This is a genomic window from Nonomuraea sp. NPDC048826 (assembly GCF_043198225.1).
Classification (GTDB): Bacteria; Actinomycetota; Actinomycetes; order Streptosporangiales; family Streptosporangiaceae; genus Nonomuraea.
The window spans coordinates 256683-312141 of the sequence record NZ_JBICUQ010000001.1; the positions used below are offsets into that span (position 1 = coordinate 256683).

A 55459-nucleotide genomic window follows, 5' to 3' on the forward strand; every position below is an offset into this window, starting at 1 on the left:
GGCCGCGCCCGCCACCCCCGCCACGTCGCTGGTCGAGGTGCGGTTCGTGTTGTTCGACGCGGGGGCGTACGCCGTCTTCGAAGCGGCTCTCTGACCGCCGCGCGCGCCGTCTACCGCGCGGCGGCCGGCGCGATCGCCTGCCAGGGCAGGGTCAGTTCGCCGAGCCGCCAGCGGGCGCGCCCGCCGAGCGGCGGGCGGCGGGCGACCGGCCAGGAGCCCGCGAGGGTCTCCACCGCGGCGAGCCACCGCTGCCGCGCCCCGTGCGAGCCGTACGGGGAGCTGACCGCCCAGGCGTGGTCCCAGTCGCGCAGGAACGCGTGGATCGGCTCACCGGGCACGTTGCGGTGGATGAGCGTCTTCGGCAGCCGGTCGGCCAGGTCGGAGGGCCGCTCGAACGCGTCGAACCGGGCCGAGAACGTGAGCGTGCGCGGGCCGGACGCGTCGAGTCCCACCCAGACGGCCCGGTGCCCCACCTCCGAGCAGGTGCCCTCGACCAGCACGCCGCCGGGGGCCAGCCCCGCCAGCAGCACCTCCCAGTAGCGCCACGCCGCCGCCTCCTCGTACTGGCGCAGCACGTTGAAGGCGCGGACCAGCAGCGGCGGCCGGGGGACCGGCAGCTCGAAGCCGCCGAGCACGAAGCTCAGCCCCTCCCGCTCATACGGCTTGGCCACCGCCACCCGGGCCGGGTCGATCTCGACGCCCACCACCTCGACGTCCGGCGCCACCCGGCGCAGCCGGGTGAACAGCTCAAGCGTGGTCGCGTGCGAGGCCCCGTACCCCAGGTCCACCACGAGCGGCCGGGCCGTGCCGCGCAGCAGGCGGCCGTGGACGGCGGCGATCCACCGGTCGGCGCGGCGCAACCGGTTGTGCGCGGTGGTGCCCCGGGTGATGGCGCCGACCGGTCTAGCCACCGACGCGGTGCACCCTGTGCTGGGCGGCCTGGGCGCGGGGGCGGATGACCATGCGGTCGATGTTGACGTGCGCCGGCCTGGTCACGCACCAGGCGATCGCGTCGGCCACGTCGTCGGAGCTGAGCGGGTCGGGCACGCCCTCGTACACCTTGGCGGCGCGGTCGGCGTCGCCCCGGAACCGGTTCACCGCGAACCCCTCCGTGCGCACCATGCCGGGCGCGATCTCCACGATCCGCACCGGCTGCCCCACCAGCTCCAGCCTGAGCGTCTCGGTCATCGACGTCTGCGCGTGCTTGGCCGCGCAGTAGCCGCCGCCTCCCTCGTACGAGACCAGCCCCGCCGTGGAGGTGAGCATCACCAGCACGCCGTCGCCCGACCCGATCAGCTTCGGCAGCAGCGCCTGGGTGACGCGCAGGGAGCCGAGCACGTTCGTGTCATACATCCGCTGCCAGTCGTCGAGCCTGCCCTCGGACACCGGCTCCAGGCCGAGCGCGCCGCCGGCGTTGTTGACCAGCACGTCGCAGCGCTCCAGCGAGGCCGCCAGCGCGTCGACCGACTCCTGGGAGGTCACGTCCAGCGTCACCGGAGAGATCCCCGGCACCTCGGCGGCCAGCTTGTCCAGCCGTTCGCGGCGCCTGGCGCCGGCCACCACGTGGTAGCCCTCGGCGGCCAGCCGCCGCGCCGTCGCCTCGCCGATCCCGCTGCTCGCGCCGGTCACCACAGCCGTTCTCTTCATGGGCCTCATCCTGCCAGGTTGCCTGTTGGGCACCCCCCGCCGTGACCCTCTGTCGGGAATGTCGGAAAAATCTGGACAGTTATACATCTCTTGGAGGTGATGTCGGGTGAGGCGACGACGGGTCAACCGGGTCGCGACGATCAGCATGCACACGTCACCGCTCGACCAGCCCGGAACGGGCGACGCCGGCGGGATGAACGTGTACATCGTCGAATCGGCCAAACGGCTAGCCCAACTCGGTGTGGAGGTGGACATCTTCACCCGCGCCACCGCCCGGGACCTGCCACCGGTCGCCGAGCTGACACCCGGCGTCCTGGTCCGTCACCTGACCGCCGGGCCGTACGAGGAGATGGACCGGGCGGACCTGCCCGGCCAGATGTGCGCCTTCCTGTCGGAGGTGCTGCGCACCGAGGCCATGCACGAACCCGGCCACTACGACGTCATCCACTCCCACTACTGGCTCTCCGGCCAGGTCGGCTGGCTCGCCAAGGAACGCTGGGGCGTCCCGCTCGTCCACACCATGCACACCATGGCCAAGGTGAAGAACCGGCTCCTGGCCGCCGGCGACCGGCCCGAACCGCAGGCCCGCGTGGTCGGCGAGGAGCAGGTCGTGCAGATCGCCGACCGTCTCGTCGCCAACACCGCCGACGAGGCGCACGAGCTCATCGACCTCTACGGAGCCGCCGAGCAACGCGTCGCCGTCGTCAACCCCGGCGTCAACCTGACCGTCTTCCAGCCCGCCTCCAAAGGCGCCGCCCGGCGTCGGCTCGGCCTGCCCCAGGACGCGCACGTCCTGCTCTTCGTCGGCCGCATCCAGCCGCTCAAGGCCCCCGACGTGCTGCTGCGCGCCGCCTCACGGATGCTCATCGACGACCCGTCACTGCGCGGCCGGCTCGTCGTCGCCTGCGTCGGCGGACCTTCGGGCAACGGCCTGGCCAGGCCCTCCATCCTCACCGAGCTCGCCACCGAACTCGGCATCGAGGACACCGTCCGCCTCGTCCCGCCCGCGCCCCAGCAGGAGCTCGCCGACTGGTACCGGGCCGCCGACCTCACCGTCGTGCCCTCCCACAGCGAGTCGTTCGGCCTCGTCGCGCTGGAGTCCCAGGCCTGCGGCACCCCCGTCGTCGCCGCCGCCGTCGGAGGGCTGCGCACCGCCGTCCGCGACGGCGTGTCCGGGCTCCTCGTCGACGGGCACGACCCGCACGACTGGGCGCGGGCCGTCCGCGGCCTCCTGGACGTCCCGGCCCGCCTCGCCGACCTGGCGGAAGGGGCGCGCGAGCACGCCGCCGCCTTCGGCTGGCAGGCCACGTCCGCCCGCCTCATGGACGTCTACGCCCAGGCCGTCGCCCACCTGCACCGCCAGCCCGTGGCGGTCAACTCGTACTGACCGGCCCGGCTCCCGCCGAGGCCGCGTCAGTAGGCTGTAGGGCATGCGCGACGTCATCGAAGCCGCGCTCAAGGCCGCGGACGTCGAGTACGACGAACCGCGGCCCGGAGCGTTCCTCGCCAAGCTGCCGGGCCGGCACAAGCTCGCCACCATGACCTGGCTGATCGTCGGCGAGCGGGTCCTGCACGTCGAGGCGTTCTTCTGCCGCCAGCCCGACGAGAACCACGCCGAGTTCTACAAGTGGCTGCTCGCCAAGAACGGCGCGATGTACGGGGTCCACTTCTCCGTCGACCCCGTCGGCGACGTCTACCTGGTCGGCCGCCTGCCCCTCACCGCCATCACCGAGGACGAGATCGACCGCGTGCTCGGCTGCGTGCTCACCTACTCCGACGACTCCTTCGACCGCGCCCTGGAGATCGGCTTCGCCTCGTCCATCAGACGCGAGTGGGAATGGCGCAAGAAGCGCGGCGAGTCCCTGGCCAACCTGCAGGCCTTCGCCCGCTTCGCGGACCCGGATCGCGCCTGAACGAGCCCGCCCTAGGATGACCGTATGGCGACTTTGGTGCTGCTGCGGCATGGCGAGAGCGACTGGAACGCGAAGGGCCTGTTCACCGGCTGGGTGGACGTGAGCCTGTCGGCCAAGGGCGAGGACGAGGCCCGCCGGGGAGGCAAACTCCTCATCGACGCCGGCCTCTACCCCGACGTCGTCCACACCAGCCTCCTGACCCGGGCCATCCAGACGGCCCAGCTGGCGCTCGGCGCGGCCGACCTCCTCTGGCTCCCGGTCAAGCGCTCCTGGCGGCTCAACGAGCGCCACTACGGCGCCCTCCAGGGCAAGAACAAGGCCCAGACCCGCGAGGAGTTCGGCGAGGAGCAGTTCATGCTCTGGCGGCGCTCCTACGACACGCCTCCGCCGCCCATCGCCGACGACGACGAGTACGCCCAGACCGGCGACCGCCGCTACGCCCTCCTCCCGCCCGAGCTGATGCCGCGTACCGAGTGCCTCAAGGACGTGGTCGACCGGATGCTGCCCTACTGGTACGACGAGATCGTGCCCGACCTGTCGGCGGGCCGGACCGTCCTCGTGGCCGCGCACGGCAACTCGCTGCGCGCCCTGGTCAAGCACCTCGACGACATCAGCGACGACGACATCGCCGGGCTCAACATCCCCACCGGCATCCCGCTCCGCTACGACCTGGACGAGCACTTCCGGCCGCTGCGGCGCGGCGGCGAGTACCTCGACCCGGAGGCCGCCAAGGCAGCCGCCGAAGCCGTCGCCAACCAGGGGCGTTGACCGGACCGCCGCTTCCGGAAAAACCTGAAGATCTTTTGGGGAACCCCCTCGGGCTGGGCGCCGTGATGCGTGCCCGTGGCCCGCTCAGCCCGCCGTAGGGGGTGAAGGGCGTGGCGTGTGCTTGACGGTCGTTCATGTCCAGGGAAGCCCTCAGCGCGGCGGCGGGCTTCATGCCGTGGGGCTTCACCCGGATACCTACTGTCGAAGATCCTGTCGAAGGCCGGTCGTCGCGGGACCGGCCGGGTCGGCGGGGGTTCGAGGCCATGTCCAGGCGGAGCGCACGATGAAGGCCAGGAGCAGCACCTCGATTCCGATGGAGAGGCCGTAGAAGGAGGCCCATTCCCAGGACTCCCCTACCGCGTTGAACGCCGAGTAGGGGATGTAGAGCGATGCGACGACGAGGTTCGTGGCGCGGTTCACCCGGGCGGGCAGCGTCACGGAGAGCATCACCATCAGGGCCGGGATCGCCATGGACGCGAGCATGACGGTCAACAACGTCGCGCTGATGTCGAACTCGAAGACGACGCCGGCCAGGATGTCGTCGACGGTGCCAGGCTTGTAAAGGTGGAAGTAGTCGACGTAGATGTAGAGGAACATGATGCTGGTCCATGCGGCGGCGAGCTTGACCTGCACGGGGACCGGCGGGTTGGCGAGCAGGGTCGGAGTTTTCGTCTGGATGGTCATCGGTTCTTCTTTCGGGAGGAGCGGTCCGTCCGCCGGAGTGGCGGCAGGTTGGGGCGTGCACACGCACGGGGTCGGGTCGTGCTCGTGACCAGCACCGTCTGGCCCGGTCGAACGTTCGCGATCTTGCGCAATGCTGCAACGCAGCCATGGCCGAGGTGGGCACCGCCGGCGAGGCCCCTGCCAGGGATGCCGTGGCGCGGCCGGCGGAGCCTGAACGCCAGGCGCACCACGTACGGCTCATCGGCCATGACGAAGTAGGCACCAGGATGTGCTGAGGCCGCGCTCACCTGGACGAGCACATCGCCTCGACCGGGCAGCGGTAGCCCGGACCTCGGACGACGCGAGCACTGAGGGCAGGCCGTAGCGGTGCTGGGTCGGCGGCCCGCGTCGTCGTCGCCCCCGGTGGACTCGCCCCCGGCACCAGGCGTGCTGCGGCATTCGATCGCTGTTCGATCCCACAGAAGCCTCCTCACGTCCGAGCTACGACCCAGTTCGTACACCGTACGTCGTACACCGTACTAAGCTCGTACGCTGTACCATGACCCTACGTTGAACGCTTGTCAAGCCGTTCGAAGGAGCGAGGAGACCCGTTGTCTGCGAGGGAACGACGCCAGGTCGCGTCAGATGCGGGGCTGAGCAAGAAGCGGGTGGTGGACGAGGCGGTCCGGCTCGCCGACCGCGAGGGGGTCGGCGAGCTGAGCATGCGCCGGCTGGCCGGCTCGCTCGGCGCGGGCGCGATGTCGCTCTACTACTACGTGGCGAGTAAGGAAGAGTTGCTGGACGCCATGATCGACGTCGTGTTCGAGGAGATCGAGCTCCCGCCTGCGGAGACCGACTGGCAGTCAGCGATGCGACGCCGGGCGGTATCCGCCCGACAGGTTCTCGCACGCCACCCGTGGGCGATCGGCCTGATGGAGTCGCGGACATCGCCGGGGCCCGCGAACCTCCGCCACCGCGAAGCGGTCACCGCCTGCCTGCGAAGGGCCGGCTTCTCGGTCGTGATGGCGACGCACGCCAACTGGTTGCTCGACAGCTATGTCTACGGTTTCGCCCTGCAGGAAGCCAGCCTGCCGTTCGACACCGCCGACGAGCTCGCGGACATGGCCGAGGACGTCTTCCTGCCCCAGCTTCCTCCTGACGAGTTCCCCTACCTCAACGAGTCCGCCGCGGTGCTCGCCGCTGCCGGCTACGACCCGGCGGAGGAGTTCACCTTCGGCCTCGACCTCGTCCTGGCCGCCCTCGAGCCCCTCAGAGTGCCTGCGTGAGAACGCGCCTGCGCAGAAACAGCAGCGCCGTCACCCGTTCACGGCTGTGAACGTATCTGCCATTCACGGCTGTGAACGTTCCGTAGCCTTCCGACGGCGGGCTGAGCGGGCCGCAGGCACGCATCACGGCGCCCAGCCCGAGGGGGTTCCCCAAAAGATTTTCTGGTTGTGAATCACGACGACAGACTTCACTCAGCACGCGCCCGCCCGCCGATCGCCCACGGCGGCCATGCGCCGTGTCACCACAAACGTGTCACCACAAAGACGTGCGGCCGCGGAAAGATATCTCGTCACAGAAAGAACAGAAAACAGAGAACAACTACTCGCGCCGCCATGGAACGACGGATGTTCGGTGGTCGGCGTTGATGGAGTGCAGCGGGCACGGCCGGCGGGGTTCTCGCGGGCAGAGCACGAACGCCTCGGTGACGGTGGCGCGATACAGCCGCCAGGCCGCCGGCGCGGTCACGTCGTCCACGGTGATCCCGCTCCCGCCTCGGGTCGCGGGGCCGGGGTAGACGCCGACGCCGTGGTCGAGGTCGCTCCCGGAGAGTTCGGCGGCCGTGCCCGAGAGGTAGACGGCGCGGCCGTGGTAGGGCGGCACCCCCGAGTCGAACACGACCATGCTCACCTCGGGGCGCCGTGCGAGGTTGAGCGAGTGTGCGGCGTCGGGGGACGACACCCAGTAGAACGCGTTGTAGTCGGCCGTCGCGAAGTACACCGGCGAGACCCACGGCCGCCCCTCGGCGTCCACGGTGCCGAGCGTCATATACAGGTTCGCGTCGAGGAGCGCGCGGGCGTGCGCGTCGAGGTCATCCGGGCTCATCAGCGGCGCACCTTGAACTTCAGGTGCAGGACCCCGTCGCCCTGGACGACCACGTGCGGCTGCTCCAGGAGGTGCTGGCCGTCGATGCCGCCGAAGTAGCGCCGGCCCGACCCGAACACCACCGGCGCCACGTCGATCGCCACCTCGTCCACGAGTCCGGCGGCCAGGACCTGGCCGCCGACGTCGCCGGCGTTCAGGCTGACGGTCCGCTCCCCGGCGAGTTCCTGGGCCTTGGCGATCGCGGCGGTCACGTCGGTCACGAAATGGTACGAAGCCTCCGGATGCCAGCCCTCGGGCTTGGGGCGGTGGGACACGACCACCACGTGGTCACCCGTGGGCGGGCTGCCCTCCCAGCCGTTCGTCAGGTCGAACAGGCGGCGGCCCATCACGATGACGCCGATCGACCGCCACATCTCCCGGACGTACTCCGCCGACGCCCGGGAGACCTGGAAACCGCTGCCGGCCCCGGAGTGGTCGAACCCCTGCCCGTCCTGCTCGGCGATCGGGGTGTCGCCGTTGAAGTACCAGTCGTGCAGCGGCCCGACGTCGTCGTTCTCGTCGGCGATGAAGCCGTCCACCGACATCACGTTGTGCATGATCACTTTGCCCACAGGTTCTCCTCGGATCCGCTGGCGCGTTCGCCTTCGATCCTGTCGGTCTCCGGGGCGTCCGGGCTTGAAGAAAATCCATCGACGGGCATCGGGCCGTTGTCGGGCGGGAAGTCACGCTCGGCGGGGAAGCGGCGCCGCAGGGCGAGATACTCGGTCGGGGTGTGGCCGGTGAACTCCTTGAACTCCCTGCTGAAGTGGGCCTGGTCGGCGAAGCCCACGGCCTGCGCGAGCGCGGGCCAGTCGACGGGACGCGGGGCGTCGACGGACAGGATCAGCCGCGCGAAACGGTAGATCCGCGCCACCCGCTTCGGGGTGACCCCGACATGGGACTTGAACAGCGTGGCCAGATGGTTGCCGCTCACCCCGGCGGCGTCGGCCAGCGCGCCCACCGGGAGCGCGCCCCAGGCGGCGGCCAGCTGCCCGCCCACGTGCCGGACCAGGTCCAGACCGCGCGACGGCGCCTCGGCGAGACGCGAGCGCAGCTCCTCCTCCACGATCCGCAGCGTCTCGGCGGGCGACGCGAGCGCGCCGGCCCGGTCGCGCATCCGGTCCAGGGACAGCTGCCAGACGGCGTCGACCGCGTCGACCGGCACCCACCGGTTCCGCAGCGCGGTCGCCGGCACGTCGACGAACGGGGACAGCCCCCACGGCTTGAAGTGCACGCCCACGACCCGCACCGCCGCGGGGTACTCGATGAGGAACCGCCTGGTCCAGACCCCCATCAACCACCCGCCGGTGATGGTCGCGGGCGGCACCGAAGGGTCCGCGTCCCACAGGCGGACGGGTTCGCCCAGATTGACCATCAGGTGCGCCGACGGCATCGGCGGCACGTTCATCAGGCGATGTCGCGGCACGCCCGTCAGGCAGTAGACGTCGTCGACGAACCGGTCGAGCGGTGGATCAGGCACCCGTCCGACGTAGTCCATGAATCCAGTGTGGCCGCCATCCCCAGGTTCACAACATCAAAAGCTTTGGGGGAAACCCCTCGGGCCGGGCGCCGTGATGCGTGCCTGCGGCCCGCTCAGCCCGCCGTAGAGGCCGTGAACCGCACGGTGACCACCAGGCCGCCTTCCGGGCGGGCCGTGGCCGTCAGGTCGGCGTGGTGGGCCTGGGCGACGGCGTGGACGATGGCGAGGCCGAGTCCGTAGCCGTGCCGGCCGTGGCGATCCTTCGCGAGTCTCTGGAAGGGCTGGAAGAGGCGCGGGATCTGGTCGCCGGGGATGACCGGCCCGCTGTTGGCGACCGTGAGCGTCGCCTGCGTGCCGGAGGTCCCGGTGGTGATCCGGATGTCCCCGCCTTGATGGTTGTGCCGGACGGCGTTGTCGACGAGGTTGGCGACCAGGCTCTCGACCAGGCCGAGGCCCCCGGCCGTCACCGCGGGCGCGAGGTGTTCGGAGAGGCCGACGTCCCGCTCCGCGACCTCGTCACGGCGTGCCGCGAGCACTCGTTCGGCGACGCGGGCGAGGTCGAGGTCGTCCCAGCGGGCCGCGCCGCGCTCGCTGACGGCCAGTTCGAGCAGGGCCTGGACGAGCCGCTCCTGATGCTCGCCCAGGGCGAGCGCCTCCCGGCACGCCGAACGCAGCGTGTCGGCGTCGGCGTCCGGGTCGGCGAGGACGACCTCGAGAAGGGTGCGCAGGCCCGCGAGAGGGGTGCGCAGCTCGTGCGAGGCGTTGGCGACGAAGTGGCGCTGGGCGTCGAAGGCGGCCTGCAGCCGGGCGAACAGGTCGTCGAGGGTGTGGCCGAGCTCGGTCAGCTCGTCCGTCGGCTCACCGAGGTCGAGGCGCCGGTGCAGGTCCCCGGCGGAGATGCTCTTGGCCGTGCCGGTGATGGCGCGCAGCGGCTGCAGGAACCGTCCGGCCACGTACCAGCCCAGTGCCAGCGCGACCGGCACCAGGAGGACCAGGGCGACGGCGGACCCGACGAGGAACTGGGGCAGGCTGATCCCGGTCTCCGCGACCGGCCCCGAGGTGGCGCCGTCGGGCGTGGCCGCGTCGATGCTGACGAGCGGGACGCCGACGAAGACGAGCACGAAGGCCCCGGCGGCGTAGATGCCGGCCGCGTAGGCGAGGGCGAGCCGCTTCTGCAGGGACCTCCTGGCGATGCGCCGGGTCGTCATGACGGCCGGAGACGGTAGCCGGCCTCGCGGACGGTCTCGATCACGGGCGGGTCGCCGAGCTTGGCCCGCAGCCGGTGCACGGCATGCTTGACGGCGCTGCTGAACGGGTCGGCGGCCTCGTCCCACACGCGTTCGAGCAGTTCCTCGGCGGGGATGACCAGGCCCGGCACGGCGAGCAGGCATTCGAGCAGCCCGAACTCCCTCGGGCTCAGCTCCAGGCGGCGACCCGCCCGGAACGCGACCCGGCGGGCCGGATCGAGCGTGATGTCCCCGCACGTCAGAGTCGGCGGCAGCGGCGGCGCGGCGCGGCGGGCCAGGGCACGGACCCGGGCTACCAGCTCGGCGAACGCGAACGGCTTGGGCAGGTAGTCGTCGGCGCCGAGGCTGAGCCCGTCGACGCGGTCCTCGATCGTGCCGGACGCCGTGAGCATCAGCACGCGGGTCTCCGAGCGGTCCTGGGCCAGGCCGCGGCAGATCTCGTCACCGTGCACGCCGGGCAGGTCGCGGTCCAGGATCACCACGTCGTAGCGGGTGGCCGCCAGACGGTCGAGGGCCGCGGTGCCGTCCAGGACGACGTCCACGGCCATGCCCTCGCGGCGCAGCCCCGTCCCGATGGACCGGGCGAGGATCTCGAAGTCCTCGACGACGAGGACCCTCATCGTGTCGCGCGGCCGAACCCGCCGCCGGATCGAGGTGCCATGCCTCGACGATGCCAGATGCCGGGTTCCAGCCGGGTCGCGGCCGCCGCGACCGTCCCGGAACCACGCACCGCGTAGAAACCACCGGCATGACCACACACCGATTCCCTCAGGCCCTGCGCGCGGAGTGGGCGAGGTTCCGCTCCGCCCGCCGCTGGGCCCTCGCCATGGCGGCCTCCGCGCTGATCACCGTGTCCATCGGACTGCTGATCGCCGGCGGCGCGCGCAGCAGCTGCGTCACCTGGCAGGGCGACGGCGCCTGCCCCGCGCCGCTGGTGGGGCCCGACGGCACGGCGGTGAACGACAAGCACTACTTCGTGCACCAGCCGCTCACCGGCGACGGCGGCATCACCGCCAGGGTGTCGGACATGACCGGCCAGATGAGGATGCCGGATGAGACGCCCGGTGTGCGGAACGTGAAGGGCGGCACGGTGCCGTGGGCAAAGGCCGGGCTCCTGATCAGGCAGAGCCTCAAGCAGGGCACCCCGTACGCGGCCGTCATGGTCACCGGCGGCCACGGCGTCCGGATGCAGCACAACTTCGTCCACGACGTGGCGGGCGGCCCGGTGGACGGCCCGCGCTGGCTGCGGCTGACCAGATCGGGCGACACCATCACCGGGTACGAGTCGTCCGACGGCAAGGCGTGGACCGAGGTCGGCACGGCCGAGCTGACCGGTTTGCCGGAGACGGTCGAGATCGGGTTGTTCGCCGCCTCGCCGAGCGTGGTGTGGCAGATGGCGGGCGCCTTCGCCGAGGCCACCGCCGTCTTCGACCACATCGGACTGCGGGGCGCGAACGGCCCATGGCTGCGTGACGACGTCGGCGCCCAGCTGACGCTCGGCGGCAAGACCCCGCACCACCCGGGCGGCGTCGTCGAGTCCGGCGGCAGGCTCGCCGTGACCGGGAGCGGCGACATAGGCCCCGCCACGGGAGGCGCAGGACTGCGCGCCGACCTCCTGCTGACCGGCGGGGTCCTGGGGCTGGTCCCGGTGCTCGTGGCGGCCGCCGCGTTCGTCACGGCCGGAGGGGGGCGCACCCCGGTGGCCACGGGCGTGGTGGTCGGCGGCGCCTCTTTCGTGGCGGGACTGGTGGCCTCGGGGGTGGTGATCCCCGTCGGCCTGATCCTGCTGCGGGCCAACCAGAACCCCATCCAGCCGATCACCCTGGTCACCGGGCTCCGGGTGGTCGTCGGCTGGGCGGTGTTCACCGCGGTCGCCGCCGTGCTGACCGCGGGCCTCGCCGCGCTGGTCAAGTGGGCCGTCGTCGCCGTCGTGCCGGCCGTCGCGCTGATCGTCGTGCCCTACCTGCTGGCCACCGCCGGGCTGGCGCCGTGGCTGCTGACGATCACTCCCGCCGCCGGGTTCGCGATCACCCAGAGCGTGCCCGCCTTCGCGCACGTGGACGTGGACCGGTCGCCGATCGTGGGCTACTACCCCCTGCCGCCCTGGGCGGGGCTGGCCGTGGCCTGCGGGTACGCCGCGCTCGCTCTGGCCGTCGCGCACCGCAGGGGGCCGAGGACCTCGGCTACGGCGGGATGAGCGGGCCGCAGGCACGCGTCACGGCGCCCGGCCCGAGGGGTTTCCCGAAAAGCTCGTGACTGTCGCCCGATCGGGACGCCCGCCTCGCCCGCGCCCGCCTCGCCCGCGCCCGCCTCGCCCGCGCCCGGTAAGCCGGTCCGGAAGCCGGTCCGGAAGCCCAGCCGGAAGCCCGGTGGCCGGGAAGCCCGCTCGGAAGGCGAGCGATCACTCCGGCCGCGTCCCCGTCACCAGGTAGACGACGTCGCGCGCCACGCTCACCGCGTGGTCCGCGTACCGCTCGTAGTAGCGCCCGATCAAAGTGATGTCGATGGCCGGTTCCACCCCGTGCGTCCAGTCCTTGCCGAGGATGGTGCGGAACAGCCGCCGGTGCAGCCGGTCCATCGCGTCGTCGTCCTGCTCCAGCTCCAGGGCGGACTCCACGTCGCGGGTGGCGATGCAGCCGCCCGCCTTGGTGACCAGGTTCTCGGCGATCTGCCCCATTTCGACGATGGTGGAGCGGACCTCGGCGGGGATGGCGGAGTCGGGGTGGCGCAGCCGGGCCACCTTGGCGACGTGCACGGCGAGGTCGCCCATGCGTTCCAGATCGGCGCCCATGCGCAGCGCGGTGATGACCAGGCGCAGGTCGACGGCCACCGGCTGCTGCCTCGCCATCAGGTCGAAGATGGATCCCTCGACGCCCGCGAAGAGCGTGTTCACCTCCTCGTCACGCGAGATGACCTGCTCGGCGAGCTGGAGGTCGGCGTCCAGCAGCGCGGTGGTGGCGCGCGAGATGGCGGAGCGGACGAGCCTGGTCATCTCGACCAGTCTGTCGGTGAGTGCGTCAAGTTCTTCGTGGTACGCGTCGCGCATGTCGTCACCGTATGGGGGAGCTTGTGAACGAACTCCGACGCTGAGGTGAACTTTCCGGGAATGGCGGGCTCATCCCCAGGTGACGGGCGGGTTCGGGGCAGGGCGCCGCCTACCATCGGGAGCATGAGTGAGATGGCCATGAGCTTCGCGGCCCTGGCCGGCTTCGTCGTGGGGGCTCTGGCCGTGCTCGTCTACCGCCACCAGATCGAGGCGCCCCGCAGGCGGGCCGACGTCGCCGATCCGGGCGTGACGGCGCTGCCGCAGGGCGTCGCCTCGGTCCTGGCGGTGCTGCCCTCGTCGGCGGTGGTGCTGGACGCGCACGACCGCGTGCTCCGCGCCAGCTCGGCCGCCCGCGCGTTCGGGCTGGTCAAGGGTGACCGGCTGATGGTCGCCGAGCTGCTGGCGCTGGCACGGAAGGTACGGCGGGACGGCGAGATCCGCGAGACCGAGATCGACGTGGCCGGCCACAGGTTCGGCCAGGACACCACCGCCTTCGCGGTCCGCGTGGCGCCGCTCGGCTCGGTCGGGCAGGTGCTGGTGCTGGCCGAGGACCAGACCGAGCGGCGCAGGGTCGAGGCGGTGCGCCGCGACTTCGTGGCCAACGTCAGCCACGAGCTCAAGACCCCGGTCGGCGCGCTGAGCCTGCTGGCCGAGACGATCCAGGACGCGGCCGACGACCCGGAGGCGGTCACCAGGTTCGCGGCCCGCATGCAGCACGAGGCGGCCCGGCTCACCTACCTGGTGCAGGACATCATCACGCTGAGCCGGATCCAGGGCGCCGAGCCGATCCCCGCGCCCGGCCAGGTGACCGTCGACGAGGTCATCGGCGCCGCCGTCGACCACTGCAACACCCGGGCCGGCGCGAAGGACATCACGCTCGTCGTCGGCGGCACGGAAGGGCTGCGCGTCTGGGGTGACGAGGAGCTGCTGGTGACCGCGCTGCGCAACCTCATCGCCAACGCGATCGCCTACAGCCCGGAGCACACCCGCGTGGTGGTCAGCACCAGGCCCGCGGGGGAGAGCGTCGAGATCAGCGTCAGCGACCAGGGCATCGGCATCCCGGAGGAGCTGCGCGAACGCATCTTCGAACGCTTCTTCCGCGTCGACACGGCCCGCTCCCGCGCGACCGGCGGCACCGGTCTCGGCCTGGCCATCGTCAAGCACGTGGCCGCCTCGCACGCGGGAGAGGTCTCCGTCTGGAGCAAGGAAGGCTCCGGCTCGACCTTCACCCTGCGCCTGCCCGCCTTCGGCGGGACGGCCGTCCCGGCATCACCCGCTATCCCTCTGGAGGCCGCTCAGTGACTCGTGTGCTCGTCGTGGAAGACGAGGAGTCCTTCTCCGACGCCCTGTCCTACATGCTGCGGAAGGAGGGGTTCGAGGTCTCGGTCGCGGCGACCGGGCCCGAGGCGCTCGACGCCTTCGACCGCAACGGCGCCGATCTGGTGCTGCTCGACCTGATGCTGCCGGGCCTGCCGGGCACCGAGGTGTGCCGGTCGCTGCGGCAGCGCTCCAAGGTCCCGGTGATCATGCTGACCGCGAAGGACAGCGAGATCGACAAGGTCGTGGGGCTGGAACTGGGCGCCGACGACTACGTGACCAAGCCGTTCTCGTCGCGCGAGCTGGTGGCGCGCATCCGCGCGGTGCTGCGCCGCCAGGGCGACGCGGCGGACGAGCCGGAGACCGCGGTGCTCGCCGTCGGCCCGGTGCGCATGGACGTCGACCGCCACGTGGTGGCGGTGCGCGGCGAGCCGGTGCAGCTGCCGCTGAAGGAGTTCGAGCTGCTGGAGATGCTGCTGCGCAACGCCGGCCGGGTGCTCACCCGCGGCCAGCTCATCGACCGCGTCTGGGGCGCCGACTACGTGGGCGACACCAAGACGCTGGACGTGCACGTCAAGCGGCTGCGCGCGAAGATCGAGGCCGACCCGTCGAACCCGCGCTGCATCCTGACCGTGCGCGGCCTCGGTTACAAGTTCGACGTCGTGGAGGGCTGACGAAACCCCGTGTCCCGGATGGGGACACGGGGTTCTCGTGTTCTAGTGGGCCTCTTCGGCGGCCTCGTCGGTCGGCGTCGGCGACGGGGTCGGTGCGGGGATGGCGCCCTGGACCGCCGGGTAGGACGCGTACTCGCGGTTGTGGGGCACCACGGGGACGTTCAGGGTGATCGTGCCGGCGCTGGCGAACTGGAGGTCCAGCTGGATGGTCTCGCCGCCCCTGAGGGCCTTGCTGAGGCCTTCCAGGACGATCTGCGGCTTGGCGGGCTCGCTCTTGACGAGCTGGCCGGGCGGCAGCTGGAGAGGCGCGGCCAGCTTGGCCTCCGCGACCTCGCCGGCGCTGACGGCCTGCAGCGTGTCGGCGGCGCTCCCGTCGTTGAGGATCGTCAGGTAGACCGGGGCGTTGCCGCGCCACGGGAGCTGCCCGCCGGACTCGGGACCGAGGACGAACGCCTGGGGGATGTGGATGCTCTGCTTGCCGTAGGCGCCCTGGTCGATCAGGGCGGCCGCCTCAACCGGCGCGTACGGCTGGTTGGTGTTGGCGTCGAAACCAGCAGAACACCCGGCGAGTACGGGGGCTGCCAGGAACGCGGCTGCGGCGGCAATCCAGCGACGGCTGGTCACGGGCGGGTTCTCCTTGGTCTGCGCATGGTGATGGGCAGCGCCTACCATATCCACCTGTTTCCAAGGTCATATCCGCACCCCCGCAGGTCATTAGGTATGTCCGGATATGCGATTCACAGAGTTGACCACTTGTCAATCCCCAATATGCGGCTTTGACCTGCAGTTATGATGATTTCACTGTTCCGGGACCCTGTGGATGCGTGGTACTCTGGAGTACAGCGGAAGGGGTACTTGTCACATGACTTTCCAGGTCGGCGACACTGTCGTCTACCCCCACCATGGGGCTGCTCGGATCGAAGCAATCACGACGCGATCCATCAAGGGTGAGGAAAAGACCTACCTGGTGCTCAAGGTCGACAAGGGCGACCTTACCGTCCAGGTGCCAGCGGAAAACGCAGAACTCGTCGGGGTGCGCGATGTTGTCGGCCAGGAAGGCCTCGAGCGCGTTTTCGACGTGCTGCGCATGCCGCACACGGAGGAGCCGACCAACTGGTCGCGGCGCTACAAGGCCAACTTGGAGAAGCTCGCGTCCGGTGATGTGAACAAGGTCGCCGAGGTCGTCCGCGACCTGTGGCGGCGGGACCGCGAGCGCGGCCTGTCCGCGGGCGAGAAGCGCATGCTCGCCAAGGCCCGCCAGATCCTCGTGAGTGAGCTGGCGCTGGCCGAGAAGACCAATGAGGACAAGGCGGAAGCCCTTCTCGACGAGGTTCTCAACTCCTGAGCGCGATCGTTCCACGGGTGGGCGTCGGAGTCGACGTCCACCCGTTCGCATCAGGTCGGGAGCTGCATCTCGCCGGCCTGCACTGGCCGGGCGAGACCGGTCTGGCCGGCCACTCCGACGGCGACGCCGCCGCGCACGCGGCCTGCGACGCCCTCCTGTCGGCGGCGGGCCTGGGAGATTTGGGCGGCTTGTTCGGCACCGGCGACCCGCGCTGGGCGGGCGCCTCCGGTGCCGCCCTCCTGGAGGAGACCGCGCGCACGCTGCGGTCCGCCGGCTTCCAGATCGGCAACGTGGCCGTCCAGATCATCGGTAACCGGCCGAAACTGGCTCCCCGGCGCCTGGAGGCGGAGAAAGCGCTCAGCGCCGCTCTGGGGGCTCCTGTGAGCCTCAGCGCCACCACCACCGACGGGCTCGGCCTCACCGGCCGCGGCGAGGGCGTCGCGGCGGTCGCGACCGCGCTCGTCGTCAACCTCCCGCCCGGATCAGACGTCGATTAAGCGGCGGGCAACCTGCCGCCCGCCTGTCCCATGGTCGGCGGCGGTCCGCTCTGGCGCGGTGCGGATCGCCGTCTACCAGGGGTAACTTCGCTAATCGCCGGGTAGGTCCTGCTGAAGACGCTTTCGGGGGGAGCTATACATGATCGGCGCGATCGTTTCCGCGATAGTCATCGGCGCCATCGTCGGCGCACTGGCCCGGCTCATCCTGCCGGGCAAGCAGAACATGTCCCTAGGGCTGACGCTGATCGTCGGCATCGTCGCGGCGCTGCTCGGCACGCTGATCGCCCAGATGTTCGGCTGGGCGGACACCAAGGGGATCGACTGGCTCGAACACATCCTCCAGCTCGTGCTGGCCGTGGTCGGTGTGGCGATTGTGGCCGGATCGGCGAAGGGGAGGGGTGGCACGAGAGGGCGAACCACCACCTGACCTGCTAAATCGTAAATCTCGGGCATAAAGGCCGGAGATCGGGTATCCACTCCCCGTGCGGATGAACGGCTCATCCACACGGGGAGGTTTGTGTCATGACAATCCAGTCCATCCTGGGCGCCATCGTGATCGGCGCCGTGATCGGTGCGATCGGGCGTCTGCTGCTTCCGGGCCGGCAGGCCATCGGGTGGATCCTCACCATCGTCGTCGGCATCGTGGCCGCGCTCATCGGAACGCTGATCGCTCAGGTCGTCGGCGTCGAGACCACTCCCGGCATCGATTGGATAGAGCTGGTGCTCCAGGTCGTCCTGGCGGTCGTGGGAGTCGGCATCGTCGCCGGTCTACGCCGCGGTGGGCCCCGCGGTACCGGCATCTAACCGGTGACACCGGCACCCGTGCCTGAACCCGAGAGCGCGGACCAACGTGCGCAAAGCCCGCCCGGCATCCACGCCGGGCGGGCTTCGTCTTGCCCCGTGAGTCTTTCCCCTGACCTGAGCCGCCTCCGCTGACCTCAGTCTGCAGTGGTCGCTCAGTCCTTGCGCTGACCTCGGCTCCAGCGGTCGCTCAGTCCTTGCGCTGACCTCGGCTCCAGCGGTCCCTCAGGCCTTGTACTGACCTCAGCCCTCTTCGCCGGCGTCGGCCTCAGCCCTGCGCTCTTCCCTCTGCCCTCTTCAGTCCTCGGGGGGACGCGGCGTGCTGCGCAGGCGGCCTGACGGGGCCTCGCTGGGGAGCGGGCGGTGGCCGTCGCCGTCGGGGTCGTTCTCCTCCACGATCGGGTGGGGAGCGGTGTCCTCCAGCGCGTCCATGTCGCCCGTACCGGCCCTGGAGGCGGCGTTCTCGCGCTCGCCGGCGTCGGCGGCCTCGGGGCCGTGGCGCGGGTCGGGACCGTCGGCGCGCACGACCGGGACGGGCTGCGTGTCGGCGCTCTTCTCCGCGTCGGCGGCCGAGCGCGGATGGACCAGGACGTCTCTCGGCTTGACCCGATCACCCCACCGTACGGGCCGCTCTGGCTCGGGCTCTGGCTCGGGCTTGGGAGAGGGCTCGGGCGCGGAGGGTTCGGAGGGCTCGGGGTCCTGGGCGGGCCAGCTGGTGACCTGTTCCGAGACCGGCGGGGTCTCCGGGGCGGGAGTGGGCCCGACGACCGGAGTCTCCAGCACGGCCGGGAGAACCGGCGCGGCCGTCTCCAGGGGCGGCGGCTCCTCCTCAGGGCGTGGGCCGGGCGCCGGGCGCTGCGCCTCCACCGTCCTGTCGGCCTCGACGCCCCGGCGGAACGGCACGATGTCATGCTCCCCCGTACCGTCGTCGTCGCGCGCGGACTCCCGTCCGGCCTGCACGTGCTTGATGAGCAGCAGCCAGAGCCAGAGCCCCAGCGCGAGCATCACCCACGGCGCGACCGCCACGCCGACGGCGGTGGGAGAGGGCGCGAACGCCTGGCCGAGAGCCGTCGCGACGTTCACCGCGGCGGCCGCCAGGATGAGCAGGACCAGCACGAACGCGGCCTGGACGCGCACCAGCACCCGGGCGGTACGCAGCAACAGCACGCCGAGCAGCGTGATCACGAGCAGCGCGTCGAACCCCGCCGGGTAGAGGTAGGCGAGGTCGGGGCGGGCGCCGCCGTGCACGGCCAGCGCCCGTAGATCGTCGAACGAGAGCGCGCACGCGGCGCCCGTCAGGGCGGCGACGGCGAGTCCGGCCAGGGCGATGCCCAGGCGCCGGAGGGTGAAGGGGGGAGTCACGTCCATGGCGGTCCGAGCCTACAGAACAAAGCGCTCCCGGGCCGATCTCCGTCAACCGGTACCGGACAACCTGGCGCGGTATCAGGTCCGCGACGGGGGTTGAGGCGTTAGCCTTGCCTTCGTGAGCCTGCACCTTTACGACACCGCCACCCGCGGCATTCGCGAATTCGTCCCGCTCGAGGCCGGCCGTGCGTCGATCTACCTGTGTGGCGCGACCGTGCAGGCCCCTCCGCACATCGGCCACATCCGCTCGGGCGTCAACTTCGACGTGCTGCGACGCTGGCTCACGCGCTCCGGCTACGACGTGACGTTCTGCCGCAACGTGACCGACATCGACGACAAGATCATCAGGGTGTCGGCCGAGGAGCGGGTGCCCTGGTTCGTCGTCGCCGAGCGCAACCAGCGCGCCTTCACCTGGGCCTACGACACGCTCGGCTGCCTGCCGCCGACCGTCGAGCCGCGCGCCACCGGCCACGTGCCGGAGATGATCGAGCTCATGCGGCGGCTCATCGACCGCGGCCACGCCTACGCCTCCGGCGGCGACGTCTACTTCGACGTGCGCTCGTACGAGGAGGAGTACGGCAAGCTGTCCAACCAGAAGCTCGCCAACATGCGCCCGGCGGCCGACACCGACGACGAGTCGTGCAAGCGCGACCCGCGCGACTTCGCCCTGTGGAAGGGCGAGAAGCCCGGCGAGCCCACCTGGCCGACGCCGTGGGGCCTCGGCCGCCCCGGCTGGCACCTCGAGTGCTCGGCGATGGCCACCAAATACCTCGGGCCGACGTTCGACATCCACGGCGGCGGGCTCGACCTGATCTTCCCGCACCACGAGAACGAGGTCGCCCAGTCCCAGGCGGCGGGCGACGGCTTCGCCCGCTACTGGCTGCACAACGGCCTGGTCAAGATCGGCGCCGAGAAGATGAGCAAGTCGCTGGGCAACTCGCTGCTCATCCCGGAGATGGTGCAGAAGGTCCGCCCGGTCGAGCTGCGCTACTACCTCGCCGCGCCTCACTACCGTTCCTCCATCGACTACTCGGAGGAGGCGCTCCGGGAGGCCGCGGCGGCCTACCAGCGGATCGAGGGGTTCGTGACCCGCGCCGCCGAGGTCATCCACGACGTCGACGCCGACGCGCCGCTCCCGCAGGCGTTCGCCGACGCGCTCGACGACGACCTGGGCACGCCGCAGGCGCTCGCTGTCGTGCACGAGGTGGTCCGCGAGGGCAACGTCGCGCTGTCCAAGGGCGACAAGGAGGCGGTGGCCCGGCTGCTGGCCGAGACCCAGAACATGCTCGACGTCCTGGGCCTCGACCCGCGTTCGCCGCAGTGGCGGTCGGCGGGTTCCGACCTCAAGCCGGTGGTCGACGCGCTGGTGGCGGTGGCGCTGGAGCAGCGCAAGGCAGCCCGGGCCCGCAAGGACTACGCGGCCGCCGACGCGATCAGGGACCAGCTCGCCGCGGCGGGCATCACCGTCGAGGACACCCCGCACGGCGCCCGCTGGGAGCTGCGCGGCTAAGGGCTGTCATTCCCGGATCCGCGCTGACCTGAGCGCGTTCTCGGATCCGCGCTGACCTGAGCGCGTTCTCGGACCCGCGCTGACCAAGGTGCGTTCTCGGCTCCGCGCTGACCTAGGCGCGGCTGGAGCGCATCGCCTTCAGCACGCGGATCCCCTCCTCCTCGCCGGCGACGATCCGCTGATACTCCTCCGACTCCATCGGGCAGAGCGTGATGCGGCCCGCCCCGTCGAAGAGCAGGCCCCAGCCGTGCTTCTTCGGCAGCGGCGAGGCCCGCAGGCACGCCTGCGACCTGCTGAAGAACCGGTCGCGCAGCGCTGCCCGCACGTCGTCCGGCGGTTCCGGGTCGTCCTGACGCCGCAACCAGCTCTCGAACAGCACGTCCTCCTGAGTGAGGGCGCCCGGCCCGGAGGCGAGCAACTCGTACTGCACGGAGGCGATCGTCGGCCTGCCCGCCCGCGGCACGGGAACCTCGGCCCGGATGACCCTGGTGTCGTCGGCCACGGCGATGAGCGTGTCGTAGTAGTTCAGGTCCACGCCCGCCAATCTAGGCGGGCGAAGGGACTTGGTGGCGCAAGTACCCTTGATTCCATGGCAGCAGGGGGTAAGGCGGGCAGGCCCGCCAAGAAGAAGGGCCCGAGCAAGGGCGCCGGCGGTCAGCGTCGCCGCGGGCTCGAAGGCAAGGGCGCGACCCCGCCTGCCGAGATGCGCCATTGGTACAAGGACAAGGCCAGGGCGGAGCGCGTCGCCCGCGAGGAGCGCGGCGGCACCCGCCGGGCCCCGGTGCGCGCCAAGCGCTCCGACGACGCGCCCGAATACATCGGCGGCCGCAACCCCGTCCTGGAGGCTCTCCAGGCCGGCGTCCCGGCCAGCGCACTCTACGTCGCCCACCGCGTCGACAACGACGACCGCGTACGCGACAGCATCAAGATCGCGGCCGACCGCGGCATCGCCCTCATGGAGGTCGCCCGCGAGAAGCTCGACCGGCTGACCGAGGGCGCCGTCCACCAGGGCGTGGCCCTCCAGATCCCGGCCTACGACTACGCCCACCCCGAGGAGCTCGTCGACCTGGCCCGCGACGCGGCCGAGATCCCGCTCATCGTCGCCCTCGACGGCGTCACCGACCCGCGCAACCTGGGCGCCATCGCCCGCTCCGCCACCGCCTTCGGCGCCCACGGCCTGCTCGTCCCGTCCCGCCGCTCGGCCGGCGTCACGGGCGGCGCCTGGAAGACCTCCGCCGGCACCCTGGCCACCCTGCGCGTCGCCCGCGCCGCCAACCTCACCGCCGCCCTCCGCGAATACCGCGACGCCGGCCTCTTCGTCATCGGGCTAGACGGCGAGGGCGACACGGAGATCGGCGACGTCGACCTGCTGGCGGAGCCCCTGGTCGTCGTGGTCGGCTCGGAAGGCAAGGGCCTGTCCCGCCTGGTCCGCGAGCAGTGCGACGTGCTCGCCCGCATCCCGATGCGCGCGGCGGCGGAGTCCCTGAACGCGGGGGTGGCGGCGGGAGTGACCTTGTACGAAGTCGCTCGTCATCGGCGGCGGTGAGCGTCTACACTGGTAGGCCGTGCCGACGTAGCTCAATCGGCAGAGCATCTGTCTTGTAAACAGAAGGTTTGGGGTTCGATTCCCCACGTCGGCTCTTCATGATGAAGCCCCTGAACTGGTGTTTCCGGTTCAGGGGCTTCGTGTTTGTCAGGACAATGTCGCGATCTTGCTAACACCCTTGCTAACAGGACGCCACCGCCTGGGCGAAGATGTCGGCAGCCGTGGCGGCCTGCTCGTGGATGACGTGGGCGTAGACGCGGAGGGTGATGGCGGGGTCGGCGTGGCCGAGGCGGGCCGCGACGACGTGCACGGGGGTGCCGGCCATCAGGAGCGTGGTGGCGTGGATGTGGCGCAGTTCGTGGAGGCGGGCGTGGGGGAGTGGTGCCCGCGGGTTCTGCTTGTTGTGGGTGGCAATGAGCTTGGGCATGAGGGAACTGGGCGTGTCTGGGAAGACCGGCTCTCCCCAGCCGGTCGTGAAGACGTAGGCGTGGCCGCCCTTCCAGGACTTGCCGAGCTTGAGACGTTCCTCGTCCTGGCGGGCGCGGTGGGCTTTGAGGACCTTGACCGTGCCCGCGTCGAGGGAGACGACCCGGGAACGGCCGCTCTTCGTGGTGCCCTCGACGCGTTGGCGGTCGAGGACGGCGGCGGTGCCGGTGATGTGGATCTGTGGTTTGTCGAGATCCACGTCTGTCCAGCGGAGGTTGAGCAGTTCGCCTCTGCGGGCGCCGGTGTAGGCAGCGAGGTGGAAGAAGGCGAAGAGGCGGTGGTCTCGCGCAGTCTGGAGGAACGCCCGGAGCTGGGAGGGCGTCCACACCATGCCGGGCTCTGTGGATGAGACTCGGGGGAGCTTGGCGCGTTCTGCCGGGTTGTTGGGCAGGAGTTCGTCTACGAGTACGGCGTCCGTGAGTGCCTTCCGTAGCACCGTGTGGACGTGCTTGACGGTGTTCGGAGCCAGGGGACGGTTCTTCCTGCCGCCGCCGGTCAGCAGGTCACGGTAGAACTTGGTGATCGTCGAAGGGCGTAGAGCCTGGAGGTGGAGGGTCCCGATGCGCGGGGTGATGTAGAGGCGGATCATGTCGCGGTAGCCCTTGAGGGTGTGCGGCTTGATCTCGACGGCGTGGCCCTCGATCCACTCGGCGAGGTATTCGGCGACGGTGATGGTGTTGCGGTCGATGTACTCGCCGCGCCGAGCTTTGACGCGAGCTTCGTCGCGAGCGGCCTTGGCGTCGTCCTCGGTGGCGAAGCCGCCGACCCAGCGCGGTCGGCTCTCGCCGGTTTCGGCGTCCTTCACCCGGACGACGTACGACCAGGTGGTGCCGCGCTTCATGACGCCGTCGCGCAGCTTGGGTGTCTTTTTCTTGCGCGGTTGCTCATCGGGCGTGCCGACGAGGGTCTTGGTCATACGACGGCCTCCTTCCTGGAGAGTTGGGTGATGTAGTCGGTGAGGGCGGAGACGGGGATGCGGCGGGAGCCGTCGATGCGGATGGAGTCGACAGCGCCGGTGGCGAGCAGCTGGTAGAGCTTGCTGCGGGAGATGGCCAGGGCTTCAGCCGCCTCAGGGACCGTGAGGAGGAGCCGGGTCATGGGCAGCTCCCAGCGGACTGCTGAGGGGTCGACAGAGATGTGCCAGTGAGGGCAGCGGCGAGAAGCGCGTCCCCGAGGGAGTGGCCCTTGCCCGCGTACTCCCACTCACTGACCACGAGGACGGTGTCCTCCTCGAAGAGAGGCGGGCGTCCGTGGGTGACCTCCTCGGTGCGAACGAAGCGCTCTCTCGCTGCTCGGAGTTCGCCGAGGGTGGTGGAGTAGCGGCGGGAGCGGGTGGAGAAGTGGCCGCGGAAGCCGAGCATGTGCGCCCACTCGGCGAGCCGTAGCTCAGCCAGCTCCGGTAGGGCGCCGAGGCGCAGGCAGGTGGTGATGAGGCGGCGGGCATGGTCGCGCAGATTGAAGGCGTCCAGAGTGTCGGTGGAGTGGATGCGTCGGTCCAGGGTGCCGACGCATTCGGCGGCCTTGGTGGCGTACTTGGCGATGTAGCCGGCGACGGCTTGTTCGGTGAGGTCGCCGTCCAGGGTGATGGGGCGGATATCGAGCTGCGTGCCCCAGCGCAGGTTGCGGGCGGGCTGGCCCTCGTGGGCGGGTGCGGTGGCGGAGATCGCACGGGCTGCGTGCTGGACGGCCCCGGTGAGGGCGCCTACGGCGGCCCAGGCCGGGGGCGGTGTGACGGGTCCGTCCGGGCCGTCGAGGCGGATGACGGCGTGGAAGTGGACGACGCCGCGCCGCTGGTACTCGGCGACCTTGGCGAAGGACAGTCTCAGGTGGCAGGGCAGGTCCTTGAGGGGCAGGCCGCCGGCCTTGGCGAGGGCGCGGCGCAGGGAGTCGGCGAAGCGCTTCCACAGCAGCGGCGCCAGGGCGTTGAACAGGACGCTGCCGGTGTAGTCGTAGCAGTCCGGGCACAGCGGTTCGCCGAGGCGCGGGTCGTCTGCGTGGTGGCGTTCGGTGCAGGACATCACCCGTCCGTGCGGGCAGGTGTCGGCGTTACGGCGGGCGTGGCAGGGCTTGACCTTGCCGCTGTGCTCTCGGCGGGCGTGGACGGTGCCGAAGGATGGCGCGGTCAGGGTGACGAACAGCGTCGGATGCGCAGTGACGGTCTCGGGGACGCCCTTGCCGCCGATGAGGCCCGCGCGGATGAGCTGGTATGTGTCGGCACGGTAGGTCTCGGCGCAGGCTTGGCAGCGGGAGGCGCGGCGGGTTTTGCACGGCACCCGCAGGACGCCGTCAGGCTCGGTACGGGTCGTGTAGCGGTGCAGCAGTGCCCCGGTGGCGCGGTCGTAGTGTTCGACCTTGCCACGGAGGTGGATCGGTTGGCGGCAGCCGCCGGTGTTGCGGACCTGGGATGCCCAGCGGTGGTAGTCGTCCCGGTTGAGGCGCTTGATCATGCCGGTGATGGCGTGCGCGTTGGCATGGGTTGCGGGCAAGATGGAGACCTCCTCTCACTCGTTCGGGTGATGGGGATGGCCCCCGACCTGGCGTGTGTCTTGGCGGATGTACGGCCAGGCCGGGGGCGCTGCGCGTTACGCGCCGTGGTTGTCGATGCCGGTGCCGTCGCAGTCGGCGCACCGGTCGCCTTCGCTGGCCAGGCCGGTGCCCCCGCAGGTGCAGCAGCGGTAGCGGATCACCAGCAGCTCCTGGACACGGGGTTACCTCCCTTCACGTGGGCGGGTGGTTAGGTAGACGCGCCAGTGATGGGGACGGGCGCGGTCGGGGTAGGCACGGGACACGGCGTAGACGGTGAAGTGCAGGCGTAGGCGGAACAGGGCGTCGATGATCTCGGCTCGGGTGCCGTCGATGCGGATGCGCATAGCTGGTGAGGTCCTTTCTGATCAGGCGGTGCGCAGGGTGCGCAGCAAGTCTGCGGCGAGCTGGTGGGACACGCCCAGGTGGGCGCGGAGCGCGTCGCGGGTGATCGGTTGGCCGTGTTTGGCGTGGTGGTGGTCGTCGGCGACGCGGCGGGCGAAGTCGACCAGCGCGGGCGCGAGGTTGCCGTCCCGGTCGTCTTGGGCGTCGTCCTGGTCCGGGCCGTTCTGCGCGACGAGGCGCGGGAGCGGCGAAGGAGCGAGGACGGGCGCGGACGAGGCCGCCGGGACGGTGGACGGCTCGGGACGGGTGGCGCGGCGTTCCAGCATCGAGATGGCGATGAGGAAGGCGGCGGCCGGGGTGGCTGCGGTGATCCAGCCCCACACGGTCGGCTCGGCTTGGGCGAGGTTGGCGGCCAGGGACAAGGCGATGCCGCCGGTCAGGACGAGGATGGGCCAGGTGATGCGGCCCCGCCGGCCTTTGCCGGTCTTCTTGTCACGTTGGCGTTCGCGGGCGGCCATGACGCAGGTCAGGTCGATGCAGACGGCGACGGCCCAGGCCATCCAGCCGGTCTGGCCGTGCTCGGTGGCGGTATCGCGGATGTGAGTGAACGATCCGGCACCCGCGATGACGGCCAGGACGAGAACCGGGCCGGTGTCGAGCAGCCAGCAGGCCAAGCGTCGCATCGTTCCCTCCCTTCATGAGTTCAGGCGGGTTCAGGCGGTGATGGGTTCGGGCAGATGGGCGGTGATCTCGTCCCAGGCCGGGGCGAGGTGGGCGTGAGCGTTCGCCGCTTGTTCGGCGGCTTGCTCGGTGACGTAGAAGGAGCGTGCGCGGTACCACTGGCCGTCTTGTGAGGCGACGATCGCGACGCCGGGTGTCTCGGAGGCGATGGCGCGGGCGGAGACCAGGGCGGCCGGGTCGAGGTCGCCGAGGGTCATGGTCGCGGTCTCCGGGTCGTTCACCCGGTGACAGATCCGGCCGGAGCACTGCGCGCGCAGGGCGGTTACCCCAGGCCCCAGGTCGGAGCCGATCCTTTGACCGCAGCAGAACAGATAGAGGCCGAACGCCCGCCCGAGCTGGGCGACCCGAAGGAGCGCGGTCGAGGTTTTGGCGATTTCGTCCTTCTCGCTCTTGTCGGCCATTAGGTAGAGCTCGGCCAGTTCGTCGACGAGCACGACGATTGGGAGGGGGCGGATGGCTGGCGGGAGTTGCCAGATGTTGCGGGCACCGGCCTGACGGCACAACCCCATCCGATCGATCATCAGCCCGACGAGATCGGCCAGCAGGTCGACGGATTCGGCGCGGGATGTGGCCAGCGCCGACAGGCGCGGCGCGTACGGGGTGAACTCGACCCCGCCCTTGAGGTCGAAGCCCACCAGCGCCACCGGCTGCGGCGCGAGGCCGACGATGAGCGCGTTGGCGAGGTTCGACTTGCCGGACTGGGTGGCTCCGGCGTTGAGCCAGTGCGGCACGGTACGGAAGTCGATGACCCACTGCTGGCCGGTCTCCAACCGTCCGACCGTCACCTTCAGCAGCTCCGGGGAGGCCGGGAGGTCGTTGACCTTGACCAGCGGGTCGCGCATGGTCGCCATCAGCACCACGCGGCCGGGGCGGGGCGAGGAGACGCGCACCGCGTGGACGCCCCAGGAGTGGGCGAGACGTTCGGCGGCGTCGGCGTAGTCGCCAGGCGTTTGCCCTTCCAGGGTGTGCAGGGTGACGCGCCAGCCGTGCCGGGTCGGCAGCGGGAGCCACATGAACGGTTTGGTGTCGACGGCGACGCGCTGGAACCGGCGGCGGACTTTGACCAGGCCGGTGGAGGCGATCGCGCCGGGGACGGTGGTGAACCACCAGCGTTGCCGCTTCTTGGTCAGCCCGCAGCCGAGCGCCACCCGCCGCCACGAGACGCGGACGGACAGCGCGACGAGCGGGAAGCCGAGGGCGAGCCAGAAGGAGGGGTAGTGCCAGCGACGCCAGGCCCACAGCCCCGCCACCATGACGGCGGAGGCTGTGAGCATCAGGAGCGCGTCACGCATCGGCGGCCTCCCGCACGGGGAGCAGGGCGTTGGCGCGGTAGGCGATGCCCCAGCGGCCGGCGATCTCCCAGACGTAGCCGAGCAGGCCGACCGCGTTGACCTGGTCGCCGACGCCGATGGGCGGTTCGCCGGTGATGCCGATCTTGACGAGTTCGATCCGGCCGAACTCGTCCTCGACGGAGACGGTGACTTCGTAGACGGTGTTGCCGTTCTTGGCATCCCGGCTCAAGGGTCGGCCTCATTGCGGCGCCCGCGCGCAAGAGATGCACGACCACGCGATCAAGTGGGTGGCATCCCGGCTCAAGGGCCGGGCCTCATTGCGGCACCATGCGCCCGCCGGCGGACGCCGACTGGCAGGTGGCATCCTGGCTCAAGGGCCGGGCCTCATTGCGGCCACGGCGGCATGACCTCCACCGCCAAGCCCGAGGCAGTGGCATCCCGGCTCAATGGCTGGGCCTCATTGCGGCGGCTGGGTGTTCTGGGACGAGGAGATCGAGCGCGTCTGTGGCATCCTGGCTCAACGGCCGGGCCTCATTGCGGCTTCCCATGGCTGAACGTCCACCTGGCCGAAGGGCAGTAGCATCCCGGCTCAGCGGCCGGGCCTCATTGCGGCCCCTTACCGTGCGCCATCCCCAGGCGAGGATCTCGCGTGGCATTCTGGCTCACCGGCGCCGTTCGCGGTGGATTACGTAGATTTGCCACTGTAAGCGGATTATACGAACGTCATCTATCGATGGCACCTATGTCCTCGGCAGGGCCCGAGATCCCGGTTTCAGAGGCTACTTCTGAGCACTTGGTGTTCGCGTGCGACTTAATCAGACAAATCAAGTACCACTTTTCAGGAATCCCTGCGCGATCTTCCTGATTCGACTACCGTCCGATCAATCCCACCAGCCCGATTGGAGGTGTTTGGAGTGCGTCTGACTCTCACAACCAGGCGTAGGCGTATCACACTCGTCCTGACGAGAAGGACGATGCGTCGTCACCGTAGATGAGCAGGCTCCGGCTGCGCCTAACAGCCGGAGCTTGCCAGGTGGGGGACGCCTCAACTGGCGTCCCCCACCTTCACCACTGTAGATGAAGCGTTCCCCGCGTTATCGCACGCGGCCTCATCGAGGTTGAGCCCCTGGAGTACGGGTTCGCCCTCCGAAAGTTTCTTCCGCAGGCACGGCCTGCGGCCTCATTGCGCGCGCAGGGCGCAGGAATGTCGGTCCCGGTTGCCATTCTTCTCCTGCAATCGGGAAACCCGTGGCAAGGAGGTGCCGGAGATGAGCAAGAGCCTGGCGGCGCAGCTGGTTGCGGCCTTGGGCGAGGACAGGGCTCACACTGCCGTGGTGGTGCGCGCTGTCTATCAGCCTGTGGGTGGCGCGGGCAATGCGGTGATGCCGCCGACGTTCCCGATTGAGGAGCGGGAGCGAGATCTGACCAAGAAGTACCTCGTGGCCGACCGTCTCGTCGACGGTGAGGTGGTCAAGACCGTCACCATCGACCAGGAGCAGTCGCAGGCCAATCGGGTGGAGGAGGCACTGCGAGACGCCCGGGACGGGGGGCGGATCGAGATGCCCATGCTGGAGCTACGGGCGCCTACCTCCCGTGGGGAGATCCGCATCACCTCGTTCGACGCCCCCCACCGTTATGCGGACGCGTACTGGCGTGACTCGATGATCAACGGGGTTCGGTTCGACAGGAGCCCGATCGGGCAGCGTCTGAGAGCCGTCAGCGCGGCTGATGCCCAGCCGTTGTTTGAGCGTGAGCCCGCTTCGTTGATCTTCGGGGCATGGGACTCTCACCGCAAGGGCCGCTGGCCGAAGTTCGCGCGCCTGTACACGGCGATCATGTTCGGGGTCGGTCCGGTGTTCGGTGCCCGGCGCGGTGGCCGGCTGGACCCGATGAACCTCACCGGAGCGGTGGACAGCAAGGACAAGGCCGAGAACGACTGGCAGTACGTGGCGGAGGGTGGGAAGAAGAGCGGTCAGAAGCTCAGCGAGATCGGCCACGGGAACATCGCTCCCAACCCCGTTCCCGGAGGCGTGACCGTTCGGGAGATTCGCCGTTTGGCGAGCATCTCGCTCGCCGGGATAGAGCGGCTGCGCTTCGGCGATGTCTCGTCCGAGGCCGCCACGACCGCTCGTGCGGCTCTGGTCGCCCTGGCCCTGGCCGGGGATCGGCTGGCCTTCGCCCGCCCCTCGGTGTGGCTGCGTTCGGGCTGTGACCTGGCCAAGATGAGCGAGGAGATCGGGCTGGAACGACCCGGGGGTGATTTGGAGCCCTTGGATGTGTCCGTCGCCGCCGCCATCAATGCCTTCCATGAGTTGAAGGAGTCGGCGGGCAAGCTGGGCGTGGAGATGGCCTCCGACGTGGTCTCGGTGACGCCGATTCCATCGCTTCAGAAAGCGATCGAGGCCACCGTCGCACACGCCGCTTCCGACGAGGGCTGAGCTGATGCCTATCACGGTTCAGGTACGGCTGCGCCATGGCCGCTACGACGCCGGCGGTATCCGGCCCGGGGTCGCTGAGTGGCCGCCGCACCCGGCACGGGTGTTCTGCGCGCTAGTGGCCTCGGCGCAAAGCGCCGAGGATTGGGATGCGCTGCGCTGGTTGGAGCGTTCCGGCGCCCCGGAAGTGTGGGCGGACACGTCCATCAGCGTGAGCCGCACGGACAGCTTCGTGGTGACCAACCAGATCGAGTCCCGTGGCGGGAGCCAGTTCTGGCCGGGCCGTACCAACCAAGCGCGCAGCCGCGCGTCGGCCACCCCGGCGGACGAGGTGTTCGCTGTCGTTTGGCCGGAGGCCGACACAGCTGGTGATCTGCTCATGCGGCTGGAGCGGATGGCGCGGCGCGTGCCGTACGTGGGGCGGTCCACGAGCCAGGCGGAGGTGAACCCACTGTCGGCGCTGCCGGCAGAGCGGCCGACGTGGTCACGGTGGACGCCGAGCCGTATCGGGGTGGCGAACACGGTGGATCTACGGGTTCCCTATCCGGGCTATGTCGACGCGCTGCGCGAGGTCTACGACCTGGGCGGGCGTGCCTGGGAGGTCGGACGTGCCGTTCCTTACAGCCCGCTGGCCGACCAGGTCCCCGCGACGGAGCCGGTACGGGGGCCGTGGGACGACCTGATGATCTGGGGGTTCGCCCGGCCGACCGCTCGGATCAGCGGCGGACAGGTACTGCGGCTGACGTCCGTGTTGCGCAAGGCGGTGCTGAAGCGGATCGGCACCGACATTCCTGCACAGGTGAGCGGCCACGGAGCCGATGACCGGCCGCATGTCGCCTTCCTAGGGCTGCCGGATGTGGGGCATGACCACGCCGATGGTCATCTGCTCGGCGTCGCGTTGGCGATCCCCAGGAACATGCCTGCCGAGGAGTGGAAGCAGCTGGTCCGAGCGGTGATCGGAGCCGACCCTCTGGATCGACTCACGCCCGGGGCCATGCCCGAGATCTCCCTTCAGTACGGGGCCGACCCGCGGCGTCGTGGGCTCCGCGTCGAGACATGGCAGGGGCCTGCTCTGGGGGTGCGTTCCTGGGTGACGGCGACGCCGCTGGTCACCGATGGCATGCTGCGACCCCGGCGCCGTATGGAGGATCTGGTGCTCAAATCTCTGGGTCGGATCGGCTATCCCGATCCGGTTGATCTGGAGGTATCCGCCGCGCCGTTGACCACGGGCGCGGTGTGGCGTCCCCGCCAAGGGACCCTCCCGGAGGGGCGGCCCAAGCGGCCGATGACTCACGTGCGCGTGACGTTCGCGCGTCCCGTCGTCGGGCCGGTCATCGCCGGGTCGCTGCGCTATCTCGGGCTGGGGCTGTTCGTCCCCGAGCGGGAGCAGCCATGACGAGCCTGCACCGGCGGGACTTCGCCGACTTCTACGCCCAGGTCCACACCACCCCCGGAAGCAGCCGCCGCGAGCCGTTCCCCTGGCAGGAGAAACTGCTGGATCGGGTGCTCGCCGACGGATGGCCCGAATTGATCGACGTACCCACCGGCCTGGGCAAGACCTCAGTGCTGGATGTCGCCGTCTTCGCCGCAGCCTTGGACCGCAAGAGCGTGCCCAGGCGGTGCTTCTTCGTGGTCGATCGGCGTCTGATCGTGGATGAGGCGTACCGGCACGCCTGCCGCATCCGCGACGTCGTGGCTGCTGCGAGCACCGACAGCGTGGCCGGCCAGGTCGCCTCAGCCTTGCTGCTGGAGCACGACGAGGAGCCGCTGGAGGTCACCCGGATGCGAGGCGGGGTGACCTGGTCCTGGCGATGGGTGGAACGACCGGACCGGCAGGCCATCGTGGTCGGTACCGTCGACCAGATCGGCAGCCGGTTCCTCTTCCGCGGCTATGGCGTGGGTGATCAGCTACGGCCGATCGACGCCGCCCTGGTCGGCACCGACAGCCTGATCATCGTGGACGAGGCCCATCTGTCCCGGCCCTTCCTCACGACCTTGGCCGACGTCCTGGCCATGGACGCCACCCCAGATGAGGCCAAGCCGGTAGTGGTGACCATGACGGCCAGCCCCACCGCCCAGGGCCCCCGCGTTCACCGCATCAGCAGCGCGGACGAAAACCACTCGGTGGCGGGAAAGCGACTGCATGCGGGCAAGACCGCGCATCTGGTCGAGGTAGGCGGAGCTACCAAAAGGAGCGACCAACCGGTCATAGCCACGCTCGCCCAATGGGTCGACCACCTGTCGGACCGCTACCCGGTCGTGGGTGTCATCTGCAACACCGTGGCCCGCGCCCGATCCGTGTTCGAGCACCTGAACGGCAACCACCCCGGCCGATGCATGCTCCTGACCGGCCGGATCCGCCCTGTGGACCGGGACTACCTCCTGCTGAAGTGGTACGACCGGATCAAGGCCGACCGCCCGCACGAGCCGGACGAACCCGTCTTCGTGGTCGCCACCCAGACCGTCGAAGTCGGCGCCAATCTAGATTTCTCCGCACTCGTCACAGAGTCGGCCTCACTGCCGGCTCTCGTTCAGCGGCTCGGCCGCCTCAACCGCCTGGGTTCCGCTCCGGCGGCCCCGGCAGTCATCGTGCACTCCGCAGCGGACGGCGACGGCGTGTACGGCGGGGCGCGTCAGGCCACCTGGCAGTGGCTGACCACACTGCGAACGCCCATAACGTTCCAGCCGGGTACCCACTCTCCCTCTCTGCCGAAGGAGGGGATCAACGTCTCCCCGGCGGCTCTGCGCCGCCTGACCGCGACGGTGTTCGAGCAGTACCGGGAGACCTGGGAACAGCTTCAGGGAGCCGAGCCGTACACTCCGTACCTGTCGCCGACGCACCTGGATGCCTGGGTGCGCACCTCCCCCATCCCTTGCCCGAACGATCCGTCGCCTGCGCCGTTCCTGCACGGGCTGCAGAGGGAAGTCGCGCATGTGTCTCTCGCGTGGCGGGAACTGGCCGGGGACGACACGGCCTGGCGGCATGCCCTGGAGGCCCTCCCGGTGTCGGCAGAGGAGAGCATCGAGGTGCCGTTGCTGGCCGTACGGCAGTGGCTGTCCGGCAGACAGGTCACCGCCCGCTTCGCCGACGTGGAAGGCGAGCTCGCACCGGACGAACCCGTCTCATCAGGGCCGGGCGCGTCGCGGCGAGTGGTCCGCTACAGCTCGCGTGAGTTGGTGGAGGTCATCGACGCGGATGAGATCCGGCCCGGAGAGCGCATCGTCGTGCCCGCCTCCTACGGGGGCTGCGACGCCTTCGGCTGGAACCCGGCCTCCCGGCAGGCCGTTCGCGATGTCGGCGATCTGTGCAGCGGTAACGGCAAGCGGCGAGCCTCGGTACGGCTCGGGCCGACGCTGACCGCGGCGATCGCCGACCATGACGCGGAACTGGCCGCCGCGTTGGAGGAGCTGATCGACACCGTCGAGCGTGACCGTCAGGCCGAGCAGTTGAAGGCTGGCGCCTACTGCCGCCGGATCGAGGAGATCCTGCCCGCCCAGCCGCAGCTCAGCGACCATCACGGCGATGATCTACCGCCCCACCTCGCTGTCCTGCGGCGTCTGGCCCTGGCCGTGAAACCGGAGGTCAATGAGCACCTGGCCTCGGGCACAGTCGTACTGACCAGCGATATCACCACCTATGGCGAAGATGACAGCGCCCAGGGTTCTTCCACCGCACGCACACCCATGCTGCTGGACGATCACCAACGAGCGGTGCGCAATCGCGCTGAGGAGTTCGCACGCAATCTGCGCCTGCCGCTTGCTCTAGTGCATGCCGTCGGCCTTGCCGCACTGTGGCACGACGAGGGCAAACGGGACCATCGGTTCCAAGCCATGCTGCATGGAGGCGACCGATGGGCCGCCGCGGCTGCCGAAGCCGAAGACCCTCCGCTAATTTTGGCCAAGTCGGGCATGAACCCCCTCGATCGCCATCTGTTCCGTGTGGCTCAGCAGCGCGCCGGCTATCCCACCGGCATGCGCCACGAAGCTCTCTCCGCCCAGATCGCCGGTGCCCTTCTCGACAACGCCACAGATGTCGACCAGAACTTGGTCCTCCATCTGATCGCGGCCCACCACGGCTACAACAGGTCGTTGCTGAAGCCCGTCACCGATCCCGAACCGATCACCAGCATTCAGCGGGACGGACAGAAGATCGAGGTGGACAGTGCCCGCTCCGTCGACTGGTCTGCCCCCCACCGATTCACCGCATTGACCGGCACCTACGGCCGATGGGGACTCGCCCGTCTGGAAGCCATCGTCCGCCTTGCCGACATCTGGTGCTCGGCCCGCGAGGAGAGCGAAGCATGAACACCGTTGAACTCCCCGCCCTGGACGGCCGCGACGCCCTGGGGTTCCTCGCCGCCCTCGGCCTCCTACGTATCCTGACAGAGGAAAGCGGCATTTCAGGGCGGCTGTCGTTCTCTGATACCACCGCCTGTGCCCGCCTGCACAGCCCTTTCCACACGACCGAGGACATCGCCGAAGCGCTGGTCAAGGTCGTACGCTCCATCGAGGAACCCGCCGTACTGCCAGGCATTGAAGCAGGCTTCCCACCCAATGCTGAACTCGGAAAGGATCCACTGCGATGGCCTCGCGAGGAGTATCGGCAACGGGCCGCAGACATCGGCCGCACCCACCCTCTCGCGGCCGAACGCTGGCTGCCCTGCCTCACCACAGACCTGGCCGTTGACGCCCAAGGCCGCGGCGCCTTGTCGCCTTTCATCGCCCCCTCTGGGCAGCAGAAGATTCGCACCTTCTTCGAAAAGCCGCTCCAGGCAGTACGGGACAACCCCGACTACTTGCACCAGGCCCTCACCCGATGGCGCCGCGTCGAAGGCTTCACCGGCGAATACCTCGACCACCGGGTGTTGCGCAGCACCGCCGACGACCCTGAAGGACGAGCCGGACGGGAAGCCGGTGTCCCTGGGGCCACCTGGCTGGCCACCATGGTGCTCCCGCTGTTCCGTCTGGCTGGAGACGGCCAGAGGCTCCGCAGTACTCTGTGGCACCGGGTGGCCGGCGATTACGTCATGATCTGGCCGTTGTGGCAACCCGCTCTCGACACCGACGCCGTGCGTTGCCTTCTCGAACTGCCTGCCTTCGCGCCCATTGACGGTCAACCCACCGTCTCCCGCTCTGAATGGGCTGCTCTTGGGGTCTTCAGCGTCCACGGCGCCCACCGTCAGCGCATCCCGGGACGTACCTTCGACGGAGTACTCTCCCCTCTCCCTATCCAGGTCCGCTGAACCGGATCACACAGCGCGATCGTTTCTTGACAACAGCACAACGCGAATCGAAGACCGGCGAGCTTCGGAACCACCAGTACACACGCCAACCCGGCACGTTCCCAACCCCAAACAAGCCGCGCCACACCCAAAGCGGACGCCAAGACCCGCCACCACCGACTACTGTGAGCCATAGTGCCTGCTCACAAGCCGTGTCACCCGGCCTCAGCGGCCGGGCCTCATTGCGGCGCGACGCCCTGCGGCTGCACCAGCGGACTGGTCACCAGTTTCACCCGGCCTCAGCGGCTGGGCCTCATTGCGGCACGACGGCGCTGGTCAAGGACGCTGTCGAGACTCTGTTTCACCCGGCCTAAACAGCTGGGCCTCATTGCGGCTGGGTGTACGCCTGGAGGCAAGCGAACTGCTTCTCGTGTCACCTGGCCTCAACGGCCGGGCCTCATTGCGGCGTGTAGACGTCGAGCGGAATCTTGCGCCCGTTGTTCAGGTGGTCCACCCCGCCTCAATGGCCGGGTCTCATTGCGGCACGAACCCTGTCTGCCGGATCCCGTACAGAAAGCTATTTCACCCGGCCTAAACAGCCGGGCCTCATTGCGACTGGCACGGCCTCAAGACTGTTGCTGCCGCTCCAGTGGTTTCACCTGGGCTGAATAAACCAGGCCTCATTGCGGCAGGCCAGCGCGCTCCTCCTCAGCGTGAGCAGTTGTTTCACCTGGCCTAAACAGCGGGCCTCATCGCGACCACCAGAACGTCGTGGAACCCGCCTTCCAAAAGGCGGGTTCACCCGGCCCAACAGTCGGGCCTCATTGCGGCGTGAACCCGGTCTGCCGGATCCCGTAGAGGATGTTGAGTTCCACCCGGCTGCACCGCCGGGCCTCATTGTGGTCCCCCGGCGCCCGTCGTGTGGAGGCAGAACCCGCCATGCCGTATCTGTGACGGCAGCCCTGACGGCAACGTCGGCCATCAAGCTCACGCCAAGAGCACTCCCGACGACTGACCGGCTCCTGGTGGAAGCTAGAGGTCACGATGATCGCTACACCTGAAAAGCGGAAGGTCGGCAGTTCGACCCTGGCCCTGACCACCAGCTTCTGAACAAGAGAGAAGCCCCGAAGCGAAGACCGCTCCGGGGCATTTTTGTGGCCCTGACGACAGTGCTGACGACAAAAGAGTTCAGTTTGAGGCAGGTCGCTGCTGTCGCCAGTATTCGGTCTCGTAACCCTTCCAGTCGCAGTCTCGACAGCCGTTCATTCCGTGCATTTGTGCTTGGGCGCGTGTGAAGTCCTCGGCCGCGAACTCGTAGTCGATCTTATTGCAGCGATACGGGGGCACAGCGTGATAACTGGTACGACTTGACTTTGCCGAACCGCGAAGCGTTACCTTCATGGGGCCGAAGAGCTCTTCGAGGAGCACGAGGCCCCATTCGACTCGTCTCGCTGCCTTCTGAATCTCGATCTTGTCCATCTACGTACTCCACTCGGATTGATCGGTGTTAGAAAGTTGCCCGGAGCGTAGAACATGACCGCACCACCTAGCAGGGGGTATGCGCATCCGATATGGCAAGCCACGTTCCGTAAGAATGTGCACTTCAGGGTGTTTCCTGCTGAACCTCTCATCCGATGGCATCACGCAGTTTGCCGAGAGCCTTGTGCTTCTCGTCGAGGGCGGCGCGCGCGTAGATTGTCATGGTGACCTCGGATGCCAGAGTGCCCGACGATTTCGCGGACTACGTGTGGTGGCACGCCGAGGTCGAGCAGGAGGCTCACGCAGGGGTGGCGGAGGTCGTAAGGACGAACGGGTCGATGGGAGTCACGGAGGGCCTCCTTCGGTGTGGCCAGACCGTCGTGGCGCGGCCCGTCCGGGTCCGTCTGTCGGCCAAGCCGTCCGGGCGGTGTGATCGAGAGATTGATGTGCAGGCTCGGGGGCGTTCACTCGGCCGTGCTGGTGGCAGGGACGTTAAGGGGGTGGGTGTGCTCTACTCCACGGCGAGCTCTCGTGGGGAGAGCACGAAGGAGAGACATCATGTCCACCGAGGGACGACCGTTCTGCACGTGGTGTCAGGCCGCTGAGGAGTGGCTGACGATCAAGGATTGGGAGCCGGCGCGCCGACGGTCCATGTCGGTCGAGCACGCACAGGGAGCCTGGCCGGTCACCCGTACCGTCGATGTGGAGGCGGGGGTGACGTACGACTGCCGAAAGTGCGGGAAATCGGGTCTGGTCGGTGTGGGCGACGGCTACCGGCCGCCGGGACTGGAGGGCTGACCAGCTCCTCCGAGGGGAGGGCGGGAGGGCCGCAGGCAGGGCTCTGACCTGATAATTCATATCGGCGGCTCCGTGTGCTCCACACTGGACGAGTAGATCGATTCGATCTACCGTTCTAGTAAGGAGATAGCTATGACATCGATTCCCGTCCCTCCCCTCGCCATCGACCCGGAGCAGGCCGTGCGCGCCATAACCGGTGCCCACGCCCAGGCCCAAGAGATGGTCGACCGGCACTGGCAGCCGAGCATCGAGGACCTCGACGACCAGGGCGCGGCGCACCGTGTCGAGCTCAAGACCCTGCTGCGGGTCATCGACGCCGCCGGGTTCAACATCGAGCCGCTCATCACGGCTTGGCGCGAGAACTGGGAGGCCTACCAGCGCAACGGTGGGACCGTGGCGTTCACCTCCATCGGGAACCCCGACTGGCGCACTCGGTAGAACACCGGGCACCGCTCACCGGTGGGCGGCGACCGCGCCCCGTGGGGGAGTGCTGTACAGCAGCGCCGTACAGCAACATTCCCTGACGCGATCACACGCCACCGGCCCGCATCCACCGCCTGACCAGGACCCGAGTCGCGTGATCTGCACGCCGCCCTTCCCTCGTAATGAAGCGGTTGGGCCGCATCCGTGCTGATCGCTTAAGGGCCAGCGTCTGGTGCGGTAGCAAGTAGGAGTTCCCGAGAAAGCGGAGTGTGCCTATTCTTCTTTTAGAAGACCGAAATATCCCAGACCTCAGATCGTTGAATGTAAAATTATAAGATTCGTCCAGTCTTCTTGTGAAAGCCTATATGCCTGGCTGAGAGTGTTTACTTCCTGTGCTGATGGCACCGTGATTCCTCGTTCAATTTCAGATATTCTGGATGAAGATATCCTGGCGTTTTTGCTCGCCTCGTCTAGGGAAAAGCCGATTCGCTCTCGAGCGTGCTTCAGGGCTGACGCTAGCTGCGCCTGAGGACCCGTCATCGCTGCTTGAGTTGTGGGCGCTAGTGACGGTTTTGGTTGGCCAGCATCGTGTGCAGGCGGATCGCCTGAAGCAATTCCGAAGGCGATTATGAAGCCGATAACGGCAATCACGCCGCCTCCCCCCGCCACTACAGCGCCTGCGCGACGACGCGTGTGCGGACGTACATAGGCTCGCCCGCCGCTAGGTTTCTTTCGAAAATGTCCTCTGACTTCGGTCATCCCTGGACCGTATGGACTTCGACGATGAAAAACCTAGCCTGCCGAGGGAAAGGTCCGTGTTTCTATCTGTCCAGCAAGGGCTATGGGCTACTCGGCGCTGCCGGCCGCGATGGGGGAATTGATGAGTCGCATCGCGCCCGGCCATAAAGATCATGTGGCGTAGCCATGCCGCAGCTTCTCATCGGCCCTGGCGTCGGATGACTGACACCGATCTTGTTAACGGGAGTGCTAACAACGGCTCTAGGCGACCGTGGACGCTCGCGGACTAGTCCACCTATCTCGACGTGGCCAGAGCAGGCTCCCAAGAGCCTGGTGGACGTCCGTGGACGATCATGTCCTCACTACGGATCAGAAGGTTAGGGATTCGAGTCCTCTCGCCCGCGCACAGCAGAAAGGTCCGCTACCAGGGAAAATCTGGAGCGGCCCGTCGTGTTTGTCAGGACGATCTCGGAATCTTGCTAACACGGTCCTCCTCACTCACCGATCGCTTTGGCGAAGATGCCGGGGGATAATGCCTCGGCGGTACGGATCACTTGGGCGTAGACCCGCAGGGTGATCGAGGGGTCGGCGTGGCCGAGCCAGGCCGCTACGACCTGCACCGGGACGCCGGCCAAGAGCAGGGCCGTCGCGTGGATGTGGCGAAGGTCGTGAAGGCGAGCGTGCGGTAGCGGGTGCGCGGGACCGCCTCGTGTACCGCTTGGTCAGTCTGGGGAAGAGTGAGCTGAGCGTGTCGGAATGACCGGGCTCACCCTATCCGGTCGTGAACACGTGGTCGTTCAGCCCGCGCCCACTCAGGGCCAAGCTGGAGTCATACTGGCTGATCGCCTAGCACTATGTCGCGCAGTCAAGCAGCAGTACCGGCCCTAAATCACATTTTCGGCTTGACTCCGGCTTCACCATAAGTGGCTGCGTTGATCGTCTGCTACTACACTCCTTATGCCCTAGCGCCGAGGAATCTACCGCGTATGGTCTAGCGGAGGGTAGGGCGGCTAATGTCTAGGATGAATGGCTCAATTATAAAGGGTTGCTCTACCTGCTGGGCTTGCTCACGGAGCTCGTTCATCAACAATGCGCGGTCAGGATACCTACCCTTCGACCAACCTTGGGGGCGCTGCTCGGATGTAACCCAATAGACCAGGTAAATGCCGTGGTTGACTCCGGTTGGAATAAGATATTTCTCCTTCAACTGCTGATGCATAGCGGTCATAAGTTCATCGTTATCGACCAGTTTTGCTTCGATGATGACTCGTACGACGTCTTGTGACTGAGTAGCCGCGGTTGCCGTTGCAGTGAGGTCTACACGCGTGCCGAAGCCTCTGGAAGCTTGACGTGCGACTTGAATCTCGCGATCAACGATGCATCCATTGGTAAGGCGCACCTCTATCGCTCTGCGAATCCAATCAGAGATGTCGTCCTCTCCCTTAGGGAAGCCTTGCTTCTTGGAGGTGTCTCCTTGTTTGGCTTCGTTCCATAGATCGCGAAAGGCGGTGTTGTGCGTGATCTCATGCTGCAAGAGTTCGAGCTGCTCGAGAACGACACTTTGGAGGTTGCCACCGTGTCGGATAAGGCGAGTATCCGATCGTGCGAGGAGAGTCAGCAACTCGGGTGGCGCGGGTCGGGTGAAGGCGAGGTCCGCGACGCGTGAGCGCGCTGTCCTGGCGTACCGAGCGATTATCTCGATGTCAGCGGTCGGGCGGCCTTCTTTCAGAGATTCAAGTTCCTGTGCTAGGCCGAGGTCCGTCATCCGCTGTAGGACAGCCTGGCGAGTTTGCTGGATGTTGCGTTTTGCTTGCCAGGGCGTGGATGCAGACGTATCCCCTGCGTAGGGGAATCGATCCATAATTAGTCGGGCGAAGGTGCTAAGGTGCGACTCGTCGAGGTCTTCGATTTTCACGTAGGGACCGATGTCTTCGAGATCAGACTCGTTGACACAAAGAGAATCGACAACGACGGATGGACCTAGCTCAGCCAAACATTGGAACGCGACAGTAGATAGGTTCGATGAAGCGTGTGAGCGCAACCGAAAGCAGGTTTCGACAACTGCATTTGGGGCTTTCTTGGTAAGTAGCTGAAGAAGGGCCACTGCCAACTGATCATCATAATGGTCTGCTGCAAGACGCTTCGCCAGGTCAGGCGCAAGGCGGGCAGCAATGTGTTTATACAATGGATAAAACGTCAACTGTCTGCCGTGGGTTTGTAGAGCGTCCAGGAAGTCCAAGGCAGCAGCGAGAATGGCTTGTTGGCCTACATCAGGCGCCATGTCGAAGAGATCTGTGCGTGACCGAATCTCATCTCCTTGGTGATCCTCCATAGAAGCGCCCACGATTGCAGGCGCCCAGCGCTCCCACACTGAGGGCTCGAGTTCCTGGAGTAGTTCCGGTCTGCGCTGGGCAACCGAGGTCATTAGGTACACTCCCGACCAGTCTGGCATTATCTGATTCAGGGCATAGCTATTGCGACCGGCCCACACCGATGCGTTCACTCGGTGTTTCCTCAGATAATCGAGTCCGATCTCTAGGACCCGATCGCGTTGCGTCTCATCGAGGAGTTGCCAGCCTGGACGGCTGATAAGATCATGCGTGAAGAACTTGTGAGCCGAGCCGCGGGGATCAACAGAGATCCAGTAGATGATCTTCCACCATGATTCCGTGCTTATCTCAGCTTCATCGATGGACATTTTCAGGTTGGCTTCCTGCTCGGCCGCCGCAGTGCTGCGCCGTTGCTCGAATGCAGTCTCGCTGTCCCGCGCTCGCCGCCATTGCTGCGCGGCCTGGCAATCGATCGCCATGGTCTGCCGCAGATGTTCCGTTGCTGAGTAGGCGGGATGGCCCGGTTCCAGCGACAAGATGAGTTCGGCTGTGGACGCCGTAGGCTGATGGCTCAGCACGGATACGCATTCGGCGAGGGTCTCCTGCGCAGGCCTTGGCATACTGGTGAGTTCCCTGATTAGCCAAGGCAAGTCGCCAGTTTGGATGAGTTCGCTTCGGCACAGCCGATACCACCTGTCGGAGGCCATAAGGTTCGCAACCGCAACCGCCAAAATGCGCCTCTGCTCGGCATTCATTCTGTGCCAAGGCTTACCATCGCGGTAAAATTCCCAACCCCAGGTGGAGTGCTGAAGGAGGTCGGCTAGAAGGCCGGCCAAGGCATCGAGTACGGCTGGGCTTGAAGCAGTCAAGCAGCCTCTTGCGAGTAGTCGACCGAACAGTCGACCATAGGCGTCCTGTCCGTCGTCTAGACGCTGCCGGGCCCAGATAAGCGCTTGAGGCAGGTCATCGGAGGCGAGACGTTCAGCAAGCCCGCCCAAGAAGACGAGATATGAGCCGATCAAACTCCTGTTGCGCCTCGGCCGAAGCTTGTCGAGAAGATCGTGACAGCTTAGATGCACTGGGTAGAGCACGTTGAGAGCCGTGCCGAGGAGTTCGTCATCAGGGTCTACGGTCTCATCGCACGTCAAGAAGGCCCGGAGCGTGAACCGGTCCTGGTCCGTCCCCATTGTGCCGACCGCTTCGATCATGGCGTTGAGAGCCCAGGATGGTGATTGGCCCTCAAGGGCGAGTTCAAGTAGCCGTCCTGCCAATGAACGGCAAGTTCCAGCTTCAGCAAGGCGTGCGATCCACCACAGATGTTCTGGACGATGCGCATCATCAAGATGAGTCCGGAGTTGAGTCTCAAGGCCCGGGTGATGGAGTACGGAGAAGTCGATCGCCCACCACGGATCTACGTCCCCTGCAGACGCAAGCATCAACAGAGAGTCCACGATCTTCGCGCGTACTTCATTCGGGAACGCCACCCCAGTTTGAGCCAATCCCAAGGCGTTGCCGAGGATGAGGTCCTCTACAAGACTTGGTTTCAATGCTCCCAGCCAGGCGGCAACCCCCATCATGGCGCCGGGTAGCGTACCGTCCGCATGGAGCCCCAGCACTCCCTTTAGTTGGGCTCGACCGATTTTTCTGTCTACTAGATATGAGGCAGCGAGGAACTCGGCGAACTGGTGGTGCCGGAAACTGACAGTCGAATCGGGTGCAGCGTCAAAGAGCGCTGTATTCAAGATCTCCTGGTACTCCTGAGGCGTCACTGGGGTGCCTGGCTCCTCAGGTTCAGGGTCGGACGGCAGTTCCGACACGCCTACAACGTCCGCCTGATCTCCCACGGAGCGCGTAAATCTCCCCGTACCCTCGCTGAACAGGGTGATGGCTCCCAGCCTGGAGGCAAGGCGATACCGACGATCCAATGAGACCGTTGGTATCGGTAGCGAAGGGTTCGCCTCTGTCAGAAGATCCTTGACTTCGAAGCGGAGTGCTTCGAGTTGCCCGGCAGGTAGTGAACCTGTTTTGCGCCATCTGCGGATCGCGGCACGCAGTCCGCCCGGAGTGGAAGCTAGCCTGCCAAGTTGCTCAACAACGACGGCCGGATCAGCGGTCGGTCCAGGAGGGGCCATGAGCTGCTGAGCGAGATCGACAGCGTGTGCACGGGTGAGTGGCAGAAGCCGCAGCTGCCGGAATTCTGGGATGATACTCGCTAGTTTGCGTGCAAGCGATGCGTCCCAAGCCGCTGGACGGCTACTCAGCCGCCACGGCACTTCTGCTGCTGAAGCCTTATTTAGGCACTGCTCAAGGATACGAAAGACGGCAGGCAGGTGAATGACCGCTTCGTCTAGAGCGTCCAGGTATATCGGTCGTCCTTCAGTGATCGCTTGGTTGATTGCCTCTCGTATATCCCGACAATCAAGGCCGATCAGATCAATCTTCGCGGAGCCTCCCTCTAGGGCGCGCATGTCGTCAAGAACGTGTGTCTTGCCTACGCCGCCAGCAGCTAGAAGGACGAAGCTCCCGCCTTGCTCAAGGAGGTCGGTCACTGGACGCGGCTGGTCGTCATGGGGAAGCCACGAAGCACCTTGAGGTGGTAGGTCGAGGAACCCGTCATTATCGAAGGGGATGTTATTGCCGAGTGGGAGCACGTGGCGCTGAAGCGCCCGATCCGTGCCAGCCGAGACCACTATGCCTCCCGATGAAGCCCACACCATCCCAACCGAAGATCTGAGTCTACGGCTCCAAGTGAAGGTAGATCACGTGCATCCCCATGGGATCTTGCTAACAGCGCTGCTACTGTAACGACAGGCCCGGACAGGTCGCGTCCTCGGAGCGGTGTAAAAGGCTCAACGAGGTAGGTGCCGCGGAGTGATCTTAGGCGGCCACCGTGTCGGGTGTCGACTCGGCCGTCGTGGTGGTGGTGGGACGAAGCTGGGCGGGCGGGTGGAGCAGGGCACGGCGCAGGTCTTGAAGGACGCGCAGGCCCTTGCTGGTCATGGCGAAGCCGCGCCAGCCTCGCGCGGCCCGGTCCAGCACCGCCCACACGAGGGACACGCAGGAGGTCTCGCCGGGGAATCGGCCGATGACCTTGACCCGGCGGCGGGTCTCGCCGAAGGTGCGCTCGATGAAGTTGGAGTGGCGGATGCGCTTGTGGTGCTCGGGCGGGAAGCGCAGGTAGGTCGTCAGGCTCTGCCGGTCGGTCAGCAGGCTCTTGACCGCGGCCGGGTAACGTCCGCCCCAGGTCTCGGCGAAGGCGTCGATGCGGGCCTGCACCCACGCCACCAAGCCCGGGCCGGGCTCGATCTGTTTGACGTCGTTGTTCAGGCTGCTGCTGTCGAAGATGTTCCAGAAGGCGGCCTTGACCTCGGCCTGGTCGCCGGCGCTGACCTTCGACAGGACGTTGCGGCATTTGTGGATCACGCAGCGCTGGCGCAGCGAGCGGGGAAATGCCTGCTCGGCAGCGGCGATGAGGCCGGGCGCGCCGTCGGAGACGACCAGGAGCGGCGGACGTAGCCCGCGGCCGGCCAGATCGGTCAGGAAGTCGTGCCAGGCGTCGGTCGACTCGGCCGCGGCGGCCGACAGGCCGATGAAGACGGGTTTGCCCTCGGTGGTGATGCCCCAGGCGGCCAGCACCGGCTCGGCGCGCTGGCCATCGTGCATCTTGAAGTGGCTGGCGTCCAGGAACAGGTAGTCCAGCTCGACGCCGGTCAGGTCACGCCGGCTCCAGGCGTCGTACTCAGCGACGATGGCCTGGCAGATGGTCGAGACCGTCGATTTGGACAGCGCTGCCTCGGGGCCGAGGGCATCGGCCAGGGCGCCTTCGACGTCGCGCACGGACAGGCCCCGCACGAAGGAGGCGACGACCAGGGTCTCCAGGGCATTGGTGCGGGTCACGCCGGTGCCGAACAGGCGGGAGGCGAACGCCTCGGTGGTGCCGCGCAGCTTCGGCCGGGCGATGGTGACGGCTCCGGTGGTGGTCTTGATGGTGGTGGGGCAGTGCCCGTTGCGATGGCCAGGCCGTACCACGACCTCCTCTTCACCTCTGCCGGTGACGGCGGTGGCGCGCTGGTAGCGGGCGCGGCCGAGGAAAGCGTCCACCTCGGCCTCGACGGCGGTCTGGATGATCAGGCGGGCGCCGAGCCGGGCGACGTCCTCGATGACCTCGACCAGGTCACGACCGGAGGAGAACAGGGCGTCGATCTCGGCGCGGATGGCCTGAACGGGCGGTAGTGTGCGTGCCACGAGCGTAGGTCCTTGCGTAGTGCGAACTTTGGACGGTTCAGCACGGCAACCTACGCTCGTTCCCTTTTACACCGCATCTCGGACGCGACCGCCCGGACACCGGGATACATCCTTGGATGCTGATCAGGATGAAGGGGTGGTTGAGGCCGTGACGATCGCGGACTTCGGTGCCCGTCGTATGGGCTGAGGCGATCGCAGGCAAGGCCCTCCTCCGTCGGACCTCGCCACCGGGTGACCATGGCTGAGGTGACAACAGCGCTGACAACAACGTCCCCACACGCTGCGGACCAGCCGTCCGGCCACCGCGAACAGGCGCAGTCGCAGGTGTTTGGGCTCGTAGCGGCGCGCGGCGGTGCCGGGCAAGGCGAGCAGTTGCATCGAAGCTGGCAACTCGCAGGCCAGCGTGACAAGCTCGCACCAGATCTGGTTGCGGGCGAAGTGGTGCAGCGGCAGGTTGGCCAGGCCGGTGTCCTTAGCGCAGCGGATGCGGTCTTCGGCTCGGGTGGCTGGCCACCTAGGAGCGCAAGAGCGGCAGATCGGGGGCGCCCGCCGGCTGAGCTACGGCCGGACGATCCTGTTGCGTTCGGCAAGGAAGGCGTCCTGCGCCCGCTTTAGCGCCCGCCTATGCTGTCGACCACCGACTTGGGCACCAATGAGCGCGAGGTCGCGCGCAGCGCCGGACAGGACCGCATCGCCTCCGCGGCCCACCTCCATCGCGGCGGCGGCGATCGCCTGCGCCAAGAGAGGCATCGCCTGGGCGACGGCCGCCGAGCTGGCCTGATCCCAGCCAAAGATGGCCTGCGCGCACCGGCCGATGGCGGCGGATGCGGTGCCGTGCACGAAGCGGGCTTCCAGCGCATGCGCGAGAGCGGTCAGGCTGACCAGAGCCTTGGCCCGAGGGGATGTCCATGCCTGCTCTTGAGCAGCGATGGCACCTTGGAACACGCCGACCGCGACGAGCAGTTGATCGCAGGCGGCCACAAGTTGCTCGCGTTGCTCGGCCCGGCGGTGCCGCCGCGTGCGCAGGAGACCGACGAGCGCGCCGGCGCCGGTGAGAATGCCGATGGCCGCGGCTACGGCAGGATCGAGCAGATCGGCCCAGGTTAGGTTCACCGCTTCAGGGTGGACGTGCACAGGCGCTCATCGCGGTGATTCCGCAAGATAGAACCGGATCGTTCCGCACCGCGGATGGTCAGCCTTACTGAGGCCGGCCGCTCACGACCGCCGCTTGTGCGAGAGGAACAACGCGATCACGGCAACCGCCAGGGCGATGCTCGTGAGCGCCGCATCAATAGTTGGATGGACGCCCGAATCGCGCGCGACCGCGTACGTCACAGGGATGGGTGCGGCACCGAAAAGGCCCAGGGCGATATACCACCCGACGTTCGGAACGCCGTCCGGCAAGTCGTCCGATGCGTCGTGGAGTACTTCCTCAAGGGCCTCGCGGACGCGTGGCTCTGCGAGGAGATTCTGCGCAGCCTCTTCGACCGCCTCCTCTCCTGCGGCGCGCGCTACGTCTACGAGCGGCATGACTGCTTCTGGCGCGTGGGACGTGTCTACGAACACCCGATAGGCGGGGCCGATTGCGGCGGAGAGATCGCGTGAGAGCGCGGCCGCTGGGTCGACGCCTGGCAACACGAGCGTGGGGGGCAATCCCTTGAGGGCTACTTGCAGTTGGGTTCCCAGAGGTCCCAGCGAAGGCGGCATCATGGCCCGGCTGAGTTGCTGAGCCGCCTGGATCAAGGGGACGGAGATCGCTTTCGAGATGGCCTCCCAGTGTGGCGACCACACACTCGCGATGTTCTTGTTCAGGCTTGTGGTGAGCGGTGCTATCGCTTTGAGGAGGTCCTGGTTTATTTTGCGGAGAGCGGCTGCCTCTTCGGGCGTCAGGGGCTCACCCTTCTCTGCCAGCCGGAAGAACTCGTCCGCCGTCAGGCGTTTCCTGCCCGTGTGCGGACGTCCGCCTCCAGCACCTTTTCCTGGCCATTTCCATGAGGTGATGGTGGACGGCCGCCAGACCGGAGTGCGGCCGATCATGTTGTCCTCTTGAGGCAGGCCAGCCGCGAGCTGTTCTGCGCTCAGCGGCTCGCCATCTGCAGCGCGCTTTCGAAGCTGCCGCCCGCGACGCCGGTACCCATGGACCGTCTGGAGCTTTACGCCGAAGTACTCGGCGATGTCCGTCATGGTCCAGTAATCCGCGTCCACGTCAGCCATGTAAGGATTATGGCCGGAGTGCGGATCAGCCGCAGTTGGCATGCAGATCGTGAGAGCAGTGCGCGCAGGCGGTGATCTCCTCGGGGCTGGTCTTGGCCACGATCGGGCTACCCACTCCCAACCCCAGGGCGGTAGCAAGTCCGCATTCGCCGCCCTGTACCGCCGTAAACACGCTGTCGTCGGTGCCCTTCAGAAGTTCGCCGGTTCGGTACGAGCAGTGGGCGGCGGCGCGTCGACAAGGTCCGCGATCTGTTTCCGAGTGAGCTTTCGATCAGCTGATCTTGCTAACGCGGATGCTAACCACGTCCGTGGATACTGATGGACGTCCGTAGAAATTGATCATGGCTGGAGTGTCCGCGAGCCGGTCTTTCTGACCGCAGTGGACGCTGGCGGACGATCTCGAACTGGCTTGTAAACAGAAGGTCAGGGGTTCGATTCCCCTCGTCGGCTCTGCACCCAGAAGGCCCCTGAACAGGCGTTATGCCGTCAGGGGCCTTCTGCTTTCCGATCTTCAAGCGGTGTCTTCGGCGTCGTCGGGAGCCACCTTGGGAGCCACCGGGAGCTGTTTCCCCAGGAGAGCGCTGGAGATGGCTTCGGTCGCTGCGTGGCGGTCGCCTTCCAGCAGGTGTCCGTAGACGTCCTTGGTGATCGCGATGCTGGCGTGGCCAAGGACCTCGGACACGACATGCAGGGGAGTGCCCTGGGCGAGCATGAGCGACGCACCGGAGTGGCGTAGCTCGTGCGGGTGCCAGTGGCCGAGGCCGGCCTTTCTGGCCAGCCGGGAGAACGAATGCGAGAAGGTGTCCGGGTCGGATGGGTTGCCGAAAGCAGTTGGGAACATCAAGGGCGGCGCTGCGCGCCGCCACGCGGCCCGCGCGCGCCCGCCCGCTGCGCGTGCGGCCTGGGGGCCGTTCTCGCGCGCGACGCGCGCGGGCCGCGCAGACGCAGGTCCCGCCCTACTCCTGAACACCGCAGGCAGCCACCGCATCCGCCACCGTCGAGTACTGCTCAAGCGGGAGCGCTTGAGCTCGGAAGCGTTCGCTCAGATCCGGCGACGCTGCGGCGATCACCAAACGACCACCAACCGACATGGTCCGCTTCAGCGAAGCGATGAGCGCCCCGATGGTGGCCTCGTCCCAGCGCGTCATGTCGCCCAGGTCGAGCACCACGCATGGAGGAACGGGAACCAGCGCCATCTCATTCCGAAGCCGGGCTGCCGGGGACGCCTCCCTGCCGAACTCACCGACGATGCTCAGAACCATGCACGTGCTGTGATCAACCCGCTGAATATCGGCCATCGTGAGCCGCCTCCCACGTCGGGCCGTCTCTAAGGTCATTGTGCCTCCGGCGGGGGCGCTCCGGCTCCGGGATGATCACCGTATTTGAGCCGGAGTCCGTAGATGGCTGAGGTGGAAGCCTGATCATCCCGCCCGCCATCGACCTGGGACAAGCCGAGCAGGCCAGGGCCACGGGTACCAGATCGTTCGTCCGGTGGGGCGCTCCATCTGGTACCCGTGGCCCTGGCCCGCTTCCCCTGCGGGCGGGTCGACGGCAGACGGGATGATCAGTCGGGGCGGGTGCGCGCGGTGCGCGGCCGAGGCTTCCGTTCCCAGACCGTGTCATGAAAAGCTGCGCTGATGATCCGAACCGGGACGTAGGAGTCGATGGTGCGCAGGAAGTCGCAGCATGAACCGCCACCCAGCGACGCTGAGACTGCCGAGTACATGCGAAGCCTGGCCGAACTCTTCGTGGAGCACACACGCGAAGACGGCTACTCCTTCGACTGGGACCCCGCGTTCATTCACCACCTCGACAACTACTGCACCGAGTTCGCCGCCTCGAAGCCGCCTCCTGAGGTCATCCACAGCGTGATCATAGGTGCCGGGGCGTATCTGGGCGAGATGATCGTCCGAAACAGCGACTGGAAATGGGTGTACTGCACGGACGAGAACGCCGCTGCCGTGGAGAGCCCTGAGGAACTTCGCGGCTATCCGCATAACAAGGTCGCCAAGCGGATCCACAACGGGGGCGAGCATGACCTTGAGGCGTTCTTCAAGTATGCCATGACAGGCGAGGCACCACGCGGGACGACCGCCCGTGTCATCAAGCCTTCATGGTGGCAACGACTGAGGTCGAGAGCCTGATCGCCGTGCCATTAGCGTGCCATTAAGGGCGGTAACGAGGGGTCAACTACGGTCACTCACGACCGGCCTCAGTCGCAGGTCAACGCCCCTACAAGCCGAGATCCATGCAATTCCCAAGCTGACAACCCACGTGTGCGCGATCATGGGAGAGTGAGAGCACGAGTAGGAGAGTCCCGTTGGGTCGATCTTGAGGCGGGGCGGGGAATGGACGATCCAGCCCATGCCTGCGAACTCCTGGAAATGTATGTCGGTCCTCAGGGCGAGCTCAGCGAGGAACGCTTCCAACTCACCGTCTGCACCCCGTCGGCCCTCACGGAGCAACTTAGGCACCGCCCCTTTCTCATCGGCCGACACTGGCTCTTCGTTGCCGAACTCCATCCCGACAAGGTGACCGAGTGGCTGAGCGATCGGATTGCCGTACTGGATGCCCCCACATGGGGTGAGCTGGCAGAGAAGATCGGCCGGATCGGAGAGTGGGAATTCGAGGACTACACGGACTGAGGTCCGACCATCCAGCACAGTCTTGGGAGCCACCCTGGGAGCCACCCGGATGAATGATCATGAACTGCGGTTAACGGACCCGGACAGCCGGAGGTCCGATGACCGGCGCGGCGAACAGGTTTGAACGGCCTCGGAGATCATTTGGGGACCTTTTAAACAGAAGGTTTGGGGTTCGATTCCCCACGTCGACTCTTCAACCACAAGGCCCCTGAACAGGCATGATGCTGTCAGGGGCCCTGTGTTTTCAACCGGTATTTTCGGCGTCTGTGGGAGCCACCTTGGGACCACCGAGGTCTGTTTCCCCCAGGAAGGCGCTGGAGATGGCTTTCATTGCTGCGCGCGCCGATCACCTTCCAGCAGGTGTCCGTAGACGTCCCTTGGTGATCGCGATGCTGGCGTGCCCGAGGACTCGTACACCACTTCCGCGGACGCAACCGTCTGCTCACCGTACTTTCGCACGCATCCCCGTATCCGTGACCTGTCGCCGGCCAGGGTCGCGATCATGGTAGGAGCGCGTGCATGAGTGCCATGAACGAACCTCCCGACATCGATCGTGGGTTTCTGCACAATACGTACACACCAGCTCGGCGGAATCACCACCAGCGAAAGTTAGGATCACGCGGTGGATACAACGAGCGATCTTCCTAGCGCGAATCGCCAGCGCGCTCCCCTGGATCTCAGCGGCAGGGCCTGGGTGACGGTCGCCATATTGCTGGGGCTTGGGACGATTTACGCGACGAGTGCTCCCGGGGGGCACTTCACGTGGCTCATGCTCGTCGGCGTCGGCGGGTTGTTGTTCGGTAGCTGCTGGCTGATCGTGCTCGGTGTCGTCCTTGCCGGGTCTGGGAAGTTAGTCACATTGCGTCGTAATTGGGCATTCTGTGCCGTGCCGCCCCTGATTGTGGCGTTGGTCGGCTCACTGGTCTACGTTGGTGCGCCGGTCAGGATGCGTTTTGAGCTGTCGCGCGCCAGCCTCGACCACTTTGCGAAGACGGTGTCAGAAGGGGCGCCGCCTGGGAAGCGGCAGTGGATCGGCCTGTATCCCGTCGATTATCTTGACGGATCCCGTAGCGCCTTCCGCCTCATGATCAATGACACGGGCTTCCTCACCAGTTACGGCCTCGCCTGGAGCCCGAATGGCGAGCCGGACATCGACGGACCAGGCTCCTACCGCCACTTCGACGGACCCTGGTACATCTGGGAAATCAGCGACTGGTAAGCGATTCTTCCGTCTCGGGCGCTGCCTCGCCAGAGCCGGAGTAGCTCGGCGAGGTGATCCATCGACATGGTGGGAGCCACCTTGGGAGCCACCCGGGTGCACGATCGCGAACTCGGCCGAACGGGCTCGAACGGCTGGGAGCCATGGCGACGAGCAGAACGAACGGCTCTGAACGATCCTGGAAACCGTTTGGCCACCTCGTAAACAGAAGGTTTGAGTTCGATTCCCACGTCGGCTCTTCACGATGAAGCCCCTGAACTGGTGTCTCCGGTTCGGGGGCTTCGTGCTTGGTCGGTGTCATGATCTTGCTGACACCCTTGGCGGCAGGAGGCCCCCGGTGCTGTGACGCGGCCGCCGGATCGTCAGGTCGTCATCCCAGGAAGCGGATGGTGGCGCCCTTGCTGGTGATGGCCAGTACGCGGAACGACAGTGTGTTCTTGCGGTTGACGCGGATGTCGCCCTTGCCACCCTCGCCGAGGGATGCCGTCGTGCCCGGCGCCCGCACCACGACCATGTCCCGGTTGAAGATGCCGCCGACGAATTCCTTGGAGACGTACACCCTGGAGAAGCCGTAGCGCTTCTTGGAGATGCGGAAGCTCACAGACTTCTTGAACGTGAACTTGCACTTCCCGTCGTAGCAGCCGCGGTAGCTGGGCTTGGCCGAGGCGGCGGCGGGGGTGGCGGCCACGGCAGGCGTCACGACCATGGCGCATGCGAGGATCAAGGCGGAGAGCGTTTTCCGGTGCATGGTCTTACCTTTACCCTGGTCCACCGGGCGAGATTCTTTATCGCGTACGAGGGGCCCTGGCGTTGGGCGACCGAGGAGCGAAGATGCCAGGAACTCACAGCGGAAGGGCGGCGCTGCTGGCCGCGGCGGCTGTGCTGATCGCCGGGTGCGGCTCCGCGCCGCAGGAAGCGGCCGCGCCCGTCAGCACACCACCGTCTCCGGTTTCCTCCTCGCCGCCGCCTTCGGCTTCCCCCTCGGCGACGCGGTCCCCCTCGCTGACGGCGACGCCGCTCCCCAAGGCCAGAAACGGCACCAAGCTCCGGGCGTGCTGGGACGCGAAGTGCGAAGTGCTCGTCAAGGACGGACAGAGCATCAGGCTGGCTGACAAGTGGGGGCTGCTGCCGATCGACGTGACCGTCGAGAACGGCTCGGTCACCTTCCGCACGTACACCCTGTCCGGCGCGCAGCTCACCATGGGGGAGCAGACGCCGAATCAAGGAGGGCCCAGCACGGTCAACGACGTCAACTTCGAGGTGGTGGCCGTCAAAGGGAAGAGGGCCGTCATCAAGATCTCGCACTAGCCGGCAGGACCGGGCGGCCGCCTCGGGGCGCGACCAGACGCACGACTGGATTGCGGGCTGGCCGAGGAGAAGCGCGAGGGGGATTCGTGCCTGCGGTGCAGCGTGCTCAGGGGTAGCGCTGTGGGGTCCAGGGGTTTCTGCTGATCCTCACTCCTGTACGGTCGCCGACGCGGACCCAGCGTGTATGGGCCTTCCGGGATCTATGATCATTGGTCGCGCCAAGGTCACGACTTTCAATCTCGGCAGGAGAATGTAAGTAGAAGCCCGGTCACTTTAAATTACACAAGTGGAATTAAAGTCTCAGCGCCCAGACTTGCTGCGTGGAGCGTATTCGCCGCGCCACGTGTACTGCAGATCATCGAGGCCTGATCGACGTTCGTGCAGAGTGCCGCGGACGCACACGTAGCGAGATCAGTGATCTCGCTACGCCTTGCTGACGGGAGACCAGTGCCTGGGCGAAGGCGTTGGCGGCTGTGGCGGCATGGTTGTGGAGCCACAGGCAGGACCACGCATCGGGGCATCTGCTGGTATCGCCCGGGACGCCGACGTTCCCGGTCGAGTCATTGGGGGCCAGAAGCTTGCCTCTGGCTCGAGCGCTCCGGTGCCGAGGTGGCCGATCCTCGATAGGTGCGTGCCCCGTCTCTTGAGGAGCTGTGATCGGGGGTCGCTCCTCTCCGGCACGCGGTCAGGACGGTCCGATGGCCGGGATCCAGTTGCCGTGGAAGCCTGCGGGGATGCGTACCGGGACGTGTACTTCGGCGAGCGGTGGTGCGGTCAGGTCGGTGGCGTCCAGGATGGCCAGGTAGCTCGTGCCGCGAAGGCGGTCGTGGGCGAACGTCAGCAGGTAGCCCGTGTTCTCGCCGGTTCCGGTCCGGGGGACGAAGACGGCCTCGCCGCAGGTGTGGCCTGGAGGGAAGCGGTGCGCCGTACGTTCGCCGCCGGTGAGGTCGTAGGCGTAGATCTCCGAGCGCTCGGGCTCGGGCTCCAGGGAGAAGCTGGTCGTGTAGCCGTAGCGGTGAGGGAGGCCGAGGGACGAGTCGGCGATCCGGGGGTATTCGCTGGGCGTGTCGTCGAGGGGTTCTTCGGTGACCGTGCCCGATTTCAGGTGCAGTGTCCAGCGGTGCACGGTCGGGAGCCCGCCCTCCAGGTCGTCGGCGCCGCCGCGCCACAGCGTGGGGACGCGGGTGCCGGTGACGGTGATCGTGTCGCCTTCCGGGTCCTCGAAGGCGTTCATGGTGTGCCAGACGTAGCACGGGGCGACGTCGAACCAGCGTACGGGCGTGTCGTCGCCGGCCGTGCGCGCCAGCACGCCGAACCTGGCGCGGTGCGCGTCGTCCCAGCGCCACGGCGGCCCACCCGCCGCGGCCTGCGCGAGGTCGAAGACGACCGGGAGGTCCATGAAGATCACGTGGTTACGGGTGATGGCGAAGTCGTGCATCATCGTCGCCCGCGGCACGTCCACGGTCCGCGTCTGCAGCACCTCGCCGGTGGCCGAGGCGCGGTAGAAGGTCAGGTACGGCGGGCGCAGCTGGTAGCCGAAGAACAGCAGCTCGGCCGTGCTCGGGCAGGTTTTAGGGTGCGCGGTCATCGGGGTGCGAAGGGCTCCGCCGAAGGTGTGCGCCCCGATCGTGGCGAGGTCCGGCGTCACCTCGTACGGGAAGCCGCCCTCCTCCAGGGCGAAGAGCCGGCCCGCGTGGGCGATCAGGTGGGTGTTGGCGGTAGTGACCCGGTAGTCGATCCGGCCCGTCTTCTGGTCGAAGGCGAGGGCGAAGCGGGACTCGCCGGGGTGCTCGTACAGCGGCGTGCGTACGTACCGGTTGCGGTACCAGCGGGCCCTGCCGCCGTCGAGGGCGATGGTGTGGATCATGCCGTCGCCGGCGAAGGAGTGCGGGGACCAGCCGGTACGGGGGTTGGGTCCGTTGCGGAAGAACTGCCCGCTGAGTTCGGCCGGGATCTCGCCGACGACTTCGGACGGCTCCAGGGTCACTTCCTCGGCGACCGGCGCGTTGTTGCCCGCGAGATGCAGCGGCACTGTTTCCGGCATGCTGGAACTCCTGTCGGCAGGTGGTGGAGACGCCGACAACCGTGCACGAGAAAGTTCGCGGACAACAGTCTTGTTCTTCTCGGCTGTCTCAGCCGCGCGGAAAGAGCCCCGGTGAGGGCTGTAGAGGAGAATTCGCGCATGGCCCTTGTGAGGTTGGCGGGCGAGCGTCTGATCGGCGTGGTGGGGTACGCGTGGTCGAACGGTTCGGCGGCGGGCCGGACGGTACTGAGCGGACGGGCGCGGAGCTCGTGTTCGATTCGGGGAGTGTGGTCGCCGAGGGGTGGGCCGACAACCTTCGGATGGCCGGCGGCTGAATCACGTGGAGGGCGTTGAGGAGAGTGGTTGGATGTTCGCAGTTCGAGCCTGAACCGTCTGATCCCGGAAACCGGGACGCTGAGTTACAACCCGCGAACCGGGTGTTTGGAGTTGTCAACCGCGGCGACCGCCAGAATGGCGCAGATGATGACCGTATGGATCACGTGGAGATCGTCGTCGGCCGGGGCAAGGACTCCGATCATGTGCTGGTCCGGGTCCTCGGTCGTATGCATCCCGGCTGCACCGACTTCTGGGACGGGAACTGGCTGGTCTCGCCGATTCACGTGCAGGTCGGAGGGTTCGTCGCCGAACTGGATGCGGCGCTTCGAACGGAGGAACTGCGTGACTTCCGCGTGGCCCTGGAGCGCGTCCACGCGGAAGTCGGGGGAAGCGCCGCCCTTTCCTCTCTCGAGCATTGGATCGAGCTCACCGTCGCATGCCGTTCCACGGGTTCCCTGTCGATCGCCGGGACCGTGAGCGATCATCCTGGGAGGCGTAACACCCTTCGCTTCGAGATCGAGGGCCTGGATCAGACGGACATCCCGGAACTGGTAGGTGCGCTCGTCGCGGCTGAGGAGCGGTTCCCCGTCCTGGACAGCGAGTGATCGGCCCTCAGGGGCGGCGTCTAGGGTGGCTCGGTGGCTACTCATGTGATCGTGTTGAACGGCGGGTCCAGTTCGGGCAAGTCGG

Annotated in this window: 55 protein-coding genes, 1 tRNA gene and 2 pseudogenes (2 of these 58 only partly in view); 27 read left to right on the forward strand and 31 right to left on the reverse strand. The window is 67.6% G+C overall.

The window, feature by feature from the left end:
* Positions 1-94 carry the 3' portion of an O-acetyl-ADP-ribose deacetylase gene (locus tag ACGFI7_RS01430; RefSeq protein ID WP_393397853.1) on the forward strand. 479 nt of this gene lie to the left of the window's left edge, so only the last 94 of its 573 coding nucleotides appear in the window; the start codon falls outside the window, past its left edge; it ends in the stop codon at positions 92-94.
* Between the two features lie 16 nt (positions 95-110).
* Here ACGFI7_RS01430 and ACGFI7_RS01435 read toward each other — a convergent pair whose 3' ends face one another.
* Positions 111-911 (reverse strand): class I SAM-dependent methyltransferase, encoded by an 801-nt coding sequence (locus ACGFI7_RS01435; protein WP_393397855.1) that lies wholly within the window; start codon positions 909-911, stop codon positions 111-113.
* Positions 904-1647 (reverse strand): SDR family NAD(P)-dependent oxidoreductase, encoded by a 744-nt coding sequence (locus ACGFI7_RS01440; protein ID WP_393397857.1) that lies wholly within the window; start codon positions 1645-1647, stop codon positions 904-906. The genes ACGFI7_RS01435 and ACGFI7_RS01440 overlap by 8 nt, the downstream gene beginning before the upstream one ends.
* Before the next feature lie 106 nt (positions 1648-1753).
* Here ACGFI7_RS01440 and mshA point away from each other — a divergent pair, with 106 nt between their 5' ends.
* From mshA to ACGFI7_RS01455, 3 genes are read left to right on the forward strand one after another with little or no spacing between them, the layout of a single operon-like run.
* Complete coding sequence (gene mshA, locus ACGFI7_RS01445; RefSeq protein ID WP_393397859.1) at positions 1754-3034, forward strand: D-inositol-3-phosphate glycosyltransferase; 1281 nt, start codon at positions 1754-1756, stop codon at positions 3032-3034.
* A 43-nt stretch (positions 3035-3077) separates the two neighbouring features.
* Positions 3078-3560 (forward strand): YbjN domain-containing protein, encoded by a 483-nt coding sequence (locus tag ACGFI7_RS01450; RefSeq protein WP_393397861.1) that lies wholly within the window; start codon positions 3078-3080, stop codon positions 3558-3560.
* A gap of 24 nt (positions 3561-3584) precedes the next feature.
* Positions 3585-4328, forward strand: a complete 744-nt coding sequence (locus ACGFI7_RS01455; RefSeq protein WP_393397863.1) for a phosphoglyceromutase — start codon at positions 3585-3587, stop codon at positions 4326-4328.
* Positions 4329-4523: 195 nt separating this feature from the next.
* On the opposite strand, the gene ACGFI7_RS01460 is transcribed toward ACGFI7_RS01455, so the two are convergent.
* Positions 4524-5012 (reverse strand): DUF6326 family protein, encoded by a 489-nt coding sequence (locus ACGFI7_RS01460; RefSeq protein WP_393397865.1) that lies wholly within the window; start codon positions 5010-5012, stop codon positions 4524-4526.
* Between the two features lie 590 nt (positions 5013-5602).
* Here ACGFI7_RS01460 and ACGFI7_RS01465 point away from each other — a divergent pair.
* Entirely contained in the window at positions 5603-6277 is a 675-nt protein-coding gene (locus ACGFI7_RS01465; protein WP_393397867.1) for a TetR/AcrR family transcriptional regulator C-terminal domain-containing protein, read from the forward strand.
* A 319-nt stretch (positions 6278-6596) separates the two neighbouring features.
* On the opposite strand, the gene ACGFI7_RS01470 is transcribed toward ACGFI7_RS01465, so the two are convergent.
* The 5 genes from ACGFI7_RS01470 to ACGFI7_RS01490 form a co-directional block, all read right to left on the reverse strand.
* A complete protein-coding gene (locus ACGFI7_RS01470) occupies positions 6597-7100 on the reverse strand; it encodes a pyridoxamine 5'-phosphate oxidase family protein (protein WP_393397869.1) in 504 nt (167 codons plus the stop codon).
* Positions 7100-7711: a dihydrofolate reductase family protein gene (locus tag ACGFI7_RS01475; protein ID WP_393397871.1), complete on the reverse strand. Its 612-nt coding sequence runs from the start codon at positions 7709-7711 to the stop codon at positions 7100-7102. The genes ACGFI7_RS01470 and ACGFI7_RS01475 overlap by 1 nt, the downstream gene beginning before the upstream one ends.
* The gene (locus ACGFI7_RS01480; protein ID WP_393397873.1) at positions 7699-8637 is read right to left on the reverse strand and encodes a helix-turn-helix domain-containing protein; all 939 of its coding nucleotides are present in this window, start codon (positions 8635-8637) and stop codon (positions 7699-7701) included. Before ACGFI7_RS01480 ends, ACGFI7_RS01475 begins: the two co-directional genes overlap by 13 nt.
* Positions 8638-8732: 95 nt before the next feature.
* Positions 8733-9827, reverse strand: coding sequence for a sensor histidine kinase (locus tag ACGFI7_RS01485; protein WP_393397875.1), 1095 nt, complete (start codon positions 9825-9827; stop codon positions 8733-8735).
* Positions 9824-10486: a response regulator transcription factor gene (locus ACGFI7_RS01490; protein WP_219546169.1), complete on the reverse strand. Its 663-nt coding sequence runs from the start codon at positions 10484-10486 to the stop codon at positions 9824-9826. Before ACGFI7_RS01490 ends, ACGFI7_RS01485 begins: the two co-directional genes overlap by 4 nt.
* A 128-nt stretch (positions 10487-10614) precedes the next feature.
* Here ACGFI7_RS01490 and ACGFI7_RS01495 point away from each other — a divergent pair, with 128 nt between their 5' ends.
* A complete protein-coding gene (locus ACGFI7_RS01495; RefSeq protein WP_393397877.1) occupies positions 10615-12063 on the forward strand; it encodes a hypothetical protein in 1449 nt (482 codons plus the stop codon).
* Positions 12064-12267: 204 nt separating this feature from the next.
* Here ACGFI7_RS01495 and phoU read toward each other — a convergent pair whose 3' ends face one another.
* Positions 12268-12912 carry a phosphate signaling complex protein PhoU gene (gene phoU, locus ACGFI7_RS01500; protein ID WP_393397879.1) on the reverse strand — a complete coding sequence of 215 codons (645 nt, stop codon included), beginning with the start codon at positions 12910-12912 and terminating at the stop codon, positions 12268-12270.
* Positions 12913-13035: 123 nt separating this feature from the next.
* On the opposite strand from phoU, the gene ACGFI7_RS01505 reads away from it, so the two are divergent.
* Both ACGFI7_RS01505 and ACGFI7_RS01510 read left to right on the forward strand, forming a co-directional pair.
* Positions 13036-14214: a sensor histidine kinase gene (locus tag ACGFI7_RS01505; RefSeq protein ID WP_393397881.1), complete on the forward strand. Its 1179-nt coding sequence runs from the start codon at positions 13036-13038 to the stop codon at positions 14212-14214.
* The gene (locus tag ACGFI7_RS01510) at positions 14211-14903 is read left to right on the forward strand and encodes a winged helix-turn-helix domain-containing protein (RefSeq protein ID WP_393397883.1); all 693 of its coding nucleotides are present in this window, start codon (positions 14211-14213) and stop codon (positions 14901-14903) included. The genes ACGFI7_RS01505 and ACGFI7_RS01510 overlap by 4 nt, the downstream gene beginning before the upstream one ends.
* 42 nt (positions 14904-14945) lie before the next feature.
* Here the strand turns inward: ACGFI7_RS01510 and ACGFI7_RS01515 are convergent, their stop codons facing one another.
* Entirely contained in the window at positions 14946-15527 is a 582-nt protein-coding gene (locus ACGFI7_RS01515) for a copper chaperone PCu(A)C (protein WP_393397885.1), read from the reverse strand.
* A gap of 238 nt (positions 15528-15765) precedes the next feature.
* Here ACGFI7_RS01515 and ACGFI7_RS01520 point away from each other — a divergent pair, with 238 nt between their 5' ends.
* From ACGFI7_RS01520 to ACGFI7_RS01535, 4 genes are all read left to right on the forward strand, one after another.
* On the forward strand, positions 15766-16248 hold the full coding sequence (locus ACGFI7_RS01520; RefSeq protein WP_020544658.1) for a CarD family transcriptional regulator: 483 nt from the start codon (positions 15766-15768) through the stop codon (positions 16246-16248).
* Between the two features lie 17 nt (positions 16249-16265).
* Complete coding sequence (gene ispF, locus ACGFI7_RS01525) at positions 16266-16745, forward strand: 2-C-methyl-D-erythritol 2,4-cyclodiphosphate synthase (RefSeq protein WP_393397887.1); 480 nt, start codon at positions 16266-16268, stop codon at positions 16743-16745.
* 139 nt (positions 16746-16884) lie between these two features.
* Positions 16885-17172: a GlsB/YeaQ/YmgE family stress response membrane protein gene (locus ACGFI7_RS01530; RefSeq protein WP_393397889.1), complete on the forward strand. Its 288-nt coding sequence runs from the start codon at positions 16885-16887 to the stop codon at positions 17170-17172.
* Positions 17173-17267: 95 nt separating this feature from the next.
* Complete coding sequence (locus tag ACGFI7_RS01535) at positions 17268-17549, forward strand: GlsB/YeaQ/YmgE family stress response membrane protein (RefSeq protein ID WP_393397891.1); 282 nt, start codon at positions 17268-17270, stop codon at positions 17547-17549.
* A 294-nt stretch (positions 17550-17843) separates the two neighbouring features.
* Here ACGFI7_RS01535 and ACGFI7_RS01540 read toward each other — a convergent pair whose 3' ends face one another.
* On the reverse strand, positions 17844-18914 hold the full coding sequence (locus ACGFI7_RS01540; protein WP_393397893.1) for a DUF2637 domain-containing protein: 1071 nt from the start codon (positions 18912-18914) through the stop codon (positions 17844-17846).
* 115 nt (positions 18915-19029) lie between these two features.
* Here ACGFI7_RS01540 and cysS point away from each other — a divergent pair, with 115 nt between their 5' ends.
* The gene (cysS, locus tag ACGFI7_RS01545; RefSeq protein ID WP_393397895.1) at positions 19030-20421 is read left to right on the forward strand and encodes a cysteine--tRNA ligase; all 1392 of its coding nucleotides are present in this window, start codon (positions 19030-19032) and stop codon (positions 20419-20421) included.
* A gap of 112 nt (positions 20422-20533) precedes the next feature.
* Here the strand turns inward: cysS and ACGFI7_RS01550 are convergent, their stop codons facing one another.
* Positions 20534-20956, reverse strand: coding sequence for a DUF6157 family protein (locus ACGFI7_RS01550; protein WP_393397897.1), 423 nt, complete (start codon positions 20954-20956; stop codon positions 20534-20536).
* A 54-nt stretch (positions 20957-21010) separates the two neighbouring features.
* Here ACGFI7_RS01550 and rlmB point away from each other — a divergent pair, with 54 nt between their 5' ends.
* Positions 21011-21967, forward strand: coding sequence for a 23S rRNA (guanosine(2251)-2'-O)-methyltransferase RlmB (gene rlmB / locus ACGFI7_RS01555; protein WP_393397899.1), 957 nt, complete (start codon positions 21011-21013; stop codon positions 21965-21967).
* A gap of 21 nt (positions 21968-21988) precedes the next feature.
* Positions 21989-22061, forward strand: a tRNA-Thr gene (locus ACGFI7_RS01560).
* A gap of 87 nt (positions 22062-22148) precedes the next feature.
* Here ACGFI7_RS01560 and ACGFI7_RS01565 read toward each other — a convergent pair.
* The 7 genes from ACGFI7_RS01565 to ACGFI7_RS01595 form a co-directional block, all read right to left on the reverse strand.
* Positions 22149-23369 carry a tyrosine-type recombinase/integrase gene (locus ACGFI7_RS01565; RefSeq protein WP_393397901.1) on the reverse strand — a complete coding sequence of 407 codons (1221 nt, stop codon included), beginning with the start codon at positions 23367-23369 and terminating at the stop codon, positions 22149-22151.
* Positions 23366-23551 (reverse strand): helix-turn-helix domain-containing protein, encoded by a 186-nt coding sequence (locus ACGFI7_RS01570; protein ID WP_393397903.1) that lies wholly within the window; start codon positions 23549-23551, stop codon positions 23366-23368. The genes ACGFI7_RS01565 and ACGFI7_RS01570 overlap by 4 nt, the downstream gene beginning before the upstream one ends.
* Positions 23548-24900, reverse strand: a complete 1353-nt coding sequence (locus ACGFI7_RS01575) for a replication initiator (RefSeq protein WP_393399570.1) — start codon at positions 24898-24900, stop codon at positions 23548-23550. The genes ACGFI7_RS01570 and ACGFI7_RS01575 overlap by 4 nt, the downstream gene beginning before the upstream one ends.
* A gap of 261 nt (positions 24901-25161) precedes the next feature.
* Positions 25162-25323, reverse strand: coding sequence for a hypothetical protein (locus ACGFI7_RS01580; RefSeq protein ID WP_393397905.1), 162 nt, complete (start codon positions 25321-25323; stop codon positions 25162-25164).
* Positions 25324-25344: 21 nt separating this feature from the next.
* The gene (locus ACGFI7_RS01585) at positions 25345-26004 is read right to left on the reverse strand and encodes a DUF2637 domain-containing protein (RefSeq protein WP_393397907.1); all 660 of its coding nucleotides are present in this window, start codon (positions 26002-26004) and stop codon (positions 25345-25347) included.
* Between the two features lie 30 nt (positions 26005-26034).
* Positions 26035-27354, reverse strand: coding sequence for an FtsK/SpoIIIE domain-containing protein (locus ACGFI7_RS01590; RefSeq protein ID WP_393397909.1), 1320 nt, complete (start codon positions 27352-27354; stop codon positions 26035-26037).
* Positions 27347-27583: a hypothetical protein gene (locus ACGFI7_RS01595; protein WP_393397911.1), complete on the reverse strand. Its 237-nt coding sequence runs from the start codon at positions 27581-27583 to the stop codon at positions 27347-27349. Before ACGFI7_RS01595 ends, ACGFI7_RS01590 begins: the two co-directional genes overlap by 8 nt.
* A gap of 1039 nt (positions 27584-28622) precedes the next feature.
* Between ACGFI7_RS01595 and cas7u the strand changes: the two genes are divergently transcribed.
* The 4 genes from cas7u to ACGFI7_RS01615 are packed head-to-tail and all read left to right on the forward strand — an operon-like array spanning position 28623 to position 35032.
* On the forward strand, positions 28623-29792 hold the full coding sequence (cas7u, locus tag ACGFI7_RS01600) for a type I-U CRISPR-associated RAMP protein Csb1/Cas7u (RefSeq protein ID WP_393397912.1): 1170 nt from the start codon (positions 28623-28625) through the stop codon (positions 29790-29792).
* A 4-nt stretch (positions 29793-29796) separates the two neighbouring features.
* Positions 29797-31185 (forward strand): type I-U CRISPR-associated protein Csb2, encoded by a 1389-nt coding sequence (gene csb2, locus ACGFI7_RS01605; protein ID WP_393397914.1) that lies wholly within the window; start codon positions 29797-29799, stop codon positions 31183-31185.
* Positions 31182-34094: a type I-U CRISPR-associated helicase/endonuclease Cas3 gene (gene cas3u, locus ACGFI7_RS01610; RefSeq protein ID WP_393397916.1), complete on the forward strand. Its 2913-nt coding sequence runs from the start codon at positions 31182-31184 to the stop codon at positions 34092-34094. Before csb2 ends, cas3u begins: the two co-directional genes overlap by 4 nt.
* The gene (locus ACGFI7_RS01615; RefSeq protein WP_393397918.1) at positions 34091-35032 is read left to right on the forward strand and encodes a hypothetical protein; all 942 of its coding nucleotides are present in this window, start codon (positions 34091-34093) and stop codon (positions 35030-35032) included. Before cas3u ends, ACGFI7_RS01615 begins: the two co-directional genes overlap by 4 nt.
* A 1167-nt stretch (positions 35033-36199) precedes the next feature.
* Here ACGFI7_RS01615 and ACGFI7_RS01620 read toward each other — a convergent pair.
* A complete protein-coding gene (locus ACGFI7_RS01620; RefSeq protein WP_393397920.1) occupies positions 36200-36490 on the reverse strand; it encodes a hypothetical protein in 291 nt (96 codons plus the stop codon).
* Positions 36491-37048: 558 nt separating this feature from the next.
* On the opposite strand from ACGFI7_RS01620, the gene ACGFI7_RS01625 reads away from it, so the two are divergent.
* A complete protein-coding gene (locus ACGFI7_RS01625) occupies positions 37049-37288 on the forward strand; it encodes a hypothetical protein (RefSeq protein WP_393397922.1) in 240 nt (79 codons plus the stop codon).
* Positions 37289-37420: 132 nt separating this feature from the next.
* The gene (locus ACGFI7_RS01630; protein WP_393397924.1) at positions 37421-37726 is read left to right on the forward strand and encodes a hypothetical protein; all 306 of its coding nucleotides are present in this window, start codon (positions 37421-37423) and stop codon (positions 37724-37726) included.
* A gap of 294 nt (positions 37727-38020) precedes the next feature.
* Here the strand turns inward: ACGFI7_RS01630 and ACGFI7_RS01635 are convergent, their stop codons facing one another.
* From ACGFI7_RS01635 to ACGFI7_RS01675, 9 genes and pseudogenes are all read right to left on the reverse strand, one after another.
* Positions 38021-38470 carry a helix-turn-helix domain-containing protein gene (locus ACGFI7_RS01635; RefSeq protein WP_393397926.1) on the reverse strand — a complete coding sequence of 150 codons (450 nt, stop codon included), beginning with the start codon at positions 38468-38470 and terminating at the stop codon, positions 38021-38023.
* Positions 38471-38943: 473 nt separating this feature from the next.
* Positions 38944-39120, reverse strand: a pseudogene (locus tag ACGFI7_RS01640) (tyrosine-type recombinase/integrase); the annotation flags it as partial.
* A gap of 320 nt (positions 39121-39440) precedes the next feature.
* A complete protein-coding gene (locus ACGFI7_RS01645; protein ID WP_393397928.1) occupies positions 39441-43328 on the reverse strand; it encodes a hypothetical protein in 3888 nt (1295 codons plus the stop codon).
* A gap of 328 nt (positions 43329-43656) precedes the next feature.
* A complete protein-coding gene (locus tag ACGFI7_RS01650) occupies positions 43657-45024 on the reverse strand; it encodes an IS256 family transposase (protein WP_393397930.1) in 1368 nt (455 codons plus the stop codon).
* A 123-nt stretch (positions 45025-45147) separates the two neighbouring features.
* A pseudogene (locus ACGFI7_RS01655) lies at positions 45148-45525 on the reverse strand (transposase); the annotation flags it as partial.
* Positions 45526-45582: 57 nt separating this feature from the next.
* A complete protein-coding gene (locus ACGFI7_RS01660; protein ID WP_393397932.1) occupies positions 45583-46137 on the reverse strand; it encodes a hypothetical protein in 555 nt (184 codons plus the stop codon).
* A 102-nt stretch (positions 46138-46239) separates the two neighbouring features.
* A complete protein-coding gene (locus ACGFI7_RS01665; protein ID WP_393397934.1) occupies positions 46240-47238 on the reverse strand; it encodes a hypothetical protein in 999 nt (332 codons plus the stop codon).
* Positions 47239-47749: 511 nt separating this feature from the next.
* The gene (locus ACGFI7_RS01670; RefSeq protein ID WP_393397936.1) at positions 47750-48079 is read right to left on the reverse strand and encodes a tyrosine-type recombinase/integrase; all 330 of its coding nucleotides are present in this window, start codon (positions 48077-48079) and stop codon (positions 47750-47752) included.
* A gap of 115 nt (positions 48080-48194) precedes the next feature.
* Positions 48195-48536 (reverse strand): STAS domain-containing protein, encoded by a 342-nt coding sequence (locus ACGFI7_RS01675; RefSeq protein WP_393397938.1) that lies wholly within the window; start codon positions 48534-48536, stop codon positions 48195-48197.
* 366 nt (positions 48537-48902) lie between these two features.
* Here ACGFI7_RS01675 and ACGFI7_RS01680 point away from each other — a divergent pair, with 366 nt between their 5' ends.
* From ACGFI7_RS01680 to ACGFI7_RS01690, 3 genes are all read left to right on the forward strand, one after another.
* Entirely contained in the window at positions 48903-49382 is a 480-nt protein-coding gene (locus ACGFI7_RS01680) for a hypothetical protein (protein ID WP_393397940.1), read from the forward strand.
* Positions 49383-49586: 204 nt separating this feature from the next.
* Positions 49587-49883: an Imm8 family immunity protein gene (locus ACGFI7_RS01685; protein ID WP_393397942.1), complete on the forward strand. Its 297-nt coding sequence runs from the start codon at positions 49587-49589 to the stop codon at positions 49881-49883.
* Between the two features lie 622 nt (positions 49884-50505).
* Positions 50506-51102: a hypothetical protein gene (locus tag ACGFI7_RS01690; protein ID WP_393397944.1), complete on the forward strand. Its 597-nt coding sequence runs from the start codon at positions 50506-50508 to the stop codon at positions 51100-51102.
* 370 nt (positions 51103-51472) lie between these two features.
* Here ACGFI7_RS01690 and ACGFI7_RS01695 read toward each other — a convergent pair whose 3' ends face one another.
* A complete protein-coding gene (locus ACGFI7_RS01695) occupies positions 51473-51826 on the reverse strand; it encodes a hypothetical protein (protein WP_393397946.1) in 354 nt (117 codons plus the stop codon).
* 107 nt (positions 51827-51933) lie between these two features.
* Between ACGFI7_RS01695 and ACGFI7_RS01700 the strand changes: the two genes are divergently transcribed.
* Positions 51934-52410, forward strand: coding sequence for a hypothetical protein (locus ACGFI7_RS01700; RefSeq protein WP_393397947.1), 477 nt, complete (start codon positions 51934-51936; stop codon positions 52408-52410).
* A 685-nt stretch (positions 52411-53095) separates the two neighbouring features.
* Here ACGFI7_RS01700 and ACGFI7_RS01705 read toward each other — a convergent pair.
* Positions 53096-54454 carry a carotenoid oxygenase family protein gene (locus ACGFI7_RS01705; RefSeq protein WP_393397949.1) on the reverse strand — a complete coding sequence of 453 codons (1359 nt, stop codon included), beginning with the start codon at positions 54452-54454 and terminating at the stop codon, positions 53096-53098.
* Positions 54455-54924: 470 nt separating this feature from the next.
* Here ACGFI7_RS01705 and ACGFI7_RS01710 point away from each other — a divergent pair, with 470 nt between their 5' ends.
* Together ACGFI7_RS01710 and cpt are read left to right on the forward strand one after the other, a co-directional pair.
* Complete coding sequence (locus ACGFI7_RS01710; protein WP_393397951.1) at positions 54925-55374, forward strand: hypothetical protein; 450 nt, start codon at positions 54925-54927, stop codon at positions 55372-55374.
* 33 nt (positions 55375-55407) lie between these two features.
* On the forward strand, positions 55408-55459 hold the beginning of the coding sequence (gene cpt, locus ACGFI7_RS01715; RefSeq protein WP_393397953.1) for a chloramphenicol phosphotransferase CPT. The gene runs 485 nt beyond the window's last position; 52 of the gene's 537 nt are visible here — the first part of the coding sequence; the start codon lies at positions 55408-55410; its stop codon lies off the right edge, out of view.

What these genes read in the sequence shown, in the direction of transcription:
- ACGFI7_RS01440 (WP_393397857.1), bottom strand. Translation starts at nt 1,647, where the DNA reads ATGAAGAGAACGGCTGTGGTGACCGGCGCGAGCAGCGGGATCGGCGAG.
- ACGFI7_RS01450 (WP_393397861.1), top strand. Translation starts at nt 3,078, where the DNA reads ATGCGCGACGTCATCGAAGCCGCGCTCAAGGCCGCGGACGTCGAGTAC.
- ACGFI7_RS01455 (WP_393397863.1), top strand. Translation starts at nt 3,585, where the DNA reads ATGGCGACTTTGGTGCTGCTGCGGCATGGCGAGAGCGACTGGAACGCG.
- ACGFI7_RS01460 (WP_393397865.1), bottom strand. Translation starts at nt 5,012, where the DNA reads ATGACCATCCAGACGAAAACTCCGACCCTGCTCGCCAACCCGCCGGTC.
- ACGFI7_RS01470 (WP_393397869.1), bottom strand. Translation starts at nt 7,100, where the DNA reads ATGAGCCCGGATGACCTCGACGCGCACGCCCGCGCGCTCCTCGACGCG.
- ACGFI7_RS01480 (WP_393397873.1), bottom strand. Translation starts at nt 8,637, where the DNA reads ATGGACTACGTCGGACGGGTGCCTGATCCACCGCTCGACCGGTTCGTC.
- ACGFI7_RS01485 (WP_393397875.1), bottom strand. Translation starts at nt 9,827, where the DNA reads ATGACGACCCGGCGCATCGCCAGGAGGTCCCTGCAGAAGCGGCTCGCC.
- ACGFI7_RS01490 (WP_219546169.1), bottom strand. Translation starts at nt 10,486, where the DNA reads ATGAGGGTCCTCGTCGTCGAGGACTTCGAGATCCTCGCCCGGTCCATC.
- ACGFI7_RS01495 (WP_393397877.1), top strand. Translation starts at nt 10,615, where the DNA reads ATGACCACACACCGATTCCCTCAGGCCCTGCGCGCGGAGTGGGCGAGG.
- phoU (WP_393397879.1), bottom strand. Translation starts at nt 12,912, where the DNA reads ATGCGCGACGCGTACCACGAAGAACTTGACGCACTCACCGACAGACTG.
- ACGFI7_RS01505 (WP_393397881.1), top strand. Translation starts at nt 13,036, where the DNA reads ATGAGTGAGATGGCCATGAGCTTCGCGGCCCTGGCCGGCTTCGTCGTG.
- ACGFI7_RS01520 (WP_020544658.1), top strand. Translation starts at nt 15,766, where the DNA reads ATGACTTTCCAGGTCGGCGACACTGTCGTCTACCCCCACCATGGGGCT.
- ACGFI7_RS01530 (WP_393397889.1), top strand. Translation starts at nt 16,885, where the DNA reads ATGATCGGCGCGATCGTTTCCGCGATAGTCATCGGCGCCATCGTCGGC.
- ACGFI7_RS01535 (WP_393397891.1), top strand. Translation starts at nt 17,268, where the DNA reads ATGACAATCCAGTCCATCCTGGGCGCCATCGTGATCGGCGCCGTGATC.
- ACGFI7_RS01540 (WP_393397893.1), bottom strand. Translation starts at nt 18,914, where the DNA reads ATGGACGTGACTCCCCCCTTCACCCTCCGGCGCCTGGGCATCGCCCTG.
- rlmB (WP_393397899.1), top strand. Translation starts at nt 21,011, where the DNA reads ATGGCAGCAGGGGGTAAGGCGGGCAGGCCCGCCAAGAAGAAGGGCCCG.
- ACGFI7_RS01565 (WP_393397901.1), bottom strand. Translation starts at nt 23,369, where the DNA reads ATGACCAAGACCCTCGTCGGCACGCCCGATGAGCAACCGCGCAAGAAA.
- ACGFI7_RS01570 (WP_393397903.1), bottom strand. Translation starts at nt 23,551, where the DNA reads ATGACCCGGCTCCTCCTCACGGTCCCTGAGGCGGCTGAAGCCCTGGCC.
- ACGFI7_RS01575 (WP_393399570.1), bottom strand. Translation starts at nt 24,900, where the DNA reads ATGATCAAGCGCCTCAACCGGGACGACTACCACCGCTGGGCATCCCAG.
- ACGFI7_RS01580 (WP_393397905.1), bottom strand. Translation starts at nt 25,323, where the DNA reads ATGCGCATCCGCATCGACGGCACCCGAGCCGAGATCATCGACGCCCTG.
- ACGFI7_RS01585 (WP_393397907.1), bottom strand. Translation starts at nt 26,004, where the DNA reads ATGCGACGCTTGGCCTGCTGGCTGCTCGACACCGGCCCGGTTCTCGTC.
- ACGFI7_RS01590 (WP_393397909.1), bottom strand. Translation starts at nt 27,354, where the DNA reads ATGCGTGACGCGCTCCTGATGCTCACAGCCTCCGCCGTCATGGTGGCG.
- cas7u (WP_393397912.1), top strand. Translation starts at nt 28,623, where the DNA reads ATGAGCAAGAGCCTGGCGGCGCAGCTGGTTGCGGCCTTGGGCGAGGAC.
- csb2 (WP_393397914.1), top strand. Translation starts at nt 29,797, where the DNA reads ATGCCTATCACGGTTCAGGTACGGCTGCGCCATGGCCGCTACGACGCC.
- cas3u (WP_393397916.1), top strand. Translation starts at nt 31,182, where the DNA reads ATGACGAGCCTGCACCGGCGGGACTTCGCCGACTTCTACGCCCAGGTC.
- ACGFI7_RS01615 (WP_393397918.1), top strand. Translation starts at nt 34,091, where the DNA reads ATGAACACCGTTGAACTCCCCGCCCTGGACGGCCGCGACGCCCTGGGG.
- ACGFI7_RS01620 (WP_393397920.1), bottom strand. Translation starts at nt 36,490, where the DNA reads ATGGACAAGATCGAGATTCAGAAGGCAGCGAGACGAGTCGAATGGGGC.
- ACGFI7_RS01625 (WP_393397922.1), top strand. Translation starts at nt 37,049, where the DNA reads ATGTCCACCGAGGGACGACCGTTCTGCACGTGGTGTCAGGCCGCTGAG.
- ACGFI7_RS01630 (WP_393397924.1), top strand. Translation starts at nt 37,421, where the DNA reads ATGACATCGATTCCCGTCCCTCCCCTCGCCATCGACCCGGAGCAGGCC.
- ACGFI7_RS01635 (WP_393397926.1), bottom strand. Translation starts at nt 38,470, where the DNA reads ATGACCGAAGTCAGAGGACATTTTCGAAAGAAACCTAGCGGCGGGCGA.
- ACGFI7_RS01665 (WP_393397934.1), bottom strand. Translation starts at nt 47,238, where the DNA reads ATGGCTGACGTGGACGCGGATTACTGGACCATGACGGACATCGCCGAG.
- ACGFI7_RS01670 (WP_393397936.1), bottom strand. Translation starts at nt 48,079, where the DNA reads ATGTTCCCAACTGCTTTCGGCAACCCATCCGACCCGGACACCTTCTCG.
- ACGFI7_RS01675 (WP_393397938.1), bottom strand. Translation starts at nt 48,536, where the DNA reads ATGGCCGATATTCAGCGGGTTGATCACAGCACGTGCATGGTTCTGAGC.
- ACGFI7_RS01680 (WP_393397940.1), top strand. Translation starts at nt 48,903, where the DNA reads ATGGTGCGCAGGAAGTCGCAGCATGAACCGCCACCCAGCGACGCTGAG.
- ACGFI7_RS01685 (WP_393397942.1), top strand. Translation starts at nt 49,587, where the DNA reads ATGGACGATCCAGCCCATGCCTGCGAACTCCTGGAAATGTATGTCGGT.
- ACGFI7_RS01700 (WP_393397947.1), top strand. Translation starts at nt 51,934, where the DNA reads ATGCCAGGAACTCACAGCGGAAGGGCGGCGCTGCTGGCCGCGGCGGCT.
- ACGFI7_RS01705 (WP_393397949.1), bottom strand. Translation starts at nt 54,454, where the DNA reads ATGCCGGAAACAGTGCCGCTGCATCTCGCGGGCAACAACGCGCCGGTC.
- ACGFI7_RS01710 (WP_393397951.1), top strand. Translation starts at nt 54,925, where the DNA reads ATGGATCACGTGGAGATCGTCGTCGGCCGGGGCAAGGACTCCGATCAT.